This window comes from Mycolicibacterium peregrinum, assembly GCF_001665625.1.
Classification (GTDB): domain Bacteria; phylum Actinomycetota; class Actinomycetes; order Mycobacteriales; family Mycobacteriaceae; genus Mycobacterium; species Mycobacterium peregrinum_B.
Genome location: NZ_LZSY01000175.1, coordinates 1 through 54,964, shown reverse-complemented (window position 1 = coordinate 54,964; position 54,964 = coordinate 1). Strand labels below are relative to the sequence as shown.

The 54,964-nt window shown below is 66.8% G+C and carries 48 protein-coding genes and 2 tRNA genes; 33 read left to right on the top strand and 17 right to left on the bottom strand.

Features of this window, described 5'->3' with window-relative positions; genetic code table 11:
- A partial coding sequence (locus tag A5779_RS33220) for a zinc ribbon domain-containing protein (protein WP_236734911.1) occupies positions 1–128 on the bottom strand: 128 nt, incomplete at its 3' end.
- Between the two features lie 87 nt (positions 129–215).
- On the opposite strand from A5779_RS33220, the gene A5779_RS28275 reads away from it, so the two are divergent.
- Positions 216–743 carry a VOC family protein gene (locus A5779_RS28275; protein WP_064887042.1) on the top strand — a complete coding sequence of 176 codons (528 nt, stop codon included), beginning with the start codon at positions 216–218 and terminating at the stop codon, positions 741–743.
- 177 nt (positions 744–920) lie between these two features.
- Positions 921–1,322, top strand: coding sequence for a hypothetical protein (locus A5779_RS34150; protein WP_165609841.1), 402 nt, complete (start codon positions 921–923; stop codon positions 1,320–1,322).
- Positions 1,323–1,337: 15 nt separating this feature from the next.
- Here the strand turns inward: A5779_RS34150 and A5779_RS28265 are convergent, their stop codons facing one another.
- Positions 1,338–2,054: an enoyl-CoA hydratase/isomerase family protein gene (locus tag A5779_RS28265; protein WP_055115857.1), complete on the bottom strand. Its 717-nt coding sequence runs from the start codon at positions 2,052–2,054 to the stop codon at positions 1,338–1,340.
- Positions 2,055–2,112: 58 nt separating this feature from the next.
- On the opposite strand from A5779_RS28265, the gene A5779_RS28260 reads away from it, so the two are divergent.
- The 5 genes from A5779_RS28260 (at position 2,113) to A5779_RS28240 (ending at position 8,117) form a co-directional block, all read left to right on the top strand.
- Entirely contained in the window at positions 2,113–3,654 is a 1,542-nt protein-coding gene (locus tag A5779_RS28260) for an AMP-binding protein (RefSeq protein ID WP_064887040.1), read from the top strand.
- A 79-nt stretch (positions 3,655–3,733) separates the two neighbouring features.
- Complete coding sequence (locus A5779_RS28255) at positions 3,734–4,924, top strand: amidohydrolase family protein (RefSeq protein ID WP_064887039.1); 1,191 nt, start codon at positions 3,734–3,736, stop codon at positions 4,922–4,924.
- 3 nt (positions 4,925–4,927) lie between these two features.
- Positions 4,928–6,406 (top strand): FadD3 family acyl-CoA ligase, encoded by a 1,479-nt coding sequence (locus A5779_RS28250; protein WP_082941891.1) that lies wholly within the window; start codon positions 4,928–4,930, stop codon positions 6,404–6,406.
- Positions 6,407–6,549: 143 nt separating this feature from the next.
- A complete protein-coding gene (locus tag A5779_RS28245) occupies positions 6,550–7,419 on the top strand; it encodes an Rv1363c family protein (protein ID WP_064887038.1) in 870 nt (289 codons plus the stop codon).
- Positions 7,416–8,117 (top strand): twin-arginine translocation pathway signal, encoded by a 702-nt coding sequence (locus A5779_RS28240; RefSeq protein ID WP_110777836.1) that lies wholly within the window; start codon positions 7,416–7,418, stop codon positions 8,115–8,117. Before A5779_RS28245 ends, A5779_RS28240 begins: the two co-directional genes overlap by 4 nt.
- Before the next feature lie 135 nt (positions 8,118–8,252).
- On the opposite strand, the gene A5779_RS28235 is transcribed toward A5779_RS28240, so the two are convergent.
- A complete protein-coding gene (locus A5779_RS28235; RefSeq protein WP_064887037.1) occupies positions 8,253–8,840 on the bottom strand; it encodes an AfsR/SARP family transcriptional regulator in 588 nt (195 codons plus the stop codon).
- Between the two features lie 203 nt (positions 8,841–9,043).
- On the opposite strand from A5779_RS28235, the gene A5779_RS28230 reads away from it, so the two are divergent.
- Entirely contained in the window at positions 9,044–10,264 is a 1,221-nt protein-coding gene (locus tag A5779_RS28230; RefSeq protein WP_207549129.1) for a low temperature requirement protein A, read from the top strand.
- Here the strand turns inward: A5779_RS28230 and A5779_RS28225 are convergent.
- A complete protein-coding gene (locus tag A5779_RS28225; RefSeq protein WP_064887036.1) occupies positions 10,249–11,517 on the bottom strand; it encodes an MFS transporter in 1,269 nt (422 codons plus the stop codon). The genes A5779_RS28230 and A5779_RS28225 overlap by 16 nt on opposite strands.
- 318 nt (positions 11,518–11,835) lie before the next feature.
- On the opposite strand from A5779_RS28225, the gene A5779_RS28220 reads away from it, so the two are divergent.
- From A5779_RS28220 to A5779_RS28200, 5 genes are all read left to right on the top strand, one after another.
- Positions 11,836–12,450 (top strand): MerR family transcriptional regulator, encoded by a 615-nt coding sequence (locus A5779_RS28220; RefSeq protein ID WP_110777834.1) that lies wholly within the window; start codon positions 11,836–11,838, stop codon positions 12,448–12,450.
- A gap of 652 nt (positions 12,451–13,102) precedes the next feature.
- Positions 13,103–22,360 carry a type I polyketide synthase gene (locus tag A5779_RS28215; RefSeq protein WP_064887034.1) on the top strand — a complete coding sequence of 3,086 codons (9,258 nt, stop codon included), beginning with the start codon at positions 13,103–13,105 and terminating at the stop codon, positions 22,358–22,360.
- Positions 22,361–22,395: 35 nt separating this feature from the next.
- Positions 22,396–22,788, top strand: coding sequence for a holo-ACP synthase AcpS (gene acpS / locus A5779_RS28210; RefSeq protein ID WP_003880044.1), 393 nt, complete (start codon positions 22,396–22,398; stop codon positions 22,786–22,788).
- Positions 22,789–22,889: 101 nt separating this feature from the next.
- A complete protein-coding gene (locus A5779_RS28205) occupies positions 22,890–24,218 on the top strand; it encodes a dipeptidase (protein WP_064887033.1) in 1,329 nt (442 codons plus the stop codon).
- Between the two features lie 6 nt (positions 24,219–24,224).
- Complete coding sequence (locus tag A5779_RS28200; RefSeq protein ID WP_064887032.1) at positions 24,225–25,214, top strand: calcium/sodium antiporter; 990 nt, start codon at positions 24,225–24,227, stop codon at positions 25,212–25,214.
- Positions 25,215–25,220: 6 nt separating this feature from the next.
- On the opposite strand, the gene bcp is transcribed toward A5779_RS28200, so the two are convergent.
- Positions 25,221–25,694, bottom strand: coding sequence for a thioredoxin-dependent thiol peroxidase (gene bcp / locus A5779_RS28195; RefSeq protein WP_064887031.1), 474 nt, complete (start codon positions 25,692–25,694; stop codon positions 25,221–25,223).
- A 105-nt stretch (positions 25,695–25,799) separates the two neighbouring features.
- Here bcp and A5779_RS28190 point away from each other — a divergent pair, with 105 nt between their 5' ends.
- Both A5779_RS28190 and A5779_RS28185 read left to right on the top strand, forming a co-directional pair.
- Positions 25,800–26,027, top strand: coding sequence for a DUF3618 domain-containing protein (locus A5779_RS28190; protein WP_044524135.1), 228 nt, complete (start codon positions 25,800–25,802; stop codon positions 26,025–26,027).
- A gap of 1,064 nt (positions 26,028–27,091) precedes the next feature.
- A complete protein-coding gene (locus tag A5779_RS28185; protein ID WP_055115836.1) occupies positions 27,092–27,271 on the top strand; it encodes a hypothetical protein in 180 nt (59 codons plus the stop codon).
- 71 nt (positions 27,272–27,342) lie between these two features.
- Here the strand turns inward: A5779_RS28185 and A5779_RS28180 are convergent.
- Positions 27,343–27,418: transfer RNA gene (locus A5779_RS28180), tRNA-Lys, on the bottom strand.
- 147 nt (positions 27,419–27,565) lie between these two features.
- Between A5779_RS28180 and A5779_RS28175 the strand changes: the two genes are divergently transcribed.
- Together A5779_RS28175 and A5779_RS28170 are read left to right on the top strand one after the other, a co-directional pair.
- A complete protein-coding gene (locus A5779_RS28175) occupies positions 27,566–28,786 on the top strand; it encodes a L,D-transpeptidase (RefSeq protein WP_064887030.1) in 1,221 nt (406 codons plus the stop codon).
- Positions 28,787–28,871: 85 nt separating this feature from the next.
- Positions 28,872–29,234 carry a nuclear transport factor 2 family protein gene (locus A5779_RS28170; protein ID WP_064887029.1) on the top strand — a complete coding sequence of 121 codons (363 nt, stop codon included), beginning with the start codon at positions 28,872–28,874 and terminating at the stop codon, positions 29,232–29,234.
- On the opposite strand, the gene A5779_RS28165 is transcribed toward A5779_RS28170, so the two are convergent.
- Positions 29,235–29,729 (bottom strand): SRPBCC family protein, encoded by a 495-nt coding sequence (locus A5779_RS28165; protein ID WP_064887028.1) that lies wholly within the window; start codon positions 29,727–29,729, stop codon positions 29,235–29,237. It lies immediately after the preceding gene.
- On the bottom strand, positions 29,726–30,427 hold the full coding sequence (locus A5779_RS28160) for a DUF899 family protein (RefSeq protein WP_064887027.1): 702 nt from the start codon (positions 30,425–30,427) through the stop codon (positions 29,726–29,728). Before A5779_RS28160 ends, A5779_RS28165 begins: the two co-directional genes overlap by 4 nt.
- Before the next feature lie 141 nt (positions 30,428–30,568).
- On the opposite strand from A5779_RS28160, the gene A5779_RS28155 reads away from it, so the two are divergent.
- The 3 genes from A5779_RS28155 (at position 30,569) to A5779_RS28145 (ending at position 33,692) form a co-directional block, all read left to right on the top strand.
- Positions 30,569–31,348 (top strand): SDR family oxidoreductase, encoded by a 780-nt coding sequence (locus A5779_RS28155; RefSeq protein WP_064887026.1) that lies wholly within the window; start codon positions 30,569–30,571, stop codon positions 31,346–31,348.
- 382 nt (positions 31,349–31,730) lie between these two features.
- On the top strand, positions 31,731–33,248 hold the full coding sequence (locus tag A5779_RS28150; RefSeq protein ID WP_064887045.1) for a PPE family protein: 1,518 nt from the start codon (positions 31,731–31,733) through the stop codon (positions 33,246–33,248).
- Positions 33,249–33,302: 54 nt separating this feature from the next.
- Entirely contained in the window at positions 33,303–33,692 is a 390-nt protein-coding gene (locus A5779_RS28145) for a hypothetical protein (protein WP_131811705.1), read from the top strand.
- A 63-nt stretch (positions 33,693–33,755) separates the two neighbouring features.
- Here the strand turns inward: A5779_RS28145 and A5779_RS28140 are convergent.
- A tRNA-His gene (locus A5779_RS28140) sits at positions 33,756–33,828 on the bottom strand.
- A gap of 40 nt (positions 33,829–33,868) precedes the next feature.
- The gene (gene orn, locus A5779_RS28135) at positions 33,869–34,516 is read right to left on the bottom strand and encodes an oligoribonuclease (protein ID WP_064887024.1); all 648 of its coding nucleotides are present in this window, start codon (positions 34,514–34,516) and stop codon (positions 33,869–33,871) included.
- A gap of 117 nt (positions 34,517–34,633) precedes the next feature.
- On the opposite strand from orn, the gene A5779_RS28130 reads away from it, so the two are divergent.
- Positions 34,634–36,217, top strand: a complete 1,584-nt coding sequence (locus A5779_RS28130; protein ID WP_064887023.1) for a helicase HerA-like domain-containing protein — start codon at positions 34,634–34,636, stop codon at positions 36,215–36,217.
- An 88-nt stretch (positions 36,218–36,305) separates the two neighbouring features.
- Here A5779_RS28130 and cmrA read toward each other — a convergent pair whose 3' ends face one another.
- Positions 36,306–37,112: a mycolate reductase gene (gene cmrA / locus A5779_RS28125; protein ID WP_064887022.1), complete on the bottom strand. Its 807-nt coding sequence runs from the start codon at positions 37,110–37,112 to the stop codon at positions 36,306–36,308.
- Between the two features lie 43 nt (positions 37,113–37,155).
- Between cmrA and A5779_RS28120 the strand changes: the two genes are divergently transcribed.
- Positions 37,156–38,454 (top strand): MFS transporter, encoded by a 1,299-nt coding sequence (locus A5779_RS28120; protein WP_064887021.1) that lies wholly within the window; start codon positions 37,156–37,158, stop codon positions 38,452–38,454.
- Between the two features lie 7 nt (positions 38,455–38,461).
- Here the strand turns inward: A5779_RS28120 and A5779_RS28115 are convergent, their stop codons facing one another.
- Positions 38,462–39,232, bottom strand: a complete 771-nt coding sequence (locus tag A5779_RS28115) for an MmpS family transport accessory protein (protein WP_064887044.1) — start codon at positions 39,230–39,232, stop codon at positions 38,462–38,464.
- 104 nt (positions 39,233–39,336) lie between these two features.
- On the opposite strand from A5779_RS28115, the gene A5779_RS28110 reads away from it, so the two are divergent.
- Complete coding sequence (locus A5779_RS28110; RefSeq protein WP_236734909.1) at positions 39,337–41,214, top strand: alpha/beta hydrolase family protein; 1,878 nt, start codon at positions 39,337–39,339, stop codon at positions 41,212–41,214.
- Here the strand turns inward: A5779_RS28110 and A5779_RS28105 are convergent.
- Entirely contained in the window at positions 41,211–41,804 is a 594-nt protein-coding gene (locus A5779_RS28105) for an SACE_7040 family transcriptional regulator (protein ID WP_064887020.1), read from the bottom strand. The genes A5779_RS28110 and A5779_RS28105 overlap by 4 nt on opposite strands.
- 70 nt (positions 41,805–41,874) lie before the next feature.
- Here A5779_RS28105 and A5779_RS28100 point away from each other — a divergent pair, with 70 nt between their 5' ends.
- The 8 genes from A5779_RS28100 to A5779_RS28065 all read left to right on the top strand — a co-directional run bounded on the left by A5779_RS28100 (position 41,875) and on the right by A5779_RS28065 (position 51,554).
- Complete coding sequence (locus tag A5779_RS28100; protein WP_064887019.1) at positions 41,875–43,428, top strand: carboxyl transferase domain-containing protein; 1,554 nt, start codon at positions 41,875–41,877, stop codon at positions 43,426–43,428.
- A 2-nt stretch (positions 43,429–43,430) separates the two neighbouring features.
- A complete protein-coding gene (locus A5779_RS28095; protein ID WP_064887018.1) occupies positions 43,431–45,440 on the top strand; it encodes an acetyl-CoA carboxylase biotin carboxylase subunit in 2,010 nt (669 codons plus the stop codon).
- Positions 45,437–46,600, top strand: a complete 1,164-nt coding sequence (locus A5779_RS28090; RefSeq protein ID WP_064887017.1) for an acyl-CoA dehydrogenase family protein — start codon at positions 45,437–45,439, stop codon at positions 46,598–46,600. Before A5779_RS28095 ends, A5779_RS28090 begins: the two co-directional genes overlap by 4 nt.
- Positions 46,597–47,085: a MaoC family dehydratase gene (locus tag A5779_RS28085; RefSeq protein WP_064887016.1), complete on the top strand. Its 489-nt coding sequence runs from the start codon at positions 46,597–46,599 to the stop codon at positions 47,083–47,085. Before A5779_RS28090 ends, A5779_RS28085 begins: the two co-directional genes overlap by 4 nt.
- Positions 47,085–47,891 (top strand): HpcH/HpaI aldolase/citrate lyase family protein, encoded by an 807-nt coding sequence (locus tag A5779_RS28080; protein WP_064887015.1) that lies wholly within the window; start codon positions 47,085–47,087, stop codon positions 47,889–47,891. The genes A5779_RS28085 and A5779_RS28080 overlap by 1 nt, the downstream gene beginning before the upstream one ends.
- Positions 47,892–48,193: 302 nt before the next feature.
- Positions 48,194–49,282 carry a pyruvate dehydrogenase (acetyl-transferring) E1 component subunit alpha gene (gene pdhA, locus A5779_RS28075; protein ID WP_064887014.1) on the top strand — a complete coding sequence of 363 codons (1,089 nt, stop codon included), beginning with the start codon at positions 48,194–48,196 and terminating at the stop codon, positions 49,280–49,282.
- Positions 49,283–49,287: 5 nt separating this feature from the next.
- Positions 49,288–50,373 (top strand): alpha-ketoacid dehydrogenase subunit beta, encoded by a 1,086-nt coding sequence (locus A5779_RS28070; RefSeq protein WP_064887013.1) that lies wholly within the window; start codon positions 49,288–49,290, stop codon positions 50,371–50,373.
- Positions 50,370–51,554, top strand: coding sequence for a dihydrolipoamide acetyltransferase family protein (locus tag A5779_RS28065; protein ID WP_064887012.1), 1,185 nt, complete (start codon positions 50,370–50,372; stop codon positions 51,552–51,554). Before A5779_RS28070 ends, A5779_RS28065 begins: the two co-directional genes overlap by 4 nt.
- 17 nt (positions 51,555–51,571) lie before the next feature.
- On the opposite strand, the gene A5779_RS28060 is transcribed toward A5779_RS28065, so the two are convergent.
- Positions 51,572–52,324 (bottom strand): enoyl-CoA hydratase, encoded by a 753-nt coding sequence (locus A5779_RS28060; RefSeq protein WP_064887011.1) that lies wholly within the window; start codon positions 52,322–52,324, stop codon positions 51,572–51,574.
- A 210-nt stretch (positions 52,325–52,534) separates the two neighbouring features.
- Between A5779_RS28060 and A5779_RS28055 the strand changes: the two genes are divergently transcribed.
- Positions 52,535–53,080, top strand: a complete 546-nt coding sequence (locus tag A5779_RS28055) for a signal peptidase II (protein WP_064887010.1) — start codon at positions 52,535–52,537, stop codon at positions 53,078–53,080.
- A complete protein-coding gene (locus A5779_RS28050; protein WP_064887009.1) occupies positions 53,067–53,456 on the top strand; it encodes a hypothetical protein in 390 nt (129 codons plus the stop codon). Before A5779_RS28055 ends, A5779_RS28050 begins: the two co-directional genes overlap by 14 nt.
- Positions 53,457–53,487: 31 nt before the next feature.
- Here A5779_RS28050 and A5779_RS28045 read toward each other — a convergent pair whose 3' ends face one another.
- The 3 genes from A5779_RS28045 to A5779_RS28035 all read right to left on the bottom strand — a co-directional run bounded on the left by A5779_RS28045 (position 53,488) and on the right by A5779_RS28035 (position 54,851).
- The gene (locus A5779_RS28045; protein WP_064887008.1) at positions 53,488–53,826 is read right to left on the bottom strand and encodes a hypothetical protein; all 339 of its coding nucleotides are present in this window, start codon (positions 53,824–53,826) and stop codon (positions 53,488–53,490) included.
- A gap of 66 nt (positions 53,827–53,892) precedes the next feature.
- The gene (locus tag A5779_RS28040; protein ID WP_064887007.1) at positions 53,893–54,210 is read right to left on the bottom strand and encodes a hypothetical protein; all 318 of its coding nucleotides are present in this window, start codon (positions 54,208–54,210) and stop codon (positions 53,893–53,895) included.
- A gap of 215 nt (positions 54,211–54,425) precedes the next feature.
- Positions 54,426–54,851: a hypothetical protein gene (locus A5779_RS28035; protein ID WP_236734908.1), complete on the bottom strand. Its 426-nt coding sequence runs from the start codon at positions 54,849–54,851 to the stop codon at positions 54,426–54,428.
- Positions 54,852–54,964: the final 113 nt, after the last annotated feature.

Below are 54,964 nucleotides of genomic sequence, written 5' to 3'. Positions count from 1 at the left end.
GGGGCCTGGGCGGGGAAGGTGGTGGCCGCGCAGTCGGTGCAACGGCTGCCGATCAGCTGGGGTTCGGCGTCGGGCCACGTCGAGATCTCGGGCGCCAGAGCAATCTGAGTTGACACGTCGCTGACGATAACTGGAAATGCAATTCTCGTCTAGTGAGAACCGCTTCTCGGTAGGCTCTCGTGGGCAGTTCAGATGGGACGGCGGAGGGAGTCGGCTTGAGCGAGGTTCTACCAGGGGAGGTCCGCCAGATCGGGTACGTGGTCACCGACCTGGACGACGCGATATCGGGCTGGCTGAAGATGGGCGTCGGCCCGTGGTTCGTGATCCGCAACCTGCCGCAGCGAGTGAGCTACCGCGGTGAGCCCTGCGAGGTGAGGCTGTCTCTCGCGTTGTCCAACAGCGGTGACCTGCAGGTCGAGTTGATCCAACAACTCGATGACACGCCCAGCATCTTCACCGAGTTCCTCGCGGGCGCTCCGGCCGGTGGTGGCTTTCACCAACTCGCCTATTGGACAGCCGATTTCGATACGGCGATGGCGAAGCTCGCCGAGGCCGGTTGGCCCCTGGTGTGGTCGGGTGGCGAGGGCGAGGGCGTGCGCTTCGCTTACTTCGAACCGCCGACCGGGGCGGCGATCGTCGAGATCATGGAGCTGACCGAATCCTCCGGCGGCATGGGCGCCTATGTGCGGGAACAGGCTGTCGCTTGGGACGGCAGTGACCCGGTCCGGGAATTGGGCGGCTGATCCGGGTGCGGTGACGTATGCCCGCCGGCGATGATTCAAGCCGGCGGTCAGTGGGAACCCAGTCGTTCCGAGCGCAAAAAGTGCCCTGGCTGAAACTGGAGTCTCACCATGTCAATAACCCGGCCTACGAGGACGGCCCGCAACGGCGACCCTTGGGTCCGTGTCCGGAAGTGGTCGATGACCGTGGGGATGGGCATCGCGCTCACCGCGGCGCCACTCGCCGGTTGCGGGTCGAGTGAGGACACTGCCCCGTCGACGACCTCTGTCACCACGCCCACCACCCCCGTCACCACACCCGCCACTGTGGAGACCACTGCTCCGGCCCCCGGTGGCGAAGGCACCGTTCCGGGTGGTCCCACCGGTGGCGGCGGTCCCGAAGGCGGGGGTGGTTCGATTCCCGGTGGCCCGACCGGTGGCGGTGGCCCCGGCGGTGGCGGTGGTGAGATTCCCGGCGGCCCGACCGGCAGTGGCGGACCGGGCGGTGGCGGCGGCTCGATTCCGGGTGGCCCGACCGGTGGCGGCGGACCGGGTGGCGGTGGCGGTTGCGTTCCCGGCGTGGGCTGCGTGCACGTTCCCTGACGTTGCCCGCAAGGCCTACTTACCCTTGTTCATCACCTTGTCCGCGGCGGCCCAGTGCTCGTCGGAGCACCAGAGCCGGGCGAAGGCCGAAACGGCCTCGGTGGTGGACACACCGTTGATCACTCGTTTGACCTCACCGGCCTGACGCCGCGCCAGCAACTGCGCCGTCGACCGCCAGGTCTCGGCGAACTCGGCGCGGGGTACCACCTGGTCGATCAAGCCGAACTGCTCCGCCTCGCGCGCACCGAGGATCCGGCCGGTTCCGGCGAGCAGCAGGGCCCGGCTACGACCGACCAGGGTGGCCAGCCGTTCGGCTCCGCCCCAGGCAGGCATGATCGCCAGGGCAACCTGGTTGAAGCCGATCTTGATGTCATCGGCGGCGATGCGGATGTCTGCGGCCACGGCGACCTCGGCCCCGCCGCCCAAGGCATGGCCGTTGAGCGCCGCGATGACCGGTCCGTCGAACCCGGCGATGCGGTCGCAGATCGTGCGCATCCGCCAGGCCATCTCCGACGCCTCGAGTTCGGTGCGCAAGGCTGCCAGTTCCTTGAGGTCACCTCCGGAGACAAAGGCGCGGTCGCCGCCCCCGGTGATCACCAGGGCGGACGCGCCGGCGGCGCCGTCCAACGCTTTGTTCAGCGCATCCATGGTGTCCAGCGAGATGGCATTGCGTGCCTGCGGGCGGTCGATCGTGATGACCGCCAGTTCGCCGTCGATTTCGAGGTCGACCATCAAACGTTCTCCAGTTCCGGGATTGGCATTCTCGTTTGATGAGAATAACATCACCGTTGTGCGCGACATCCCCGTTGAGCTGACCAAACGGTACGTCGAAGAAGGCTGGTGGCGGCCCGAAACCTTGGGCCAGATGCTGGCCGACGGTCTGGCTGCCAGCCCCGATGCCGGCTTCCACGTGCATTCCGCGACACGTCCGTACCGCGGCACCTTCGGCGAGGTCGAGCGCACCGCCCGGCGCCTGGCGGCCGGGCTTCGTGATCGCGGAGTCGGGCCCGGCGACGTCGTGGCCATGCAGCTGCCGAACTGGATGGAGGCCGCGGTCGCGTTCTGGGCCTCGGCGTTCCTCGGTGCTGTGACGGTACCGATCGTGCACTTCTACGGACGCAAGGAACTCGGCCACATCATGGCCACGGCGAAGCCGAAGGTGTTCATCACCACCGAACAGTTCGGCCGGATGACGTTCCAGCCCGACCTGTGTGCCGAGGTGCCGATCGTCGGGTTGGTCGGACAGGCCAGTTTCGACGACCTACTCGCCGACGAGCCGATGAGCGGCACGCTGACCGCCGATCCGGCGGCGCCGGCCCTGATCGCGTTCACCTCCGGAACCACCCGCGAGCCCAAGGGCGTCATCCACAGTCACCAGACGCTGGGCTTCGAAACCCGCCAGCTGCTGGAGAACTACCCGCCGGACCGGGGCCGTCAGCTCACCGCCACGCCCGTCGGGCACTTCATCGGCATGCTCGGCGCGTTCCTGATCCCGGTGCTCGAGGGTGCGCCGATCGATCTGTGCGACGTGTGGGATCCGGGCAAGGTGCTGGAGCTGATCGAGCAGGACGAATTGTCGATCGGCGGCGGGCCACCGTATTTCGTCACCAGCCTGATGGACCATCCGCAGTTCAGCGAACGCCATCTGGCCCGGTTCACCACCGTCGGGCTGGGTGGCTCGACGGTACCGGCGGCCGTCACCCGGCGACTGGCCGATCTGGGCCTGTTCGTCTTCCGTTCCTATGGGAGCACCGAGCATCCGTCGATCACCGGGTCCGGCGCAGGGGCTCCTGAAGCCAAGCGGTTGTACACCGACGGCAATGTGCGGCCCGGCGTGGAGATCAGGCTCGGGCCCAATGGCGAGATCTTCAGCCGCGGACCAGACCTGTGCCTCGGCTACACCGACGATGCCCTCACCGCAAAGCATTTCGACGCCGACGGGTGGTACCGGACCGGGGACATCGGGGTGCTCGACGACGACGGGTATCTGACGATCACCGACCGCACCACCGATCTGATCATCCGGGGCGGCGAGAACATCAGCGCGCTGGAGGTGGAGGAGGTTCTGCTCGGCCTCCCGGATGTGATCGAGGCGATCGTGGTGGCCGCTCCCGATGCCCGGTTGGGGGAGCGGGTGGCCGCCGTGCTGCGGGTGCGCGACGGCGGCGCGATGCCCACCCTCGATCAGGTCCGGTCGCATTTCGAATCCAACGGGGTGGCCCGGCAGAAGTGGCCGGAAGAGCTACATCTGGCCGAAGACTTGCCCCGCACGGCCAGCGGCAAGGTGCAGAAGTTCGTCATCCGTCAGCAGATTGCTGCAATCGCCCGTTGAGCAGCCTCTGGGGCCAGCTGGGCATTGCGGCAGCTAGCAAGTGAGAATATGATTCTCGTGAATTGCAAAGGAGTTTTCCATGGGACAACTGTCGCATAGGGTCGACATTCCGTTTCCGCTGTTCGATGCGGACAACCACCTCTACGAGCCGCCGGAGGCGATGACCAAGTACCTCCCCAAGGAGTACAAGGACATCGTCCAGTACGTCGAGGTCAACGGCCGCACCAAGATCGCGATCGACGGCCACATCAGCAACTACATCCCGAACCCCACGTTCTCGCATGTCGCCAAGCCCGGCGCCTGGGAGGAGTACTTCAAGTTCGGCAATCCGGACGGCAAGAGCAAGCGTGAACTGTTCGGTGAGCCGATGCGGTCCATCCCGGCGTTCTTCGAGCCGGCTCCGCGCCTGGAGCTGATGAACGAACTCGGCGTCGACCGCAGCCTCATGTTCCCGACGCTGGCCAGCCTCATCGAGGAGCGGCTGCGCGACAACCCGGTAGCCATCCACGTCATCATCCACTCGCTCAACCAGTGGCTCGACGAGGTCTGGGGCTTCAACTACCAGAACCGCATCTTCGTAACCCCGGTCATCACCCTGCCGATCGTCGAGAAGGCGATCGAGGAACTGGAGTGGGCCGTCAAGCGCGGTGCCCGCGCCATCCTGGTCCGCCCGGCGCCGGTGCCCGGCTTCCGTGGCCCGCGCTCGTTCGCGTTGCCCGAGTTCGACCCCTTCTGGGAGCGCTGCGTCGAGTACGACGTGTTCGTCGGCATGCACTCATCCGACAGTGGTTACTCGCGCTACACCTCGGAATGGGACGGCACCGTGCAGGAGATGCTGCCGTTCCAGACCAATGCGATGGGCATCCTCAACGAGTGGCGCCCGATCCAGGACGCGGTGGCATCCTGGGTGATCCACGGAGCCCTGTTCCGGCATCCGAAGCTCAAGGTCGGCATCGTCGAGGCCGGCTCCAAGTGGATGTTCCCGCTGCTGGATTCGATGGCCGAGGTCTGGAAGAAGGCTCCGGAAGCTTTCCTGGGCAACCCGATCGAGGAGATCAAGAACCGCATCTACGTCAGCCCGTTCTACGAGGAAGGCATCGATGACCTGATCAACCTGATCGGTGTCGACCAGGTGCTGTACGGCTCCGACTGGCCGCACCCGGAGGGTCTCGCCGAGCCCACCCACTACGTGACTGCGCTTGAGCACCTCGCTGTCGAGGATCAGGCCAAGATCATGGGTGGCAACCTCGGTCGCCTCGTCACCACGTAACGGGTGTCGAACTGGCAGACCATCCCCGAGATGGTCTTGAGTGCAGCGGACCGGTTCGGCGAGGCCGAAGCTGTCGTCGACGGTCCGCTGCGTCTGTCGTTCACCGAACTCGTCGAGCGCATCCGGAGGGCTTCGGGTGCGTTCGCCGAGTTCGGCGTCGACAAGGGGGACCGGGTCGCGGTCTGGGCGCCCAACTCGGCCGAGTGGATCATCGCCGCGTTCGGGATCATGGCCGCCGGCGGCGTCCTGGTTCCGGTCAACACGAGGTTCAAGGCCGACGAGGCCGCCGATGTGGTCGCGCGGAGCGGCGCCAAGGCGGTGATGATCCAAAAGGGTTTCCTGGGACAGGATTTCGCGTTCACCGGGACCGATCTCGATGTTCCGACGATCGATCTGAAGTCGGACTTCTTGAGCAGTGGAACCCCGTTCACCCGGGACGTGAGCCCCACGGACGTCTCCGACGTCATCTTCACGTCGGGTACCACCGGCAGGCCCAAGGGCGCGATGATGAATCATCGTCAGTCGCTGCGGGCCTACGAGGAGTGGGCCACCCTGGCGGATCTGCGCGAGGGTGATCGCTATCTGATGATCAACCCGTACTTCCACACCTTCGGGTTGAAGGCCGGGTTGGTGGCTTCCTTCCTCCGCGGTGCGACCATGCTGCCGGTCGCGGTGTTCGACGTCGACAATGCCGTGGAACTCATTGAGCGCGAGCGCATCACGATGCTGCCCGGGCCGCCCACGCTGTACCACTCGCTGCTGGCCGTCGCCGACCGCGACCGGCTGGCGACGTTGCGCGCCGGGGTGACCGGCGCCGCCGACATTCCGGTGGAACTGGTGCGACGCATCCGTGAGGAGCTGCCGTTCCAGACGCTGATGACCGGCTACGGGCTCACCGAGGCCGGCAACGTCACGTTGTCACGACCCGGTGACTCGGCGGAGGAAGTGGCCACCACCGCCGGACTTCCGTGCGGGGACGTCGAGGTGCGCATCGCCGATGACGCCGAGGTGCTGGTGCGCGGATACAACGTGATGCAGGGCTACCTGGACGATCCGGCCGCCACCGCCGAGGCGATCGACCCCGACGGCTGGTTGCACACCGGAGATCTCGGCGAGTTCACCGAATCCGGTCGGCTGCGGATCGTCGGACGCAAGAAGGACATGTTCATCGTCGGCGGCTTCAACGCCTACCCCGCCGAGATCGAAGGATTCCTGCTGGAGCATCCGGCGATCGCCCAGGTCGCCGTCATCGGCGTCGCCGACGAGCGGATGGGCCAGGTCGGCAAGGCGTTCGTGGTGCTGCGGGACGAGCCTGCGGTCTCGCCTGTGGCTGCCGAGGACCTCATCGCGTGGAGCCGCGAGCGCATGGCTGGCTACAAAGTGCCTCGGTATGTCGAGTTCCTCGACGAACTACCGCTCAATGCCACCGGCAAGGTGATGAAGAACCAGCTCGAGTCCCGGATAACCGCCAGCCCGGGTTAAGTGAACGCACAGCACGTAAACATCATTCCCGCAGGTAAATGGCCATTTAAGTGCCTGCTGTCGATGATGTACTCTCGGGTCACTACCGCAAACTGATAACGTTATTCTCGTTAAGCAGGCTGCTGAACGGACAGGAGGTCGGCATGCCGTCCCGCAAGCCTTCGTCGCCGGTACTCGATACTAGCGAAGATGACGCGTCGCCAGGCGACGCACTCGAACAGGCCGAGTTGGCCGAGGCCGAGGCCGCAGAGGCCGAGGCCGTCGCGGCTGCCGCACGCGCCAGGGCCCGCGCCATTCGGCTGCGCAACCAGGCTGCCACGGACGCGGTGGTCACGACGGTGACCGAAGATGCCGACGATCCGGCGGACACCGAAAGCTCCGATACCCCTGAGATCACCGAAACCACCGGCGTAGATGCAGAGGCAGGAGCCGTCGAGGCCGAATCGATCGACGATGCCGAACCGGAGACAGCAGTAGCGGTCGCCGACGGCACGTCGTCGCGTCGCCTGCCGCGGCTGCAGGTCTCGCGCCTGTTCTGGAAAGTGCTGGCGAGCTGCCTGACGATCATCGTCATCGTGGGCCTGCTCGTCGCCAGCGGCTGGATGATCTGGCACCACCGCCAAGCTGAGCATCGCCAGCAACTCGCGGCCGAGTACACCGCCGCGGCCCGCCAGACCGTCGTGACGCTCATGTCGCTGGATTTCAACCACGCTCAGGACGCCGTCAAGAACATTCTCGACAACTCGACGGGCGAGTTCCGGGACGATTTCGAGTCGCAGTCGAAAGACTTCGTCAAGCTGGCACAGGACGCCAAGGTGGTGACCGAGGCGAAAGTGACCGCCGCCGCTGTGGACACCATGAGCGATGACAAAGCAGTGGTCCTGGTCGCGGTCAACACCCAGGTCACCAACACCACAGGTGCCAACAAGCAACCGCGGCCGTGGCGGGTGGCCGTTGACATGGTCCGCGAGGGCGACCAGATCAAGCTGTCGAAAGTCGAGTTCGTGCCGTGACCGTGGACATCAAGAAGACCGAGAAGGACACCGAGACGGCAGTCGAGATCGACGGCACCGAGACGGCAGTCGAGATCGACGGCACCGAGATTGCAGTCGAGACCGAGAACACCGACGAGGCCGACGAGCAGCAGGCGGCGACGGAGGCCGACGTGGCAGAGGACGTCACCGACACCGCTGCCGACGAGCCCGCGTCAGGGTGGTCTCAGAAGCTGGCGAAGCTGTGGGTCCCGCTGGCACTGGTGGTGGCGCTGGTCGCGTCAGCAGCTCTGGCCGGATGGCTGTACTTCGCGCAGTTCCGGACCGACCAGCAGACCGGTGCGGCAGCGTCCGCGACGGTACTCAAGGCCGCGAGCGACGGCACCGTGGCTCTGCTGAGCTACGCGCCGGACAGTCTCGACCGGGACTTCACAGCCGCCAAGACGCACCTGACTGGCGATTTCCTGTCGTACTACACCCAGTTCACTGAGGAGATCGTCGCCCCGGCGGCGAAACAGAAATCGGTCAAGACCACCGCAGCGGTGGTGCGCTCGGCGATCTCGGAGATCCATCCCGACTCCGCTGTGGCGCTGGTGTTCGTGAACCAGGCCACCACGAGCGCCGAGAACCCCAACGGGAGCTTCACCGCCAGCGCGGTCAAAGTGGGAATGAGCAAGATCGACGGCAACTGGTTGATCTCGTCGTTCGACCCGGTGTAGCGGGACCTTCCACCGACTGGCGTCAATCCTGAGCGTGACGCTCGTACTCCCACCGCTCCAGCCACGTCTGCAGCTCGTGCACCGCCAATGCGGTCGCGAATGCGCTGACCGCGATGAGGCCCAGCAGCAACGCACTCATGGCCGGCACCATGCGTTGTCGCTGTGGCGGAGGTCCCCGCGGGCGGCTGGACGGAGCGCAGAGCCACCGACTGCGTAGTGCGTTACCTGCCTCGGCACGGCGCTGTCGGGGATGTCCCGAACAGACTGCTGGATGGCGCGGTAGCGGTCACGCTCGGTCTTGCACCAGGGATCGGTCCAGCCTTCGAGCAGGTCACCGCTGCGCACCAGTCGATGCAGTGTCGGATGAGCGCCCGCAGGCACCGGCCGTCCTTCGATCATGGTCAGCGCCTCGTGCAGGGCGACCGCTTCGTGCCAGTCGACGGTCACCTCGGGCGCCAGGGTGACGTACTGGTGTCGCACGACGAGCAACGCATCGGCGCCCAGCGGTCGTAACCGCCACAGCGCAGAACGTAGCGAGGACACCGCCTTGTGCGGAGGGCTGCCCGGCCACAGCAAGTCGCAGACCCAGCTGCGGTGCAGCTCACGGCGCTTCACCGCGGCGAGCGCCACCAACCGGCGACACGAGGGCGGCAACACCAGCGGTTCCGTGTCTCGATACACGGCGAACTCGCCGAGGAGGTTCAGCCTGAATTGCTTGGACATATATACATCCTCGAGTGAGGCCGGAGCCCTGGCATCAGTAGTCGACTACTTGTATTTCGGTGAGTTTCTGCCCACCACGCCGTCGGCAATCCACTGTCCTGCGCCCGGATGCGATGGAATTGCGGGAAAGCGTGGGGAGAAAGGGACACATCAGGTTGAACGAAGAAACGCCTAACCCGGTTCAATCCCACCGCCTGAGCAGGATGTCCGGACGCGACCCGCACGAGCAGCACCGGGTGGCGAGTCCGTTGGAATTGCTGTTCGACCTGACGTTCGTCATCGCCTTCGGGGTGGCCGCCTCACAGTTCGCGCACCTGATGGCCGAGGGGCATGTGTCGGCTGGTCTGGTGGGCTTTGCCTTCGCTGCATTCGCGGTCTGGTGGGCGTGGATGAACTTCACCTGGTTCGCGTCCGCCTATGACACCGACGACTGGGTATACCGCGTGATGACGATGCTGCAGATGGTCGGCGTCATCATCCTCTCGCTCGGCATACCGGCGATGTTCGCGTCCGTCGAACACGGTGGGCACGTCGACAACTCGGTACTGGTGGCCGGTTATGTGGTGATGCGAATTGCTCTGGTGGGGCAGTGGTTACGGGCTGCTGCGCAGGATCGACAACATCGGTCCGCCTGCCTGACGTACGCCTGTGCGGTCGTCGTCGCCCAGATCGGCTGGATCGTCCAGATCTTCGTGGAGACCTCGGTTCCGGTCTTCTTCGTCACCGCGCTGGGGCTGGTGCTGGTGGAGATCAGCGGTCCGCTGCTGGCCGAGCGGCGCATGGGAGGCACGCCATGGCACGCCCACCACGTCGCGGAACGATACGGACTGCTCGCGATCATCGCGCTGGGCGAAGGTGTGGTCGGCACCGTGGCGTCGTTGACGGCAGCGGTGGGGGAGCACGGCTGGTCCACCGACGCCATCCTGCTGGTGGCTGCAGGCACCGGCCTGACCTTCGGTATGTGGTGGGTGTATTTCCTGATTCCGGCCGGCGAGTTGCTGCACGCCAGGCGCCAACTGTCGTTCTGGTACGGCTATCTGCACGTGGCAGTGTTCGGTGCCATCGTCGCGACTGGCGCCGGACTCCATGTGGCCGCCTACTACGTCGACGGCCAGTCGAAGCTGGATTCCGTCGGCACCGTGCTGGCGGTGGCCATCCCGGTGGGCATCTACCTGTTGTCGATGTTCGTCATCTACTCATGTCTGGTGGGCGAGACCGATCTGCTCCACGCGCTGTTGCTGGTGCTGGCCGGGGCTGCGCTGGTGGCTGCGGTGGCGCTGGCCGCATCCGGAACGTCGATGGCGGTGTGTCTGTTGATCGTCACCGCGGCTCCCGTGGTTGTCGTCGTCGGGTTCGAGGCCGTCGGGCACCGGCATGCCGCGGCGATCGTCAGTCGGCGTCTGGACATTCATCGACCGGGGTGAGTTTCGAAGCTTTCCAACAGCATTCGTTCCTGCTCGGCAGCCAGTAGGCGGCGCGTCTTGTGGCGGGTGATCAGGATTCCGATGGTGGCGAGGACCCACACCGCGTACTGGACGGACCATGCCACGCGGAACGAGGCGAACGAGTAGCTGTCGGTGCCGGACAGGATCAGTCCCATGGCCTGCATCACCAGCAGTGCCGCCAGGAAACCGCCCATGTTCACCATGCCCTGCGCGGTGCCGAGGTTGTGACTCGGATTGAACGTGCGGGCGAAGTCGAAGCCGACCATCGACCCGGGGCCGCCCACCGAGATGACCACGATGAGCACCACCAACAACCACACCGGCGCCGGGCCGGGCAGGGCCAGCACTACGGTCCACACCAAGGCGTTACTGGCGATGATCCAGAGCACGAGGCGCGACCTGCGGTGTGGATGGCGCCCGGTGAAGATACCGATCATGATCCCGGCGGAGATGGCGGCCACCACCGAGACGGTCAGCAGCGACCCCGCCGCTGTCTCCGAAAGCCCCTGCGCCACGGTGAGATAGGGCACCCCCCACATCAACGCGAAGACCGTCACCGAGAACTGGGTGCCCATGTGGGTGAAGAACCCGAGCCGGGTGCCGGGTCGGAGCCAGACGGTCTTGATGCGAGACATGGTGGTGTGCATCGAGATCGGCTCGGGCGTCATCGCCGAACCGTGCGGTGTGTTGCGGATCAGCGCCAGTGCCAACACGATCACCACCAGGCCGAATGCGGCGACCGACAGATACGCGGGCGTCCAACCCCTACCGGTGAGAATCGCCAGGAACGGGACCGCGGAGAGCACCTGGCCTAGCTGGCCGCAGATGCCGGTCAACTGGGCCACCAACGGGACCCGAGCCGGCTCGAACCAGTGGGGCACCAGGCGGAGAACCGAGATGAAGGTCAGTGCGTCGCCGAGGCCGACGATTGCCCGTGCACCGATGGCGGCCGGTAACGACTCGCTGAGCGCGAGCACGAGCTGCCCGGCGGTCATCAGCGCGGCCCCGCAGACGATGAGAACTCGGGAACCGAAGCGGTCCAACAGTAGTCCGGCGGGAACCTGTGCCGCGGCGTAGACGATCACCTGTAACACCACGAATGTGGACAGGACACTCGGACTCGCGGCAAACCTGTCGGCTGCCTGCAGGCCCGAGACGCCGAGCGTGGTGCGGTCGAGAACGGCGATGATGTACGCGAGTAGCCCGGTGGCCCAAACGATCCAGGGACGCACGCGGGCACCTTTCGTCAAATGTGTTTCGCAGGGCAGGGGTACATGGTCTCTCACCGTAGGCGTCGGAGCGACAGGGCCTGTTTGTCGCCGTTGTGAATTTCGCCTCCAACCCGGTTTTCCACCGATTCACCAAGTTGGCTGAAAATGCACTCTCATGTACGACTTGAGGGAGGGTGTAGGGCATATCCGCAGCTGATCGCGCTGACGATCCTGCCATCGGGTGATGGAATGCTGGAGCTGCGAATTCGCTCGCACCAATAACTGGGGAGTAGGGTGTCGGCATGAATCGCTGTTCAAACCGACGCGGAGGACGCCGGCTTGGCTGAGTACCGTCTTGAAGACCTGGCGCGCATTTCCGGCGTCAGCGCTCGCAATATCCGCGCTTATCGGGAACGCGGGTTGCTCGATTCGCCGCGGCGCGTCGGGCGCTCGGCGTATTACGGCGAGCGGCACCTGGATCAGCTGACAGCGATCAGCCAGCTACTGGCCAAGGGTTTCAACTCGGCACACATCGCCGAATTCTTCGTGGCGTTGCGCGGCGGCAAGGATCTGGCCGACGCCTTGGGGATTCGGGCCTCGGACTGGTGCCGGCCGTCGACGCTGGTTTTGAACGTGGACCCGGCGGGAGCTGACGTCCACACGCTTGTGGAGTTCGGGTTGGTACGCATCGTGGACGGTGCTGTCGAGGTGACCGATCCCGCCTTGGCCGCGCTCATCAACGGCACCGAGGACCATCGGCGCCTCGTCCGCAGCATGGCCCACCTCGCCCGGGTGACAGGACCGGCGATCCATCGTCTGGCCGAGTCTGCTGCCGCTGCTGTCGCTGAATGTCAGGAGGGTCCTTCGGATGCGGGCCTGCCCGAACTGGCCCGGGCGGTGGTCTCGGCCGGGGTGGGCCAGGCCCTGCGTGCGGGCGCGGCCACCGCTGAGTGATCGTCCACCCACAGCCAACGGTGATGGCGGGTCGCCCAATGTCCGAGGCGTCGGAGTGGACATCAACCACGTCCTGAAGCCGAGATTCGGTCGGCGGGACTGAGGTCAGCGAGACTGAATAGTTACCGGTGAGTAAGATATTCCAGCAAACTTTCGGCTCGGGTGCGTGTGATTCGCTAGACAGAATCGGCCCGATTGTCTGCTGGTTCGCGGCCGGTTCGCGAGCCTGGATGCGGCGGAAAATTTAGATAACGATTCGATAACAATACTGCCTTGATCTGCGCAGTTATCCCTACTCGACCGTAACCACCTGCCAACAGGACGTTTGTCCCGAATGTCTTTGGGCGCCACTCGACGCGGCGTTACGTTACCGGCGGTTACCCATGCGTAGAACTCGCCAGTAACCAATCTGGGCGGAAAAAGCCCGCCACCTCTTATGACACTCTTAGTACGGCGGGAATGTGCGTGACACCGTCCGGAGGGCTCCGGCGGCACCGCGTTCCTCGCCTGATTCGACGCTGAATCGCCGTGGGCCTGTCGCCGGGCAGCCACACCGCCCCAGACATGCAGACAGATACCCAAGACCGCACGCGACAGCCACACGCGACACCATTCACCGCAGAACCACAGCAGCACCGAGGAGATAGCGCCAGTGACGATCTATGAACACGACCGGGTGTCCGCCGGTCGCAACGACGACTCAGGATCCGACGGTCGGCAGGCTGACTCCACCCACGCTCTCGTGGACCGGCTGAGCGCCGGTGAGCCCTACGCTGTCGCCTTTGGCGGCCAGGGCAGCGCCTGGCTGGAGACTCTTGAGGAGTTGGTGTCCTCGGCCGGTATCGAGGCCGAACTGGCGACCTTGGCCGGCGAGGCCGAGCTGTTGCTCGAGCCCGTGGCCGCCGAGCTCGTCGTGGTCCGGCCCATCGGGTTCGAGCCCCTGCAGTGGGTCCGTGCGCTGGCCGCCGAGGAGCCGGTGCCCTCTGACAAGCAGCTGACGTCTGCCGCGGTGTCGGTGCCCGGCGTCCTACTCACCCAGATCGCCGCCGTGCGGGCACTGGCCCGTCAGGGCATGGACCTGGCCGCCACCCCGCCGGTGGCTGTCGCTGGTCACTCCCAGGGTGTGCTGGCCGTCGAGGCCCTGGCCGCCAAGGGCTCCAAGGACGTGCAGCTGCTGGCGCTGGCGCAGCTGATCGGTGCAGCTGGCACGCTGGTCGCCCGTCGTCGTGGGATCACCGTGCTGGGTGACCGCCCGCCGATGGTGTCGGTGACCAATGCCGAGCCCGAGCGCATCTACGAGCTGCTCGAAGAGTTCAGCCAGGACGTGCGCACCGTGCTGCCCCCGGTACTGTCCATCCGCAACGGCCGGCGTTCCGTTGTGATCACCGGCACACCCGAGCAGCTGTCGCGGTTCGAGCTGTACTGCAACCAGATCGCTGAGAAGGAAGAGGCCGAGCGCAAGAGCAAAGTCCGCGGCGGTGCCGTCTTCGCCCCGGTCTTCGACGCGGTGCAGGTCGAGGTCGGTTTCCACACTCCGCGTCTGGCCGACGGCATCGAGATCGTCGCCCGCTGGGCCGAGGCCGTCGGCATCGACGTCGAACTCGCCCGCGCGATGGCCGAGTCCATCCTGGTCAGCCAGGTGGACTGGGTCGACGAGATCACCGAGATCAGCGACGCCGGCGCTCGATGGATTCTCGACCTCGGCCCCGGCGACATCCTGACCCGCCTGACCGCCCCGGTGGTCCGCGGACTCGGCATCGGGATCGTGCCCGCCGCAACCCGCGGTGGCCAGCGCAACCTGTTCACCATCGGCGCGGTGCCCGAGGTGGCCCGCCCGTGGTCCAGCTACGCCCCGACCGTGGTCAGCCTGCCCGACGGTTCGGTCAAGCTCTCGACCAAGTTCACCCGTCTGACCGGGCGTTCGCCGATCCTGCTTGCCGGTATGACGCCCACCACAGTGGACGCCAAGATCGTCGCGGCCGCAGCAAACGCCGGCCACTGGGCCGAACTCGCCGGTGGCGGACAGGTCACCGAGCCGATCTTCAACGATCGCATCGCCGAACTGGGTGAGCTGTTGGAGCCCGGCCGGGCCATCCAGTTCAACACCTTGTTCCTTGATCCGTACCTGTGGAAGCTGCAGGTCGGCGGCAAGCGTCTGGTGCAGCGCGCCCGCCAGTCCGGCGCGCCGATCGACGGCGTCATCGTCAGTGCCGGCATCCCGGACCTCGAAGAGGCCGTCGAGCTGATCGGTGAACTCAACGACCTCGGCATCAGCCACGTGGTGTTCAAGCCGGGCACCGTCGAGCAGATCCGCTCGGTCATCCGGATCGCGGCCGAGGTGCCCACCAAGCCGGTGATCGTCCACATCGAGGGCGGCCGCGCGGGTGGCCACCACTCGTGGGAGGACCTCGACGACCTGCTGCTGGCCACCTACTCCGAGCTGCGCAGCCGGTCCAACATCACCATCTGCGTCGGCGGCGGCATCGGCACCCCCGAGCGGTCCGCCGAGTACCTGTCCGGCCGCTGGTCGGCCGCCCACGGCTACCCGCTGATGCCGATCGACGGCATCCTGGTCGGTACCGCCGCCATGGCCACCCTTGAGGCGACCACGAGCCCGCAGGTCAAGCAGCTGCTGGTGGACACCAAGGGCACCGACGCATGGGTTGGGGCCGGCAAGGCCTCGGGCGGCATGGCCTCCGGGCGCAGCCAGCTCGGCGCCGACATCCACGAGATCGACAACACCGCGTCGCGTTGCGGCCGGCTGCTCGACGAGGTGGCCGGTGACGCCGATGCGGTGGCCGCCCGCCGCGACGAGATCATCGCCGCGATGGCCGACACCGCCAAGCCGTACTTCGGTGACGTCGCCGACATGACCTACCTGCAGTGGTTGCGTCGCTACATCGAGCTGGCGATCGGCGAGGGCAACAGCACCGCCGACACCAAGCGCGACCACTCGCCGTGGCTGGACGTGACCTGGCGCGATCGCTTCGAGCAGATGCTCAAGCGCGCCGAAGCGCGTTTGAGTGCGCAGGATTTCGGCCCCATCGAGACGCTGTTCGATGCCGCCGGCGACGGCGAGGCGCTGCTGGAGGACCCGAAGGCCGCTCTGGCCGCGCTGGTTTCGGCCTACCCGGACGCCGCTTCGGTGCAGCTGCACCCGGCCGACGTGCCGTTCTTCGTCGAGCTGTGCAAGACGCTGGGCAAGCCGGTCAACTTCGTCCCGGTGATCGACAAGGACGTGCGCCGCTGGTGGCGCAGTGACTCACTGTGGCAGGCCCACGATGCGCGCTACGCGGCCGATCAGGTCTGCGTCATCCCCGGTACCGAAGCGGTGGCCGGTATCACCCGGGTCGACGAGCCCGTCGGTGAACTGCTGGACCGCTTCGAGCAGACCGCTGTCGACGAGGCGCTGGCCGCCGGTACGCAGCCGCAGGCCGTGCTGTCGCGCCGTCAGGGCCGCGACGACGTGACCGGCCCCTTGGCCGTGCTGCTCGACGCCCCCGACGTGTTGTGGGCTGGGCGCACCTCGGTCAACCCGGTGCACCGGATCGCGGCGCCGGCCGACTGGCAGGTGCGTGAAGGATCTGAGAACCGTTCGGCCGCACACCCTTCCACGGGTGCGCGGCTTGAGGTGGCCGACGATCAGCACGTGGTGCTGTCGGTGCCGCTGTCGGGTACCTGGATCGACATCCGGTTCACCCTGACCGACGCCGTCCGCAGCGGCGGCGCACCCGTCGTCGAGGTCGAGGACGCGGCGACCGCGATGCGCTCGGTGCTCGCCATCGCCGCCGGCGTCGACGGGCCGGACGCCCTGCCTCCCGTCGTCGACGGGGCCGCAACGGTCACCGTCGCCTGGAACCCCGAGCAGGTCGCCGACCACACCGGCGTCACCGCCACGTTCGGTGCCCCGTTGGCGCCGACGCTCACCGTCGTCCCCGACGCGCTGGTCGGCCGCTGCTGGCCCGCGGTCTTCGCCGCGATCGGTTCCGCCGCCACCGACTCCGGGTTCCCGGTCGTCGAGGGTCTGCTGAGCCTGGTGCACCTGGACCACGCCGCGCACCTGTTGTCGGCGCTGCCGACCGAGCCTGCCGAATTGACCGTCACCGCAACGGCTTCGGCCGCACATGACACCGAAGTCGGCCGCGTTGTGCCGGTTTCGGTGACCGTGACCAGTGCAGATGGCACCGAGCTGGCCAAGCTCGAGGAGCGGTTCGCGATCCGCGGCCGCACCGGCGAGGCCGAGCTGACCGACCCGGTTCGAGCCGGCGGCGCGATCTCGGACAACGCCACCGACACCCCGCGTCGTCGCCGTCGCGACGTCACGGTCGGCGCGCCCGTGGACATGCGGCCGTTCGCCGTGGTCTCCGGTGACCACAACCCGATCCACACCGACCGGGCCGCCGCACTGCTGGCCGGTCTGGAATCGCCCATCGTGCACGGCATGTGGCTGTCGGCTGCTGCACAGCACGTCGTCACCGCCACCGACGGCAAGCCGATTCCGCCGGCGAAGCTGGTCGGCTGGACCGCCCGCTTCCTGGGCATGGTCAAGCCGGGCGACGAGGTCGACTTCCGGGTCGACCGGGTCGGAATCGACGTCGGCGCAGAGGTTGTCGAGGTTCAGGCCCGCATCGGCTCCGAGCTGGTGATGGCTGCGACCGCACGCCTGGCCGCACCCAAGACCGTGTATGCGTTCCCCGGCCAGGGCATCCAGTCCAAGGGCATGGGCATGGAGGTCCGGGCCCGGTCCAAGGCCGCCCGCAAGGTGTGGGACAAGGCCGACAAGTTCACCCGCGAGACGCTCGGTTTCTCGGTGCTGCACGTGGTCCGCGACAACCCGACGTCGCTGATCGCCTCCGGTGTGCATTATGAGCACCCAGAGGGCGTGCTGTACCTGACACAGTTCACCCAGGTCGCCATGGCCACGACGGCCGCGGCCCAGGTTGCCGAGATGCGCGAGCAGGGTGCGTTCGTCGAAGGGGCGATCGCCTGCGGCCACTCCGTCGGTGAATACACCGCGCTGGCTTGCGTTTCCGGGGTGATCGAGCTCGAAGGTCTGCTGGAGGCGGTGTTCCACCGCGGCTCCAAGATGCACGACATCGTGCCGCGTGACGAGCGGGGCCGGTCCAACTACCGGCTGGCCGCGATCCGGCCGTCGCAGATCGACCTCGCCGATGATGACGTCGAGACCTTCGTCGCCGAGATCGCCGAGCGCACAGGTGAATTCCTGCAGATCGTGAACTTCAACCTGCGTGGTTCGCAGTACGCGATCGCCGGAACGGTGCGCGGTCTGGAGGCGTTGGAGGAAGAGGTCGAGCGTCGTCGCGAGATCAGCGGCGGCAAGCGGTCGTTCATCCTGGTGCCCGGCATCGATGTGCCGTTCCACTCCAGCGTGCTGCGGGTGGGCGTGGACGATTTCCGGCGCAGCCTGGAACGCGTCCTGCCGCGCGACCGCGACCCGGAGTTGGTCGTCGGCCGCTACATCCCGAACCTGGTGCCCCGGCCGTTCACGCTGGACCGCGACTTCATCCAGGAGATCCGGGATCTGGTGCCGGCCGAGCCGCTCGACGAGATCCTCGCCGACTACGACACCTGGCGTAACGAGCGTCCGATCGAGTTGTGCCGCAAGATTGTCATCGAGCTCCTGGCCTGGCAGTTCGCCAGCCCGGTGCGCTGGATCGAGACGCAGGACCTGCTGTTCATCGAAGAGGCCGCAGGCGGACTCGGGGTGGAGCGGTTCGTCGAGATCGGCGTGAAAAACGCGCCGACCGTCGCCGGTCTGGCCACCAACACGCTCAAGCTGCCCGAATACGCCCACAGCACCGTCGAGGTACTCAACGCCGAGCGCGATGCCGCGGTGCTGTTCGCCAGCGACACCGATCCGGAGCCGGAGCCGGAGGCTGAAGAGGTCTCGGCAAGCCCGTCCGCTGACGCCGCACCTGCGGCCGAGGCCGCCCCGGCACCGGCAGCCGCCCCGGCGGCTCCGTCCGGTGGCCCGCGGCCCGACGACATCACGTTCGACGCGGCCGACGCCACAGTGGGTCTCATCGCACTGAGCGCCAAGATGCGTATCGACCAGATCGAGGCGCTGGACTCCATCGAGTCCATCACCGACGGTGCGTCCTCGCGTCGCAACCAGCTGCTGGTCGATCTGGGTTCCGAGCTGAACCTGGGCGCCATCGACGGTGCGGCCGAAGCGGATCTGGGTGCGCTCAAGGGACAGGTCAGCAAGCTGGCCCGGACCTACAAGCCGTTCGGTCCGGTGCTCTCGGACGCCATCAACGATCAGCTGCGCACGGTCTTCGGCCCGTCGGGCAAGCGCCCGGGCTACATCGCCGAGCGGGTCACCAAGACCTGGGAGCTCGGTCCGGGCTGGGCCAAGCACGTCACCGTCGAGGTGGCCATGGGCACCCGCGAGGGCAGCAGTGTTCGCGGCGGAGATCTGGGTGGTCTGCATCCGGGCGCGCTCGCGAGTGCCGCTGACGTCGACAAGGTCATCGATGCCGCGGTCGCCGCGGTGGGTGCCCGTCGGGGTGTGCCCGTGAGCCTGCCCTCGGCCGGCGGTGGCGCCGGTGGCGGCGTGGTCGATTCGGCCGCGCTGAACGAGTTCGCCGAGAAGGTCACCGGTGCCGACGGTGTGCTGGCCTCGGCCGCGCGCACGATCCTGGGTCAGCTTGGTCTGGATGCTCCCGTGGGCGCCCCCGAGGCCGCCACCGATGCCGAGCTGATCGACCTGGTCACCACCGAACTCGGTTCGGACTGGCCGCGATTGGTGGCTCCCGCGTTCGATGCCAAGAAGGCTGTCGTGTTCGACGACCGCTGGGCCAGCGCACGTGAGGACCTGGTCAAGCTGTGGCTGGCCGACGAGGGCGAGATCGACGCCGACTGGCCGCACCTGTCGGAGCGGTTCGAGGGTGCCGGGCATGCCGTTGCCACGCAGGCGAATTGGTGGCAAGGCAAGGCGCTCGCCGCCGGTCGCACCATCCACGCGTCGTTGTTCGGTCGCATCGCGGCCGGTGCTGAAAACCCGGGCAAGGGTCGCTACACCAACGAGGTCGCCGTGGTGACCGGTGCGTCGAAGGGCTCCATCGCCTCATCGGTCGTCGGGCAGCTGCTCGACGGCGGTGCCACCGTCATCGCCACCACCTCGCGTCTGGACGACGACCGGCTGGCGTTCTACAAGAAGCTCTACCGCGAGAACGCCCGCTTCGGCGCCACCCTGTGGGTGGTCCCGGCCAACATGGCGTCCTACTCCGACATCGACAAGCTGGTCGAGTGGGTCGGTAGCGAGCAGATCGAAAGCCTTGGGCCGCAGTCGATCCACCTGAAGGATGCGCAGACCCCGACGCTGCTGTTCCCGTTCGCCGCGCCGCGCGTGGCCGGGGACCTCTCCGAAGCGGGTTCACGCGCCGAGATGGAGATGAAGGTCCTGCTGTGGGCCGTGCAGCGGCTCATCGGCGGGCTGTCGACGATCGGCGCCGAGCGTGACATCGCCTCGCGCCTGCATGTGGTGCTGCCGGGCTCGCCCAACCGCGGCATGTTCGGCGGCGACGGCGCGTACGGCGAATCCAAGTCGGCGCTCGACGCGCTGGTGAACCGCTGGAGCGCGGAAAGCTCGTGGGCCGAGCGGGTCAGCCTCGCGCACGCGCTGATCGGCTGGACCAAGGGCACCGGGCTGATGGGTCACAACGACGCCATTGTCAGCGCGGTCGAGGAGGCCGGCGTCACCACCTACAGCACCGCGGAGATGGCGGCCATGCTGCTGAACCTGTGCACGGTGGAGTCCAAGGTGGCCGCGGCCAACGCGCCGATCAAGGCCGACCTGACTGGCGGTCTCGGCGACATCAAGATCGACATGGCTGAGTTGGCTGCCAAGGCTCGCGAGGACATGTCCAGTGCCGCAGCCGAATCCGAGGAGGAGGGTGGTAGCAACACCGTTGCGGCGCTGCCGTCCCCGCCGCGCGGACACAACCCGGCGCCCGCGCCGGAGTGGGCCGACCTCGATGTCGACCCGGCCGACCTGGTGGTCATCGTCGGTGGTGCCGAGCTCGGGCCGTACGGCTCGTCGCGTACCCGCTTCGAGATGGAGGTCTCCGGCGAGTTGTCGGCGGCCGGTGTGCTGGAACTGGCCTGGACGACCGGTCTGGTCAAGTGGGAAGACGATCCCAAGGCCGGCTGGTATGACACCACCACCGGTGACCTGGTGCCCGAATCGGAGATCGTGGAGCGCTACCACGACGCTGTCGTAGAGCGTTGCGGCATCCGCGAATTCGTCGACGACGGTGCGATCGATCCCGATCACGCCTCGCCGCTGCTGGTCAGCGTGTTCCTGGACAAGGACTTCTCGTTCGTCGTCTCCAGTGAGGCCGACGCTCGGGCGTTCGTGTCCTTCGACCCCGAGCACACAGTGGCCCGGCCGGTTCCCGAATCCAGTGACTGGCAGGTGATCCGCAAGGCGGGCACCGAGATTCGAGTTCCGCGCAAGACCAAGCTGTCGCGCACGGTCGGTGCCCAGATCCCGACGGGCTTCGACCCGACGGTGTGGGGCATCACCCCGGACATGGCCAACTCGATCGACCGGGTTGCGCTGTGGAACATCGTCGCCACCGTCGACGCGTTCCTTTCCTCGGGCTTCACCCCGACCGAGCTGATGCGTTGGGTTCACCCGAGCCTGGTGGCCTCCACGCAGGGCACCGGCATGGGCGGCATGACCTCTATGCAGACCATGTACCACGGCAACCTGCTGGGCCGGGCGAAGCCGAACGACATCCTGCAGGAGGTGCTGCCCAACGTCGTTGCGGCACACGTCATGCAGAGCTATGTCGGCGGCTACGGCGCGATGGTCCATCCGGTCGGCGCCTGCGCCACCGCGGCCGTCTCGGTCGAGGAGGGTGTGGACAAGATCCGCCTCGGCAAGGCCGACCTGGTGATCGCCGGCGGCTTCGACGATCTGACCCTGGAAGCCATCATCGGCTTCGGTGACATGGCGGCCACCGCCGACACCGAGATGATGCGGGCCAAGGGCATCAGCGACTCGAAGTTCTCCCGCGCCAACGACCGTCGTCGCCTCGGCTTCCTGGAAGCCCAGGGCGGTGGCACCATCCTGCTGGCTCGCGGTGATCTGGCCGCCAAGATGGGTCTGCCGGTGCTGGCCGTCGTCGGCTACGCACAGAGCTTCGCCGACGGTGTGCACACCTCGATCCCGGCTCCGGGCCTGGGCGCCCTGGGCGCCGGACGTGGCGGCAAGGACTCGCAGCTGGCCCGCTCGCTGGCCAAGCTGGGTGTCGGCGCCGACGACATCGCGGTGATCTCCAAGCACGACACCTCGACGCTGGCCAACGATCCCAACGAGACCGAGCTGCACGAGCGGCTGGCCGACTCGATGGGTCGCTCGGCGGGCAACCCGCTGTTCATCGTCAGCCAGAAGACGCTGACCGGACACGCCAAGGGCGGTGCGGCGGTGTTCCAGATGATGGGTCTGTGCCAGATCCTGCGCGACGGCGTCATCCCGCCGAACCGCAGCCTGGACTGCGTCGACGACGAGCTGGCCACCTCCGGCCACTTCGTCTGGGTGCGCGAGACCCTCGACCTGCGCGGGAAGTTCCCGCTCAAGGCCGGTCTGATCACCAGCCTCGGGTTCGGTCACGTGTCAGGTCTGGTTGCCCTGGTGCATCCGGAGGCCTTCATCGCGTCGCTGGATCCGGTCGAGCGCGACGAGTACCGCAAGCGGGCCGAGCAGCGCACGCTGGCCGGTCAGCGCCGCCTGGCCGGAGCGATCGCCGGCGGGCGTCCCATGTACGAGAAGCCCGCCGACCGCCGCTTCGACCACGATGTGCCGGAGAAGCGTCAGGAAGCCGCGATGTTGCTGAACGCAGACGCCCGGCTCGGTGAGGACGATCTCTATGTGCGGTGAGTGCGGGCACGGACAGGTGAGCTAGGTTCGCTTCCATGGCGATTATGGGCATAGGCATCGATGTGGTTTCCATACCTGATTTCGCCGAGCAGGTGGACCGGCCGGGAACCGTATTCGCCGAGACGTTCACGCCGGGTGAGCGCCGGGACGCCGCGGACAAGAGTTCGTCGGCGGCCCGGCACCTGGCGGCCCGGTGGGCGGCCAAGGAAGCTGTGATCAAGGCCTGGTCCAGCTCACGGTTCTCCAAGCGGCCGGCCCTGCCGGAGGGGATCCACCGCGATATCGAGGTGGTCACCGACATGTGGGGTCGGCCCAAGGTGCGGCTGTCCGGCGAGATCGCCAAGCACCTCGAAACCGTGACCATTCACGTCTCGCTCACCCACGAGGCCGACACCGCCGCCGCGGTGGCGATCATCGAGGAGCTCTAGCGTTGCTCCGCGAGCGTGCGTGTCTGCTGCCAGACACGCCGTGATCGAGCGGCACTTCGTGCACGTTCGCAGCATTCGAGAGTGCGGCTAGTGTCGTCAGCATGAGTGACGTCGTGGCGCGGGTTCAGCAGGTGTTGCCGTCGGTGCGGTCGGATCTGGAGGATCTGGTACGTATCCAGTCGGTGTGGGCCGACCCGGCCCGCCGTGATGAGGTGCACCGCAGCGCCGAGGCCGTCGCAAAGCTGTTGGCCGAGACAGGCTTTCCTGAGGTCCGCATCGTCAGCGAAGGCGGTGCGCCCGCCGTCATCGCGCATTACCCGCCACCTGCGGGAGCCCCGACGGTGCTGCTGTACGCCCACCATGACGTGCAGCCTGAAGGGGATCCGGCCCAGTGGGATTCCGCACCGTTCGAGCCCACCGAACGTGACGGCCGGCTCTACGGCCGCGGCACCGCCGACGACAAGGCCGGTATCGCAACCCATCTGGCGGCCATCCGGGCGTTCGACGGCAAGCCTCCGGTCGGCGTCACGGTATTCGTCGAAGGCGAGGAGGAATCCGGTTCTCCGTCACTGGGTGCACTCCTGGCTGCCCACAAGGAAGCACTGGCCGCCGACGTCATCGTCATCGCCGACTCCGACAACTGGAGCACCGAGATCCCGGCGCTGACCGTGACCCTGCGTGGCCTGGCCGACTGTGTGGTCGAGGTGGCCACCCTGGACCATGGCCTGCATTCGGGCCTGTGGGGTGGGGTGGTGCCGGATGCGTTGAGCGTGCTGGTGCGGTTGCTGGCCAGCCTGCATGACGACGACGGAAACGTCGCGGTCGCCGGCCTGCACGAGGCCACCGCTGCCGACGTCGACCGTGGCGCCCACTGGGTCCGCGAGGAATCCGGACTGCTGGAGGGGGTGGCCGAAATCGGTTCCGGCTCAGTGGTGCAACGCATGTGGGCCAAACCCGCGATCACCGTCATCGGCATCGACACCACATCCATCGACAAGTCGTCGAACACGCTGATCCCGCGGGCCCGCGCCAAGATCAGCATGCGGGTCGCGCCCGGCGGTGACGCCCACGCGCATCTGGAGGCGTTGACCCGTCACCTCGAGACCCATGTGCCCTGGGGAGCCCAGGTCATCGTGACTCGCGGCGATGTCGGCCAGCCCTACGCGATCGATTCCTCCGGTGCGGTGTACGACGCGGCCCGCACGGCGTTCCGGACCGCCTGGGGCACCGACCCGGTGGACATGGGTATGGGCGGATCAATTCCCTTCATCGCCGAGTTCGCCGAAGCCTTCCCGGCCGCGACGATTCTGGTGACCGGCGTGGAGGACCCGGGAACCCAGGCGCACAGCGTGAACGAAAGCCTGCATCTCGGGGTGCTTGAGAAAGCGGCGACGGCCGAAGCGTTACTGCTCGAGGCACTGGGCAGTTAGCCCGAGATGGCCAGCAGCGTCGGCTGGTTCGTCGTCGGCCTGATCGCCTTGGCGATCGGCGCGGAGGTGATGGTCCGCGGCGGTGCGAAACTTGCTGCGCGCCTGGGAATCAGCCCGATCCTGATCGGTCTGACCGTGGTGTCGATCGGCACCAGTCTTCCCGAGCTGGCTGTCGGCATCACCGCCGCGACCACTGGCAGCGGCGAACTGGCCGTCGGCAACATCGCCGGCACCAACGTCGTCAACATCTTGTTCATCCTCGGGCTCAGTGCATTGATCCGTCCGCTGGCGATCCAACAGCGCACCTTGCGCTTCGACCTGCCAGTGATGGCGGGAGCCGCGGTCCTGCTCTGGGTGTTGGCCGTCAACGGCGTGCTGTCGCGCGTGGACGGGCTGATCCTGGTGTCTGGAGCCATCGTGTACACCGCTGTGCTGATCCGGATGTCGCGGCGGGAGAGCCGGGCAACTGTGGCCGGGTACGCCGAAGCCTTCCCGTCGGGACAGGCAAGCAGTGCCGCGGCGAAACCGCTTGGCGGCGGCGCACTTCAGGATACGGTCATGACGGTAAGCGGTATCGCCGTGGTGATTCTCGGGGCCGAATGGCTGGTAGGTGGGGCGGTGGGGATCGCCCGCGGATTCGGGGTGTCGGACGCGCTCATCGGCCTGACCGTCGTGGCGATCGGAACCTCGGCCCCGGAGTTGGTCACGACGATCGTCTCGACGGTGCGCGGCGAACGCGACATCGCAGTGGGCAACCTACTTGGCAGCAGTGTCTACAACATCCTGCTGATCCTGGGCATCACGTGCCTGGTACCCGCGCACGGGCTGGAGCTGACACACAACCTCGTGTGGATCGACATCCCACTGATGGTCGCGGCGAGCCTGGCCTGCATCCCGATCTTCGTCTCGGGCCGGCGGGTGCACCGAGCGGAGGGGGCCGCGATGATCGCGGCCTACCTCGGCTACCTGATGTTCCTGCTGACGACCCAGTTGTGACCAGTGTCAGACCGACAGGTCGCGGCGCAACTTGGCGACGTGGCCGGTGGCCCGCACGTTGTACTGCGCGACGGCGATCTTGCCCTTCTCGTCGACGAGGAACGTCGACCGGATCACACCCTGAACGGTCTTGCCGTACATGGTCTTTTCGCCGAAAGCGCCCCAGGCCGTCAACACCTCACGGTCCGGATCGGACAGCAACGGGAAGGTGAGTTCCTCCTTGTCGCGGAACTTGGCGAGCTTCTCCGGCTTGTCGGGGGAGATACCGATGACATCGAGGCCGGCGCCGTTGAGCTCGGCGAGGCTGTCCCGGAAATCGCACGCCTGCTTGGTGCAGCCGGGTGTCGATGCCGCGGGGTAGAAGTACACGATGACCTTGCGGCCCTTGTAGTCGGAGAGCTTGACGACGTTGCCGTCGGCATCGGGCAGGCTGAAAGCGGGGGCGGTGTCTCCCACCTCGAGGCGCGGGGTTTGCGGCATTCGTGGGTATCCCTTCTTGTCGACCGGTTCCGTCGTCACGGCGCCGGCTGATCTAGGGTAGTGCGGCAGGGCAGCACGACATGGAGCGGCTTGGAGGAGCAAACAGTGGCGAACCGGGACCCGGAGAGCATCAAGCGGGATATCGATCAGGCTCGCGATCAGCTGGCGGTGACTGTCGACTCCCTGGCAGAGCGGGCCAACCCGCAGCGCCTGGCCGACGATTTCAAGTCGGCTGTGATCGGCTTCATCAAGAAGCCCGCCGTGACGGCGTCATTGGCCGGTGCAGGAGTGCTGGTGGTGTTCGTCGTCGTGCGACGGATCAAGCGGCGCTGAGTGTAGATCCGCAGGGCGCGCGTTGTGCGCCCTGCGGAGATGCTGCGTTCAGCGGCTCAGGCCCATTCGCCGCTCAGCGGCTTCGGCCCATTCGCCGCTCAGCGGCGGCGGAACAGGAGCCAGTCCGCCAACGAGAAACTCGGGGGATTGGCGATCCGGCCCAGGCGGTTGCACGTATACACCATGACGGGCTGGTTCGCAGCAACAAATGCGGCAGTCGATGCAGCTGTGGGATCGGCGCCACCTACGGCAGGCATCAGCTAACACCCCTCATCTTGGCGCAATCGCCACGCGGTACCGGATCGCAATTAATCAGCTAACTTGAGATTAACACGGTTTCTGGCGTCTGACCAGCGGAAGCGCTGGAGTTGGATTCTAAGCAGTAACTTACGACTACGTCAACGGCAGAGTGTTGCCGCGACTCGCCGGGTTGCGTCACGGTTATCAGCACATTATCGAAGTATGTCGCCGACGGGCCTCTGGCTGTTACGGGTACCGTTCACCGCAAATTCGGCCGGGCCCTCTGGTGGCAGATGGAGAGTGGCTGCGTAGCGCGGGATGGAATCGGATCGGTTCACAGAAAAGTTTGCTGGCATGTTGGCGTCGCGTGACGCGTGGTCAGCCGTTCTGTCCTGATCCACGCTGATTTGGTGGGGAAAACGATTGGCAAACACGTATCGGTCTGATAATCGCCGGGGCTCTGTGCAACTCGGTGTCGAGCGGGCGCGATAGCTGAAATCTGCTGCATAGCAGGGCGGGAACGGCTCTTTCTTGTCGAACCGGTTGCTAGTGCATAGGTGTCCAGCTAAGGTCGACGTCGGGTCAGGATCGGGGAGGCGACCCTGGGTATTGATCCCGACCGCAACACGGGACAATCGTGTGACAAGGGGGTATTGCGTTGCAGCTAACTTATTTTCCGTTTGCCAGGATCGCTGCATGGGCTATCGCCGGTCGAGCCGATCCCGGCGGGCTCATCGTCGGGATTCGCTGACGACACCCAATGGCTCATGTCGAACTTCTGTAAGGCGATGTGGGCCGTGGTCACACCGACGGGAGGTAGCCATATGGCGCATGTGAGCGACGAGACCCTGGGCGATCTGCGCAGGGAGCTCGACCGCTTCAAGAGCGAGCAGTACCGGGATCACGGCTATGCGGCCGCACATCTGGCCGGGGCCGTGGAGATGTTGTTGGAAGAGGCTGAACCCAGCATCGGCGACCGACTGGCCGAGAGGTACCGAGCCTGACAGGCGATGAGCAATCCCGGTAACGCCGAAACCCTGAAACGCAAAAACCCTGCCGAGGCAGGGTTTTTGGTTGGTGCGCCGTCAGGGTTTCGAACCCCGGACCCGCTGATTAAGAGTCAGCTGCTCTACCAACTGAGCTAACGGCGCGCGAGAGAGACAATAACAGGAGTTTCTCTCAACAGTGAAATCCGCTGGTGGCGGGCCTGTGACGCGCTTCTGGTCGGCCCGATCCGGCCGGAACCCTTAGACTATTGCCAAGAATTTGCTATCGACCGTGCGAGGGGTAGGACGACCATGGGGCAGGCCCAGACGGTGACCCGTCCGTATCGGGGTGTGTTCCGGCGGGCAGTGGTTGCCATGGTGCCGGCAATGATGTTGGGGCTTACCGCGTGCGGGGGTGAAGACCCACAGGGGCCGACTCCGGTGATCACTGACAAGGGCACTCCCTACGGCGATTTGTTGGTGCCCAGAGTCAACGCTTCGGTGACCGATGGCGCCGTCGGCGTAACCGTCGACGCGCCGGTCACGGTGAGCGCGGAGAATGGTGTGCTCGGCGGCGTCACCATGACCAACGAAGAAGGCGCCAGCGTCGCAGGCAAGTTCAGTGCCGACGGGCTGACATGGTCCACCACCGACCCACTCGACTACAACGAGCAGTACACCCTCAACGCGCAGTCTCTGGGCCTCGGTGGCGTCGCCAACCGCAGACTGCGGTTCGAGACGCACTCCCCGGCCAACTTGACGATGCCGTACGTCCTGCCGAACAACGGGGAAGTGGTCGGGGTGGGGCAACCGGTGGCAATCCGGTTCGACGAGAACATCTCCGATCGACTGGCTGCCCAACGTGCCGTCACCGTCAAGACCGATCCGCCTGTCGAAGGTGCGTTCTACTGGCTCAACAACCGCGAAGTACGTTGGCGCCCCGCGAAATACTGGAAGCCCGGCACCTCGGTGGACGTCACGGTCAACACCTACGGTGTCGAGTTGGGCGATGGATTGTTCGGTCAGGGCAATGTCACGACCCACTTCACGATCGGCGATGAGGTGATCGCGCAGGCCGACGACACCACCAAGACACTGACCGTCCGGCGCAACGGCGAGGTCGTCAAGGCCATGCCGATCTCCATGGGTAAGAACAGTTCTCCGACCAACAACGGCGTCTACATCGTCGGCGACCGTTTCGACCACATGGTGATGGATTCCTCCACCTATGGGGTGCCGGTCAACTCGCCGAACGGCTATCGCACCGAGGTCGACTTCGCGACCCAGATGTCCTACAGCGGCATCTACGTGCACGGCGCCCCGTGGTCGGTCGGCAGCCAGGGTTACAGCAACGTCAGCCATGGCTGCCTCAATGTCAGCACCGCGAACGCCAGGTGGTTCTACGAGAACACCAAACGCGGCGACATCGTCGAGGTCGTCAACACCGTGGGCTCGGTGTTGCCGGGCACTGAGGGCCTGGGGGACTGGAACATCCCGTGGGACCAGTGGCGCACCGGCAACGCCAGTACCTGACCCGATTACCCCTGCGGTAATCGACATCTCGCTTCGAGTCGGTGAATCTGGCTGAGTCCCAGTCGATTACCGTGAAAGAGGCGAAATGGCCGAGCTCAACGACACCGTCACCGCGTACCTCAGTACCTGGAATGCCACCGATGCCGCCGACCGACGGGCCTTGTTGGAACGGCACTGGTCGGCCGGCGCCACCTACACCGATCCGCTGGCTGAGGTGAGCGGACACGACGGGGTGTCCGCCGCCATCGAAGCGGTCCACTCCCAGTTTCCGGGATTCGTGTTCACCCTCGTCAGCGGGCCCGACACCCACCACCGGCAGGCGCGTTTCCAGTGGGGGCTCGGTCCGCGCGACGCCGACCCGATCGTGGTCGGATTCGACGTACTCGCCACTGACGACGAGGGCCGGATCCAGACCGTGCTCGGGTTCCTGGATCAGGTGCCGGCCTGACTAATTCGATGAACGATCCAGTGCCGCAAGCGATTCGTCGAGGAATTCGGACCCGAACGGTGGCATCCCGCCGATCTGGTCGCGGAAGCTCTGCGGGGTGTCGGTCCAGTCGTAGGTGAGGGTGACGTCGGTCTGGTCCCCGTTGGGGGCCAGGTCGTACCGCCACCACCAGCCACCGGGCGCATGGTGGCCCTGCTCGTCGAGCTGGCCGGGCAACCAGGCGATGGTCCGGTCCTGCTCGAACTCGGTCACCAGGTTGTGCATGACGTAGTGGCCACCGGCCGCCGGCAGGAACATGTTGACCGCGAAGATCTGGCCGGTCCCGGTGATCTGTTCGGGGTCGATCGCGTCGCGCACCCAGTCGCCGGGCTCGGTGTCGCAATGCCGGGCCGGGTTGGCCAGGACGGCGAACACCTGCGCAGGGGAGGCGGAGATGGTGCGGGTGACGACGTAGCGCTGGCTGTCGGTTGCCGTCGTGTCGGTAGATGAAGTCACAGGGAGTCCTTTCCATACAGCTGGGCGATGTCGGGGCTGTCGAGCCAGCCCGAGTAGGTCGGCTGTTTGGGCCAGCCGTCGGGGGAGTCCTGCCATTGTTCCTGCCGGCCCCACGGCAGCAGATCGATCAGCGCGAACGAGTGGCTGAGTTGTTCGGTGCCACGGCCATTGGTGTGCCAGGTGCGGTAGACGGTTTTTTCACCCGATGGCGCGGTCGCACAAAAGAACACGTTGACCGCGAAGCCTTCGCCAGGCGCGGCGTCGACGTCGGACCCGAAGGAGCTCTCCGATGCGGAGAACCAGTCCATGCGGTTGCCGACTTTCTCGCGGTACGCCAGCGCCTCCTCTATGGGCCCGTTGGTGACGATGACGAAGCGGGCGTCGTAGTTGTCCAGAAAGTCGAGACGCGTGAACTGCGACGTGAAGCCGGTGCAGCCGCCGCACTGCCATTCGGCACCGTCGGTCCACATGTGGTGGTAGGTGATCAACTGAGCGCGTCCGTCGAATACATCGGCCAGGCGCACCGGGCCGTCGGCACCGATCAGTGTGTACTCGGGCAGCTCCACCATCGGCAGCCGGCGGCGTGCGGCGGCGATCGCGTCCAGTTCCCGGGTGGCGGCCTTCTCTCGGCGCCGCAGGTCGTCGAGCGCGGTGCGCCACGCCTGCTGGTCGACTATCGGCGGTTTTCCTGTCGTCATGAAGGGCTCCTGACTGCTGCTCGGAGAATCTCGTTCTCTTAAGTGGACCCACCGAGCGTCCGGAATTCATCGCACCCGGTAATGTCCGACGAGCGAAGGGTGACCTAACACCTTGAGATGAACCATGGAGGTTGATCCAGAATGAGCGGTCAGCGAGCCGACGCAGCAGGGCTGCGTCTCCTCGTCGTCGGTGCTTCCTCGGGCATCGGCCACGCTGTTGCGGTCAGTGCCACCGAACGCGGCGCCAAGGTCACCGTCGCCGCGCGACGCGTCGATCTGCTGAATTCCCTGGCAGACGCCATCGGCGGATTTGCCTTCGAGCTCGACGTCGAAGACTCCTCGGCCATCAGTCGCGTGGTCAACGAGGCAGCGGACGCGCTCGGCGGCCTGGACGCCGTGGTGTTCACCAGCACCGTGATCCCCTTCGCCTACATCGAGGACACCGACGTCGCCACCTGGTTGCACGCGTTCAGCGTCAACACGGTGGGTGCCAACAACGTATTGCGGGCGGCGACACCGCGGCTGTCCGAGAACGGTGTGGTGCTGGTCGCGTCGAGCTATGACGTGGGCCGTCCGCGGGCCGGTGTGGCGGCATACAGCGCGAGCAAGGCCGCGCTCGACGAGATCCTGAACTCCTGGCGCATCGAGCATCCCGAGCTGTCGCTGATTCGGGTGGGCGTCGGCCCCACCGACGACACCGAGATCCTGCGCGGTGCGGACCGCGACCTGCTGGACCAATTGGTCAAGACGTGGGTGGCCCAGGGCGCCCTGCCGGCCCGGATGTCGGCCCTGGGCGACGTCGCCAACACCCTGGTGTCGCTGGTGACCACCGCCTACGAGAATCCGACCGTGGTGCCCGAGATCGTGCAACTGGCGCCGCGGATCAGGAAGAAGACGGACGCGGTCGACGCGACGAAGTAGTCCGCGGTAGCCCGCAACGCGATCTCGCGGCCGGTGACTCCGGTCGCTGCGATACCTCGAAGGGTGTGAGGGCCGTTCGGCCACAAGGCCTTTGGGGTCCTTTGTGTGCCTGCGCTGTGCACTCCGCGACGCATGATGTCCGCGATGCCATGTCTTCGTAGCCTTCGTCGGCGGGTTCATCGCTGTGCCCGAGCGACACGCCGGGTAGTAGATCTCGCCGTTCTCGGCACGGTGCCGTGGCGATCCTGCAGACCTTGAAGCTGCTTCCGGACGGCTTTCTATGAGTTTCAAATGGATTGATTGATAACGACAATCGTATTCAATAACTTGGACCCTTCGGGTAGATGGTCTACAGGGAGGGTTTCTCGTGGTCGCGGTATGGATGGCCTCACCGCCAGAGGTGCATTCAGCGTTGCTGACCAGCGGCCCGGGTCCTGGTGCGATGTTGGCCGCGGCCGGCGCATGGTCGTCCTTGAGTGTCGAATATGCCTCGGTGGCAACAGAACTCGCTGCAGTGTTGGGTGCGGTGCAAGCAGGAGCATGGCAGGGTCCGAGTGCCGAACAGTACGTGGCTGCTCACCTTCCGTACCTGGCGTGGTTGCAGCAGGTCAGCGCCGACAGCTCGGCGATCGCTGTCCAGCATGAAACCGCGGCCGCGGCTTACACCAGTGCATTGGCAGCGATGCCCACCCTGGCCGAGCTGGCCGCCAACCATGCTCGGCAGGCGGTTCTGGTGTCCACGAACTTCTTTGGGATCAACACCATCCCGATCGCGGTGAACGAGGCCGACTACGTGCGGATGTGGATTCAGGCTGCGACGACGATGACCGTCTATCAAGGGGTCTCCGAGACGTCTGTGGCATCCGCGCCATCCACCCCGGCGGCGCCGCGGATCCTGCACGACGACCACGACCACGAGGACGACCACGAACACGACGACGATCATGACCATGACCATGACGGCGACTACGATCACGATCATGACGGCGACCACGATCATGACCACGATGACCATGGCCACGGTGACCTGAGCCCGCTCGACCCGCGGTGGTGGCTGGAAGTCGGCCACGAGCAGATCGAGAACATCGGCTTGCTGATCGACAACCTGCTGAACGACCCTGCCGCGTTGTTGACCAATTTACCTATGGTGTTGGCCGACATGGCTTTCCATGCGGCCCAGCTGCTGCAGGTCGTCGTTCAGTTGTCCCCGGCCCTGATCCAGCCCGCCCTGAGTGTCGTGATTGCCAACCTGGGGTGGGCGATCACCGGCCTGGCGGCAATCCAGCCGCCCGCCTTGGTCGGCGCGGAAATTCCGGCCGGCGCCGATCCTGAATCATGGCCGGCGGCCGGGGGCGCATCGACGGTAACGAGCGGGACGCCGGCTTCGGCTGCGCCGTCGGCTCCCGCGGCCCCCTCGACCGGCGCGTCGGCGTCGGCACCCGTCGCCTCCGCATCGGTGCCCTCGGCTGCTCCGGGTGGTGGACCGGGATTCTTCCCGCCCTATCTGATCGGCGCGCCGGGCGCCGCCGTCCCGGCTGCGGCGCGGGCCGACGCCGCGGCCGGCGCTAAGAGGAAGGCCACCGAACCCGATGCCGCTGCGGCCGCTGCCGGCGAAACAGCCCGCGAGGCCCGGGCCCGCCGCAGGCGCCGCGCAGCGATGCGCGAGAAGGGCCACGGCTACGAATACATGGACCTGCAAGCTGATCCGGACGGGAACACCGCACCGGAGACGTCACCGACGGCCTCGGGCCGCGGTGCGGGGCCGCTGGGCTTTTCCGGAGTGCTCGACAAGCCGGAAGCGACGACAACCGGCTTGGCGACGCTGGGCGGCGCCGAGTTCGGCGACGGTTCGACGGTGCCACTGTTGCCATCCACCTGGGATCCGGACTCGAAGGAGTGAGGCGGCGGGGCTGTGTCGGCCGAACACCGCTGACGCAGCTGCCAGACTCTGTGCGTGCGTTGGGATTGGTTGCTGCTAGGTGCGTTGGTGTGCACTCTGGCCGGTTGGCTGTTGCGCCGCTACGGCCCTGATGCGCCTGATCTCCAGGTGGCGGCCAGGGTTCTGATGATCGGCGGACTGTCGGTCGTTGCCGCCGTGACGGCACTGTACGTGGGGTTTTTCGCCCTGCTGCTCTACTGGCCGGTGGTGCGGGTCTTCGACGACGGTTGGCCTATGACGTTCGCGGTCTACGCTCAGGCGGCTGTGATGTTCGGCCTCGTCGTCATCGCAGTGCGGCGAAATGTGCTGAGCCGGCTCCCCGTGCTGGTGTTCGCCGCGACGACGCTGGCGTTCAGCGCGTGGCTCTGCCTGCATCCACTGGAATGGCTTCCACAACCGAGTTGAGCCTCATCGAGGCCTGAAACCAGAAACGCCGCCTGCTTGCGCAGACGGCGTCCCCGATATCGGGGTGGCTGACGGGACTCGAACCCGCGACAGCCAGGATCACAACCTGGTGCTCTACCAACTGAACTACAGCCACCATCGCCGCGCTGCCTTTCGGCGTATGCGGCTCGTAGATACTAACTGCTCGGGTGTCCTACCGCCGAATCGGTTTCGGTCGCGTCGTTCTTCGGCGGGCCGAGCTCGGCGGCGATCGCAGCGATATCGCTGGTAGAAGGCCCGGGCTGGGCGACGAACGCGGTCGAGCGGTAGTACTTGAGTTCGCGGATCGACTCGTGGATGTCGGCCAGGGCGCGGTGTGCGAGACCTTTCTCCGGCTGGCCGAAGTAGATCCGGGGGTACCAGCGGCGGCACAGTTCCTTGATCGAGCTGACGTCGATCATCCGGTAGTGCAGGTAATCGTCGAGTTTGGGCATGTCGCGAGCGATGAAGCCACGGTCTGTCGCAATCGAGTTGCCGGCCAGGGGAGCGGCCTTGGCCGTCTTGACGTGCTCGCGGATGTAGTCGAGCACCATCTGCTCGGCGGTGGCCACGTCGACGGTCGACACCCGGACTTCCTCGATCAACCCGGACCGGGTGTGCATCTGTTTGACCACGTCGACCATCGAGGACAGCGCCTCGTCGTCGGTGTGAATGACCACGTCAAGGCCGTCACCGAGGATGTTCAGGTCAGCGTCGGTTACCAGAACCGCGATCTCGATCAGCCGATCGGACTTGAGGTCCAGGCCGGTCATCTCGCAGTCGATCCATACCAGTTCGTCTCGCACGAAGATCCACAGTATTCCTACACGTGACAACGAGCCGTCACACCCACCGCGCGCGCCGCCTGACAAGTAGTGTCAGACCCCGATTGGCTCGTTCGCGAAAACTGGGAGGACCGCGGCATGACCACCGAATCGACAGCCACGCCCGCGCAGCAGATTGCTGCCGGTTACGCAGTCGAAGGCCAGGCGTTGGAGCTGGGAACTGTGTTCGTCCCCGACGACACAGGCGGCACTGTCGACCCGAGCGCGCAGGTCCGCATTCCGCTGGCCACGGTCAACCGGCACGGGTTGATCGCCGGTGCCACGGGTACCGGCAAGACGAAGACGCTGCAGGTGATCGCCGAGCAGTTGTCCGCGGCGGGTGTCCCGGTGGTGATGGCCGACGTGAAGGGCGATCTGTCGGGGCTGTCGAAGGCCGGCGAGGCCAACGACAAGACCGCGCAGCGGGCCAAGGACACCGGCGACAGCTGGACGCCGACCGCCTTCCCGGTGGAATTCCTGTCGCTGGGCACCGAAGGGATCGGGGTCCCGGTGCGGGCCACGATCACCAGCTTCGGGCCCATCCTGCTGTCAAAGGTTCTGGGGCTCAACACAACTCAGGAGTCCACGCTCGGCCTGATCTTCCACTGGGCCGATCAGAAGGGCTTGCCGCTGCTGGACATCAAGGACCTGCGTTCGGTGATCCAGTTCCTCACCAGCGACGAGGGCAAGCCCGAACTCAAGGCCCTGGGCGCGGTGTCGACCACGACGGCGGGTGTCATCCTGCGGGCCCTGGTCAACCTGGAGGCCGAGGGCGCCGATTCGTTCTTCGGCGAACCGGAGCTGGAGCCCAAGGATCTGCTGCGCACCGACGCGCAGGGCCGCGGCATCATCAGCCTGCTGGAGTTGGGTTCGCAGGCCGCGCGCCCGGTGATGTTCTCGACGTTCCTGATGTGGGTGCTGGCGGATCTGTTCACGTCGCTGCCCGAGGTCGGTGACATCGACAAGCCGAAGCTGGTCTTCATCTTCGATGAGGCCCATCTGCTTTTCACCGACGCGTCCAAGGCGTTCCTGGAGCAGGTCGAGCAGACCGTCAAGCTGATCCGCTCCAAGGGGGTCGGCGTGTTCTTCTGCACGCAGCTGCCCACGGACGTCCCCAACAATGTGCTCTCACAGCTGGGTGCCCGGGTGCAGCATGCGTTGCGCGCCTTCACCCCGGACGATCAGAAGGCCTTGTCGAAGACCGTGCGCACCTACCCGAAGACCGATGTCTACGACCTGGAGAAGGCGCTGACGTCGTTGGGTATCGGCGAGGCTGTGGTCACGGTGCTCTCGGAGAAGGGTGCGCCGACACCGGTGGCGTGGACGAGGATGCGGGCGCCGCGGTCGTTGATGGACACGATCGGCACTGACGCGATCACGGCTGCCGCCAAGGCCAGCCCGCTGCAGGCGACGTACGGCCAGACAGTGGACCGGGATTCGGCCTACGAGCAGCTGGCCGCCAAGCTGGCCCCACCGCCGTCGCCGGAGGATTCGGGCGGCTTCGGCGGTATCGAGGCGTCAGGTGAGATCGAGGCCATGCCGGCCCCGGCGCAGCCGGCCGAGCCGGGGGTGCTCGAGCAGGTGCTCAAGAGCTCGGCATTCAAGAGCGCCATGCGGTCGGCGGGCACCGTGATCGGTCGCGAGATCACCCGCAGCATCTTCGGGACGGGCCGCCGCCGGTAGTCCCCACATCCGCCGAAATGGCATTCCGGCAGGGCGTTACTCGATGTTTCGCTGCTGGAATGCCATTTCGGCGAAAAAGCGGGAGAAACTAGCCGCCGCCGAGCTTCTTGTACACAGCGCCCACGATCGGGGTGACGATGGCCCGCGGTGCGTATCCGCTGGCCATCGACATGGCCTTGGAGGTCGCACCGGGCACCACCCGCATCTTGTTCTTCTCCAGACCGTCCAGCGACAGCTTGGCGGTGTATTCGGTTGAGATCCACAGGAAGTCGGGGATCAGCCGCTCGACCAGAGACTGCTCGGACTCGTCGGGCAGGTCGGTACGCACCGGGCCCGGCGCCAGCACCGTGACGTGCACGCCGGCGCCCTTGAGCTCGCCGCGCAGCGACTCGCTGAAGGTATTGGCGAACGCCTTGGTCGCCGCGTAGGTGGCGTTGTTGGGGATCGGCGAATTACCGGCCGCCGAGCCCGAGGTCAGGATGCCGCCGGAGCCGCGCTTGACCATTCCGGGTAGCACCGCCAACACCAGATCGTGAACACCGAGCACATTCAGCTGCACCTGTGCCTTCTCTCCGGCCGGGTCGAGGTCGTTGACCGGGCCGAAGGTCGCGGTGCCCGCGTTGGCGCACAGGATCGAGATCTCGCGCTGGGCGAGTTCGTCGCACAGGACGCCTCGGGCCGCGGGGTCGGCGAGGTCGACGGCGCGCACCTCGACGGTCACCCCGTAACGCTCGGTGAGGCGCTGCGCGAGTGACGTCAGTACGTCCTCCCGTCGGGCGGTGATGATCAGGTGGTGGCCGCGGGCAGCGAGTTCGGTGGCCAACGCTTCGCCGATGTTCTGCGAGGCGCCGGTGACGACGGCACGGGCATCCGGACTGGGTGCGGGTACTGGCATGCGGCCAATCCTAGAAGGCGTCCGAACCCATAAGGTGTCGGTCATGACTAACCCCCGGCGGGCGAGGGTGCTCGCGTGGGCACTGTGGGACTGCGGCGCGACTGGGCTGAACGCCATCGTCATCACGTTTGTGTTCTCGGTGTATCTGACGAAAGGCGTCGGATCGGACCTGCCCGGCGACACCTCGCCGGCCAGTTGGCTGGGCTGGGCCATGTTCGCCGTCGGTCTCGCGGTGGCGCTGCTGGCGCCCGCCGTCGGGATCTGGGTCGACGCGCCGCAGCGGCGGCGTCGGGTACTGGCGGTGATGACGGGTGCCGCCGTGGCGTTCACCGCGGCGATGAGCCTGATCCGCGACGACCACCGTTACCTGCTGCCGGGGTTGATCCTGTTGGCCTGCACCGCGGCCTGCAACGAGCTGGCCACCGTGCCCTACAACGCCATGCTGCGACAGCTGTCCACCCCGGAGACGTCAGGGCGGATCTCCGGGCTCGGCCTGGCGATGGGCTACGGGGGCAGCGTCGTGCTGTTGCTGCTGGCCTACGTCGGATTCATGGCCGGTGACGGGGGCGCGCTGGGTATCCAGACCGAAGACGGGCAGAACGTGCGAGCGGTGATGCTGCTCACCGCGGTCTGGTTCGCGTTGTTCGCGCTGCCGATGTTCGTGATGGTGCCGCCGGTGACCGATGCGCCCCCTGTTGAGCGGGTCGGCTTCTTCGGCGCCTACCGCAAGTTGTGGTCCGAGATCCGCGGCGAGTGGCAACGCGACCACAACGTGGTCTACTACCTGCTGGCCAGCGCGGTGTTCCGCGATGGGCTGGCCGGGGTGTTCACCTTCGGCGCGGTGCTGGGGGTCAGCGTCTACGGCATCTCCGAGGCAGACGTGCTGTTGTTCGGGATCAGTGCCTGCGTGATCGCCGCGCTCGGGGCCGTCATCGGGGGGCAGCTCGATGACCGGATCGGTTCCAAGTCCGTCATCGTCGGATCGCTGGTCTCCCTGATCGCGGTGGGGCTGGCCTTGCTGGTGCTGTCAGGACCGGTGGCCTTCTGGGTGTGCGGCCTGCTGCTGTGTCTGTTCATCGGGCCGACGCTGGCCTCGGCCCGCACTTTGATGCTGCGGATCACCGCGGACGGAAAGGAGGGCGTCGCGTTCGGGCTCTACACCACCGTCGGACGCGCAGCGTCCCCCCTGGCGCCGTTGCTGTTCTCCATCTTCATCAATGTGTTCGGCGCCGACCGGGCCGGGATGGGCGGACTGGTGCTGGTGCTGGCGCTGGGACTGGCGGGCATGTTGGCCGTGCGGGTGCCAGCCCGGCAGCCCAGCCCCGCCGTGCCCGCGCACTGAGCCGGGCTCAGGCCGTACCGACGCAGATGGTGATTCCCGAGCCGGTCCGATGTTGGGTCTGCACGCCGTTGACGGTCACGGTGCACGCCACCTCGGGGCCGAAATTCACGACGCTCACGCTGGCGGTTTCGGTCGCCGGCTGAGCCAATTCGACCTGCTTGCTCCAGGGCAGTATGACGTTGAACTCGGTTTGCAGCACGTTTCCGGTGTCCAGGTAGGTGATGTTGATGGCCCGGCCTTCACCGGCGACCTCATAGGTGACGGTCTCGGTGGGCCCGGGCGTGGTCTCCGTGGGCGGGGCCGTGGTGGGTGCCGGGACCGGGCGTGGCGTCCGCGAGGTCGTGGTGGGTGTCTTCGGTGACGTGCTGAAGTTGGGCTGCGGGGTGATCGGTTGCGGTGCGACCACGGTCTCCTGGCTGGAGCCGTTGGCGATCACCAGCGCGACGACCAGGCCGAGCGCGACCAGGACTGCCACGGCGGCAAGGATCCACAACCAGAGCCGGGGCTCGTGGCCGTCGGGTTCCGGCGGGGTACCCGGCGGCGGAGTGGGGGCGCCCGGCGGCTGGCCGGTTGCGCCTGCGTCGTACCCGTAGGGAGAGTATGGCGGTAGCTGTTGGGTGGGATTCGGGCCCGGCTGCGGCGCCGAACCGGGCACAGCCGGGTACGCACCCTGATACGGCGGCTGGTTCGAGTACGCCGGATCTGGATAGTCCACGGGGTAGCCGCTACCGAACGATTGGGTCGGCTCGGACGTGTCGCGGCGTGGTGAATCTGTCATGCCCACCTCATGGCTGCGAGGGTACCTGTGCGGGCGCTCAGTCCGCTGCGACCGAGGTCCCAGGGATCGAGTGGTGATGAGAGATGCTGGAGTGGACTGCGCAAGTGACGGGAGGACGCGAGGTGGCCGCAGATCGGCATGTGCGGGTGAACTACGGCGCGTCGTTGTCACCGGATGCGACGGCATTTGCCCACTTGGTCGACGATGGCGGCTATCCGCGGGCGGTGCAGCGCTTCCTGCGCGGATGGCGGGCCAGTTCCTCGCGCGACGTCGAACTGCCCGTGGTCGGGCCCGTGACGAAGGTCATCCATTCCGCCGACGGCCACTGGCTGGCGTGCCAGGTGGCCCCCGAAGGTGGGACCCGCAGCCAGATCTGGGTGGTGACGACCGATCCCGACGACCGTGACGCGCGCCGGATCGACTACTGGCCGCCCAACGCCGAGGGCACGGCCGAACTGATCAGTTGGGACGGCAGCCAGGTCGCGGCGATCCTCACCGGAGAGGACGGTGTCGGCAGCTCGTGCCTGATCGACCCGGCGACCGGGGGCACCCTCATTCTCGACCGACGGTCGGGCGGGCGGCTGGTCGATGCGTGGGCGGGCGCCTCGCTGGTGCGGGTCGGACCGCGTGGGTACCAGGAGCTCATCATGCTGTGGGGGTTGACCGAGATCGCGCTGCTGCCATCGGATCCCGGGTCGGTCACCGATTTCGGTGTGATCCTCGACGATCACACCCCGCGACGGCTCCGCAGCGGTGTCGAAGGTGAGACCACCCTGTACTACCCGGCCAGCACCTATGAGCCGGGCAGCACCGAAGGCTTCGTGCGGGCCCTGATCCGCAGTGACAACGGCGCCGCGCACGCCCGTCTGCTGGAGGTGACGGTGACCGCCGAGGGCGTGACGTACCACGTCGTCGCCGAACGGGCCGGCTATGAGCTCGACGAGTTCGTGGTCAGTGACGATCTGTCCACCGTCGCGTTGTTGTGGAACATCGACGGCCGCAGCGAGTTGCAGGTCCTGGAATATGCCGACGAATCGCTGTCGGCACCGATTCCCATGCCCGGTCCGGTCGCCGGTGAGCTCAGCATCAGCGCGGGCGGGTCCATGGTGGCGGTGACCGTGCAGGGGCCGTCGTTGCCGCGCACCGTCGAACTCGTCGATCCGCGCTCACTGGAATGGGAGCGGATCGACCGGGAACCCAGCAGCGGGCCCCTGACTGCGGCGCCGACGCTGGAGCGGATCACCGCACGCGACGGGTTGGAGCTCACCGGGTGGTTGTACCGGCCGCAGGGGGAGACGGTGGGTGCGGTGATGTTCCTGCACGGTGGCCCTGAGGGACAGGCGCGGCCCGAATACAACGAGATCTTCCCGGCGCTGCTGGAGGCCGGTTTTGCGGTGCTGGCGCCGAACGTGCGCGGCTCGGGCGGGTTCGGTCGGGCTTTCGTGCACGCCGATGACAAGGAGTTGCGGTTCGCCGCGATCGACGATGTCGCCGATTGTGCGAAGTATCTGGTGGACCAGGGTGTTGCGCCGGCCGATCGGCTGGCCTGTACCGGGTGGTCGTACGGCGGCTATCTGACCCAGGCGGCGCTGGCCTTCCACCCGGAACTGTTCGTCGCCGGCATCAGCATCTGCGGGATGAGCGACCTGAACAGCTTCTACCACACCACCGAGCAGTGGATCGCCGCGGCGTCCTACCCCGAGTACGGCCATCCGGTCGCGGATCGTGATCTGCTGGAACGGCTTTCGCCGCTGCCGAGGGCGGATGCCGTGATCGCCCCGCTGCTGCTGGTGCACGGCGGCAACGACACGAACGTGCTGCCCGACGAATCCCGTCAGATGTACGAGGCGCTGGTGGCACTCGGGCGCACCGCCGAACTGTTGATCTTCGACGACGACGGCCACGAGATCGTCAAACGGGAGAACCGCGCCGTGCTGGTCGATGCGGCGACCCGTTGGCTGTCCAAGGCGTTCGGTGTCTAGTCGGCGGTGAGCGCGGCCAGCGTCATCCGGCGCAGTACCGCGCGGGAATGTGTCTTGGGGACAGCGGGTCTCACGCTGTAGGGGGTGGAGTTCAGCAGGCCGAACGCGGCGTGAGCCATCACGCGGGCGTCGTCCTCGGCCAGATCCGGGTTCACCTGGGTCAGGACCGCCACCCAGATCTCGACATACTGCCGCTGGGACCGCCGCACCTGACGCTTGGCGGTGTCGGGCAGATGTGCCAGGTCGCGGTCCTGGATACGGATCAGGTCGGGCTCGCCGAAGACGAAGTCGAGATGGAAGTCCACGAGGCCGTTCAGGGTGTCGGCGGGCGGGGCGCTGCGGGCGGTGACCTCCTGCGCTCCGGCGAGCAGGCGGGTACTGATCCCGACCAGCAGTTCGACCAGCAGGGCCTCTTTGTTGGGGAAGTGCCGATAGATGGCCGGCCCGGAGATGCCGACCGCAGAGCAGATGTCCTCCAGGCGTACCGCGAGGTAACCGCGTTCGGCCACAAGCCGTTCGGCGGCAGCGATCAGTTGACTGCGGCGGTCGGACTTCGCCTTGCTGCGACGGGTGACGGCGCTGTCGGACATGGCGCCTCCGGGGGTAGACAACTCAGTTAATGAAAACTAACCTAGCACGAGTTAGTCGTCATTAACCGAAATGGGAGCTGCCTTGTCATCGCACCGCGACGAGCATCTGGCGCTGGTTGGGCAGTTGCGCGCCAAGCTCGCCACCGCCGCACTCGGCGGCCCCGAGCGGGCCCGTCAACGCCACGTCGACCGGGGCAAGTTGCTGCCCCGCGATCGGGTCGACGGGCTGCTGGACCCGGGCAGCCCGTTCCTGGAGATCGCCGCACTGGCTGCCGACGGGATTTACGACGACGAGTGTCCCGGTGCCGGGATGATCGCGGGCATCGGCCGGGTGTCGGGCCGGGAATGCCTGATCGTCGCGAACGACGCGACCGTCAAAGGCGGCACGTATTACCCGGTCACGGTCAAGAAGCACCTGCGTGCGCAGGAGATCGCGCTCCAGAACAAGCTGCCGTGCATCTATCTCGTCGACTCCGGCGGTGCCTTCCTGCCGCGTCAGGACGAGGTGTTCCCCGACCGCGAGCACTTCGGCCGGATCTTCTACAACCAGGCCACGATGAGCGCGCAGGGCATCGCCCAGATCGCCGCGGTGCTCGGCTCGTGCACCGCGGGTGGCGCCTATGTGCCCGCGATGAGCGATGAGGCCGTCATCGTGCGCAACCAGGGCACGATCTTTCTGGGAGGTCCGCCGCTGGTGAAGGCCGCGACCGGTGAGGTCGTGACCGCCGAGGACCTCGGCGGCGGTGACCTGCATTCCAAGACCTCCGGTGTCACCGACCATCTGGCCCACGACGACCGTGACGCGCTGCGGATCGTGCGCAACATCGTCGCCACCCTCGGGCCGGCCGAGGCCCCGCCGTGGGCCGTGACACCCACCGTGGACGCCGTCGCCGACCAGAGCGAGCTCTACGACGTGGTCCCGGTCGACTCCCGCGTGCCGTATGACGTGCACGAGGTGATCACCCGGATCGTCGACGGCGGCGAGTTCAGCGAGTTCAAGGCCGAGTACGGCACCACCCTGGTCACCGGGTTCGCCCGCATCCACGGCCACCCGGTCGGCATCGTCGCCAACAACGGTGTGCTGTTCGGCGAATCCGCGCTCAAGGGAGCGCATTTCATCGAGCTGTGCGACAAGCGCAAGACCCCGTTGTTGTTCCTGCAGAACATCGCCGGGTTCATGGTCGGCCGCGACTACGAGGCCTCGGGTATCGCCAAGCACGGCGCCAAGATGGTCACCGCGGTGGCCTGCGCCCGGGTGCCGAAGCTGACCGTGGTGATCGGCGGCTCCTACGGGGCCGGTAACTACTCGATGTGCGGGCGTGCCTATTCGCCGCGGTTCCTGTGGATGTGGCCCAATGCCCGTATCTCGGTGATGGGCGGCGAGCAGGCCGCTTCGGTGCTGGCCACGGTGCGCGGCGACATGAGCGCCGAGGAAGAAGAGCAGTTCAAGGAGCCGATCCGGGCCCAGTACGAGCATCAGGGCAACCCGTACTATTCGACGGCCCGGCTCTGGGACGACGGGGTGATCGACCCGGCCGACACCAGAACAGTGCTCGGCCTTGCTCTTTCGGTTGTCGGCCAGGCTCCGCTGGAGCCGGTCTCCTACGGCGTATTCCGGATGTGATGATGAGCCTCTCCCTATTCGACACAGTCCTCGTCGCCAACCGTGGCGAGATCGCGGTGCGGGTCATCCGCACCCTGCGAGCCATGGGCATCCGGTCGGTGGCGGTGTTCAGCGACGCCGACGCCGGCGCCCGACACGTCGCAGAGGCAGACGTGGCCGTCCGTATCGGACCGGCCGCGGCCCGGCAGAGCTACCTCGACATCGACGCGGTGGTTTCGGCTGCGCAGCGCACCGGTGCGCAGGCAGTGCACCCCGGCTACGGATTCCTTTCCGAGAACGCCGAGTTCGCCGCCGCACTGCAGGCCGCGGGCATCGTGTTCATCGGCCCGCCCGCTTCGGCGATCGCCACCATGGGCGACAAGATCGCGGCCAAGGCCGCGGTGTCTGCGTTCGGCGTCCCCGTCGTACCCGGCATCTCGCGTCCAGGCCTGACCGATGACGAGCTGATCGCGGGCGCACCCGAGGTCGGGTTCCCCGTTCTGGTGAAGCCGTCGGCAGGTGGTGGTGGCAAGGGCATGCGTGTGGTCGAACAGGCTGCCGATCTGCCTGCCGCGCTGACCAGCGCCCGTCGCGAGGCCGCGGCCGCGTTCGGTGACGACACCCTGTTTCTGGAACGATTCGTGTTGCGGCCCCGCCATATCGAGGTGCAGGTGCTCGCCGACGGCCACGGCAGCGTGATCCACCTGGGGGAGCGCGAATGCAGTCTGCAGCGCCGCCACCAGAAGGTCATCGAGGAAGCGCCGTCACCCCTGTTGGATCCGGCCACCCGGGCTCGCATCGGGGCCGCCGCCTGCGACACCGCGCGTAGCGTCGACTACACGGGCGCCGGCACGGTGGAGTTCATCGTGTCCGCGGATGCACCCGATGAGTTCTTCTTCATGGAGATGAACACCCGGCTTCAGGTGGAACACCCGGTCACCGAAATGGTGACCGGTGTGGACCTGGTGGAGCAGCAGGTGCGCATTGCCGCGGGGGAGAAGCTCGTGCTCGGCCAGGACGACATCGTCATGACCGGACATGCCATCGAGGCCAGGGTGTACGCCGAGGACCCGGCCAACGGCTTCCTTCCCACCGGGGGGCCGGTACTGGGATTGCGCGAGCCGACCGGACCCGGCGTGCGGGTGGATTCCGGCCTGGCCGCGGGCACGGTCGTCGGCAGCGACTACGACCCGATGCTCTCGAAGGTCATCGCCTACGGCGCCGACCGGGCCGCGGCGCTGCACAAGCTGGACCGGGCGCTGGCCGATACCGCGGTACTGGGCCTGACCACCAACACCGAGTTCCTGCGCTTCCTGCTGGCCGATCCCGATGTGGCGGCCGGCCGACTGGACACCGGCCTGTTGGACCGTCGGGCGCCGGATTTCGCGCCCAAGGCCCTCGGCGACGTCGAGTTGATCGCCGCGGCGGCCTACCAGTGGATCAGCAACTGGACCGAGGCCGGCGACGATCTGTGGGCACGGCCGACCGGTTGGCGGGTGGGGGAGCGTGCCCCCGCGGCGTTCCGGCTGCGGGCCGGCGAGCGCACCGACCACGTGTACCTCACCGGTACTCCCGATCAGGCCACGGCTTCCGTCGAGCACGGTGAAACCCACACCGTCAGCGCGGCATTCGTCGGAGATCGGTTCACCCTCACCCTCGACGGGATGCGGGCTGAGTACCTGGTCGCCACGCAACTGAGCGGGGGTGTCGGTCAGCTGTGGCTCTCCGGCGCCGGACGCAGTTACCTCGTCGAGGAGGTCCGCGAGGCGCCGGTGCGACCCGACGACGAGCACAGCGGCAACGCCGAACTCGTCAGCCCCATGCCGGGATCGGTTGTCGCCGTGGGCGTTGCGAGCGGCACGGAGGTGACCGCCGGAACCATGGTCGTCACCGTGGAGGCGATGAAGATGGAGCATGCCCTGACGGCGCCCACCGATGGTGTGGCCGAGCTACTTGTCGCCGTCGGCGACCAGGTCAAGGTGGGCCAGCCGCTGGCCCGGATTACCGCTGCAACACAGGAGAACGAGCAATGACGGACTTTCTGTCCACCGGCACCTTGCCGGACCATTACGCGGAACTGGCCAAGACCGTCCGCGACTTCGCCCAGAGCGTCGTCGCCCCGGTGGCCGCGAAACACGATGAGGAACATTCGTTCCCGTATGAGGTCGTGGCCGGCATGGCCGACATGGGTCTGTTCGGACTGCCGTTCCCCGAGGAGTACGGCGGCATGGGCGGCGACTACTTCGCGCTCTGCCTGGCCCTGGAGGAACTCGGCAAGGTGGACCAGAGCGTGGCCATCACGCTGGAGGCGGGGGTTTCCCTGGGCGCCATGCCGGTCTACCGCTTCGGTAACGACGCCCAGAAGGAAGAGTGGCTGCCGCTGCTGGCCAGTGGCAAGGCGCTGGGCGCCTTCGGCCTGACCGAGGCCGGCGGCGGCAGCGACGCCGGCGCCACCAAGACGACCGCGAAGATGGACGACGGCCACTGGATTATCAATGGCTCCAAGCAGTTCATCACCAACTCCGGTACCGACATCACCAAGCTGGTCACGGTCACCGCGGTCACCGGCGAACGTGACGGCGGCAAGAAGGAGATCTCGTCGATCCTGGTGCCCGTGCCCATCGAGGGATTCACCGCCGAACCGGCCTACAACAAGGTCGGCTGGAACGCCTCGGACACCCACCCCCTGAGCTTCGACGACGTCCGGGTACCCGCCGAGAACCTGCTGGGTGAGCGCGGCCGCGGTTATGCCAACTTCCTGCGCATCCTCGACGAGGGCCGCATCGCCATCGCGGCGCTGTCCGTCGGTGTGGCGCAGGGTTGCGTGGACGAATGTGTGAAGTACGCCAAGGAACGTCAGGCCTTCGGCGCGGCCATCGGCACGTACCAGGCCATCGCCTTCAAGATCGCCCGGATGGAGGCCCGCGCCCACACTGCCCGCGCCGCGTACTACGACGCCGCGGCGTTGATGCTGTCCGGCAAGCCGTTCAAGAAGGCGGCGTCGGTGGCCAAGCTGGTCTCCAGCGAGGCGGCGATGGACAACGCCCGCGACGCCACCCAGATCTTCGGCGGCTACGGTTTCATGAACGAATACCCGGTGGCGCGTCACTACCGGGACAGCAAGATCCTCGAAATCGGTGAGGGGACAACCGAAGTGCAGCTGATGCTGATCGCGCGGGAGGCGGGTCTGTGACCGAGGAGCGAGTGATCGAACAGCGTGGGCTCTGGTTCGAGGAGTTCGAGACCGGAGTGCGCTACCTGCACCGTCCCGGGCGCACCATCACCGAGGCCGACAACACACTGTTCACCGCGGTGACCATGAACACCCAGGCGCTACACCTCGATGCGGCCTGGTCCGAGCAGCAGCCGCCGTTCAACCAGCGGCTGGTGAACTCGATGTTCACGCTGGCGACCCTGGTCGGGCTCTCTGTCTCCCAGCTCACCCAGGGCACCACCGTCGGAAACCTGGGGTTCTCCGAAATCGCTTTCCCCAAGCCGATGTTTCATGGCGATACGCTCTACGCCGAGACCGTCGTCACCGAGAAGCGGGCATCCAAGAGCCGTCCCGGCGAGGGCATCGTCACGTTCGTGCACACCGGCCGCAACCAGCACGGTGACATCGTGGCCACGGCTACCCGCAAGGCCCTGATGCGGATGCGCCCGGAGGGGGATTCCTGATGGCACTCCAGGCACCCGGTCCAGGCTGGCTGTTCTGCCCGGCCGACCGTCCGGAGCGATTCGCAAAGGCGGCGGCGGCAGCCGATGTGGTGATCCTCGATCTCGAGGACGGATGTGCGGCCAAGGACCGCCCCGCCGCTCGCCAGGCCTTGATCGACACGCGGCTGGATCCGGCCCGCACCGTGGTGCGGGTCAACCCGACCGACACCGCCGATCACGAACTGGACCTGAAGGCAGTCGCCGCAACCGATTACACCACCGTGATGCTGGCCAAGACCGAGCATGCCGATCAGGTGCGCGCCCTGGCCCCGCTGGATGTCGTGGTGTTGATCGAGACCCCGCTGGCCGCGTTGAACGTCGTCGAGTTGGTGCAGCCCGACAACGCCTTCGCGGTGATGTGGGGAGCCGAGGACCTCTTCGCGGTCACCGGTGGCACCGCCAACCGGTGGCCTGACGGCACCTACCGTGACGTCGCCCAGCACGTGCGGTCGCAGACCCTGCTGGCGGCCAAGGCCTACGGGAAGCTGGCGCTGGATTCGGTGTACCTCGACATCAAGGATCTCGACGGCCTGCGGGCCGAGTCCGACGACGCGGTCGCGGTCGGTTTCGACGCCAAGGTGGCGATTCACCCCACACAGGTCGCCGTCATCCGCTCGGCCTATGCGCCGACCGATGAGCAGATCAGCTGGGCGCGGGCAGTACTCGCCCGGGTGGCTACCGAACGCGGCGTCTTCCAGCACGACGGTCTGATGGTCGACGCCCCGGTGCTGCGCCGGGCCGAGCGGATTGTCGCCCTGGCCCCCTAGTCGCTACCGCGAGCAGACGCGTCGGTACCCGAAACCAGTGTTTCTGGGGTACCGCAGCGTCTGCTCGCCGGCGTCTCCGACACGCACCCAATCGTTACCGGCGATGGACCCGGCCGAACTCGGTTCGGGCGCATAATGGCGATATGCCCCAGTGCTGCGACGGGCCGAGCGGATCGTCTGACTAGCGCCACACCCAGGCATTAGCCGGAGGCCTCTCACCAGGGGTTTTGCACGTACCGCCGCTGCTCTGAGCACCTCACGGACTGGCGGCGCGACATGCCGTCACCTGAGAAGGAGGCGGGATGGCTGGGATGTATGCGGCACCGAGTGTCGAACTGGACCCGGTAGGCCTGGTGGACGCAGACGGGTCACCCACCGCCGAGACCCGTTTCAGCCGCGATCTGCCCCACGAAACCCTGGCCTGGCTCTACGAGTCCATGGTGGTGACCCGCGATCTGGACACGGAATTCATCAACCTGCAACGCCAGGGTGAGCTGGCGCTGTACGCGTCGTGTCGGGGTCAGGAGGCCGCGCAGATCGGGGCCACGGCCTGCCTACGCAAGACCGACTGGTTGTTCCCCCAGTACCGGGAGATCGGCGCGTTCTTGCTGCGCGGCATCACGCCGGGCCAGATGGGTGCGGTGTGGCGAGGCAAGTGGCACGGGGGCACGGGGTTCACCAGCCGCTGCGTCGCCCCGATCGCCATTCCGATCGGCACTCACGGACTTCATGCCGTCGGCGCGGCGATGGCTGCCCAACGTCTCGGCGAGGATTCGGTGACCGTCGCATTTCTCGGCGACGGCGCGACCAGTGAGGGTGACGCGCACGAAGCGCTCAACCTGGCTTCGGTGTTCAAGGCGCCGTGCGTGTTCTTCGTGCAGAACAACCAGTGGGCGATCTCCGTGCCGGTCAGCAGGCAACAGGCCGGGCCGTCGATCGCGCACCGCGCCACCGGCTACGGCATGCCGGGTGTCCGCGTCGACGGCAATGACGTGCTGGCCTGTTATGCGGTGATGGCAGAGGCGGCCGAACGTGCCCGGCAGGGCGGCGGTCCCACGCTCATCGAGGCCGTCACCTACCGGATGGGTCCGCACACCACCTCCGACGATCCCACCCGCTACCGGTCGGCCGATGAGCTCGATGACTGGCTGGCCCGTGATCCGATTGCGCGCTACCGCACCTACCTCCAGACCACCGGAGTGCTCGACGACCGTCTCGAGCAACGAGTCGCGGCGCGGTCACTGCGGCTGCGCACAGAGTTGCGCAACACGATCGTCGGAGCCGCCGACGCCGATCCGGCCGAGCTGTTCGACAACGTGTATGCCGAGACCACCCCGGATCTGGCACGCCAACGCGATCAGTTGTTGGCCGAACTGGCGAAGGAGGCGTGAGACCCATGACCCAGATCATCGATCGTCCTGCCGCTCAGGGGGATTCGCCGGACCCGTGGGAGCCGGAGCTGACTCCGCTCAGGAGGCCCGCGCCTCCGCGGTCCGAGCCTGCGGTCGCCGAACTGACCATGGTCGCGGCCATCAACCGGGCGCTACGTGACGCCATGGCTGCCGATGAACATGTCCTGGTGTTCGGCGAGGACGTCGCCACCCTCGGTGGCGTCTTCCGGGTCACCGAGGGGCTAGCCGAAACCTTCGGTGCCGACCGGTGCTTCGACACTCCACTGGCCGAATCGGCGATCATCGGTATCTCCATCGGCCTCGCGATCCGCGGTTTCGTCCCGGTCCCGGAGATGCAGTTCGACGGATTCAGCTATCCCGCCTTCGACCAGATCGCCAGCCACCTGGCTAAATATCACATGCGCACTCACGGTGACGTGAAGATGCCGGTGACGGTGCGGATTCCGTCGTTCGGCGGTATCGGCGCGGTCGAGCATCACTCGGAGTCCACTGAGTCGTACTGGCTGCACACCGCCGGCCTCAAGGTCGTCGTACCGTCGACCCCGTCGGATGCGTACTGGCTGCTGCGGTATGCGATCAGCAGCCCCGATCCGGTGATCTTCCTGGAGCCCAAGCGGCGCTACTGGGCCCGCGAACTCGTCGACACGAGCGCACCTGCGCCGCCGATCGGCCGGGCCGCGGTGCGGCGCAACGGAACCGACGTCACGGTCATCACCTACGGCGGGCTGGTGGGCACCGCGCTCAACGCTGCCGAGCTGGCCGCCGACCGCGGCTGGAGCCTTGAGGTGGTGGACCTGCGATCACTCAACCCGCTCGACTTCGACACCGTCGCGGCCGCGGTGCAGCGCACCGGTCGTGCGGTGGTGATGCACGAAGGCCCTCGGACTCTGGGCTTCGGTGCCGAACTTGCCGCCCGGATCTCCGAGGAATGTTTCTACGACCTTGAGGCACCGGTGTTGCGCGCCACGGGTTTTGACACACCGTATCCGCCTGCCCGGCTGGAGAAGGCGTGGCTGCCCGGCGTCGACCGGTTGCTCGACTGTGTCGAGCGTGCGCTGGAACAGCCGTGAACCGCGAGTTTCTGGTCCCTGATCTCGGCGAGGGCCTGCAGGACGCCACCATCACCAGCTGGAGTGTCGCGGTCGGCGACACGGTCGAACTCAACCAGACACTGTGCACCGTCGAGACCAACAAGGCCGAGGTGGAGATCCCCAGCCCGTTCGCTGGGCAGGTGCTCGAACTCGGCGGCGCAGCAGGGGACACCTTGACCGTCGGGTCGTTGCTGGTCCGGATCGATGCCGGTGAGCCGGCCGCTGCCCCCACCCTTCCTGCGAAAAACGGTGGGACGCCGCGTAAATCGGTGCTGGTCGGATACGGCGCCGACGACAGCATGGATGCCAGTAGGCGAACGCCACCAATGGGTGACCGGGCCCGTGCCAAACCACCGGTGCGGAAACTGGCAGCTGATCTGCAGGTGGACCTCGACGCACTTGCCCCGGGATCCGGGCCCGAGGGGATCGTCACCCGCGACGATGTGCTGGCCGCCGCGGGTAATTCGGAGAATCTCGATGTCACTGGCGTGCAGGCCGCCATGGCGCGAAGGATGTCTCTGTCGCACAAGGAAATTCCTGATGCCCACGCCCGCGTCGAGGTCGATTGCAGTGCGTTGTTGCAGCTGCGCGACCGGATTCGGGCCGCCGATGCGGAGCTGCCCGTCACACCGTTCGTGCTGACGCTGCGGCTGCTGGTGATGGCGCTGGGGCGGCATCAACTGCTGAACTCCACGTGGCTGGAAACCACGGAAGGTGCTCAGATCCACCGGCATCCGGCCGTGCACCTGGGCTTCGGGGTGGCCGCACCGCGTGGCCTGCTGGTTCCCGTGGTCCGTGACGCGCAGACCATGACGACCCGGCAGTTGGCCGCTGCGGTTGCCAGGCTCGTGGAGCGGGCCAGAGCCGGCACACTCAGCCCGGCGGAGCTCCGTGGGTCGACGTTCACGGTGTCGAACTTCGGTGCCCTCGGCCTGGACGACGGCGTACCGGTGATCAACTATCCGGAGGCGGCGATTCTGGGCATGGGTTCGATCAAACCGCGTCCAGTCGTCGTGGACGGTGCGGCGGCGGCCCGCCCGACCATGTCGTTGACGTGTGTATTCGACCACCGCGTCGTCGACGGCGCGCAGGCCGCGGCATTCCTGGTTGACCTGCGCGCCCTGGTCGAGGCGCCCGAGCTCGCCGTGCTGGACCTCTAGGGGAGAGTTGTAGCCCGCTACTTCCGCTTGGCGGCAGCCAAACGCGCTGCGAACTCGGGAGATTCGATCGAGCGTGCCTGCGGACCGAGTTCGATGTCAACGGCTGTCCCGTGCTGGTCGGTGTCGACCGTTCCCGGATTGGCGGTGGCCCGCATCGAGGCCTTCGTGGCGATCACCACGTCACGCGGAGCACTGGCGGGGCCTGCGGCGAGCATGCGCGCGGCGCCCACCGGATCCTCGGCGATCGACAGCGCCAACCCGTGGCGCACCGCGGATTCGGCGTCGAAGCGCATGCCGAACAACAGTGCCGCCCGGGCCACCTGTGGGCCGACGCCTCGCTGCAGCATCCAGGTGGCGCCGCCGCCGGGGTGGATGCCCAGCTTCTGGAACCGTGGATCGAACAGCGCGCCCGGGCCGGCGATGCGGACATCAGCGGCCAGCGCAAGGTTCAGGCCCGCGCCGACTGCGGCGCCGTTGACCGCGGCGATCGTCGGCAGCGTGCAGTTGGCGACCGCCAGGAACCCGTCGTAGATCTTGCGCAGCCCGTCCTCGGTGGCCTCGCCGAGCGCGGTGAGGTCGGCCCCGGCGCAGAACGCCTTGCCCGCACCCGTGACGATCACGGCGTGCACGTCGGGGTTGGCCTCGGCGTCCTCGACCGCGGCGCGCAGGGCCGCCGACATCTCGAAGGTCACCGCATTGCGGCGATCGGGATCGTTGACGGTGATGACTGCGATGTGATCGTCGACGCTGACCAACACTGAATCCGGCACCAAGCCACCCTAGCCTCCGTGGGTATTGCCCGTGAGCGTCACGCCAGAGTGGCGCCCGCGCTCGCGCGCCACTCTGGCGTGACATTCGGCGCGGGGTATTCGGCACGTGATGTTCGGCGCGGGGCGTTCGGCGCGGGTGACCACAAATGTTCATCGGAACGTCGGCCCCATTGCCCAGCGGTCCCGCCGGCATGAGCGGACAATGATTCGGTGACGGCTGACATTGCCGGTATTTCTGGCGCGCAGTCGGCAACGCCGACGCGGCGTCGGCTCCTCTTCATGGCAGCCGGGGCGATCTTCCTGCTCGATCTGGGGACCAAGGCGCTGGCGGTGGGCACGCTCGAACCGGGCCATCCCGTCCCGTTGTTGGGCACCTGGCTGTCCTGCGAGCTCACCCGCAATTCCGGTGCCGCCATGTCGATGGCCGCGGACCGGACCGTGCTGCTGACCATCGTCGTCCTGTCCGTGGCTGCGGCCATCGCCTGGATCGGTGTGAACGTCCGCTCTCGGTGGTGGGCCGTGGGTCTGGGGACCATCCTCGGCGGCGCCGGGGGGAACCTCATCGATCGATTCTTCCGTGCCCCCGGTCCGATGCGGGGGCACGTGGTCGACTTCCTGGCCATCGGCCCGATGCCGGTGTTCAACGTCGCCGATCTCGCCGTGCTGTCGGGTGTGGTCTGGTTGATTGCGTTGTCGCTGTCAGGTTTTCCGTTCAACGGCGCCGCCCGGAGCCCGGAGCCGCATGCTGGAAACTAATCCCGACCACCGGGTCGGTTCAGCGGACGACCGGCCGAGCGCCGCATGGCACGAGACCCGCACTGCGATGGTCCTTGCCGGAATCGGGGCCGTGGTGGCCATCGGTGCGCTGGTGTTCGCGATTCTGATGACGTCACACCAGTCGGTGCTGCCTCCTCAACCTGATCGGCTGACGCCGGTGAAGCCGTCGTCGCGCGCGGTGACAACCAGCACGAGCACGACGCCGCAGACGCCGGTGAGCACCAGCGAGGACATCGGACCTTCGACTGCGCCACCGCCACCCCCGGAAGCCCCGTCCGACACAACCGCGCCGCCGACCACGACGATGTCGAATCCCTATGCCACGACTTCGGCGCCCAACGGGGCGGCGTTCTGATGCGTACTGACCGACACGCGCGAGGACCGGGTCAGCCGAACCCGATTCCGATGCCACCCCAGATATCGTCATCGGGGTCGTTGGGGCACGAAACGTCTACGTAGACAGTCGTGTTCGACGGATCGACGCCGGGTGACCGATCGGGGTTGTGAACCGCCGTTGCCCGGCAGCGTGTGAGTGGCTCGCTGCTGACTCCGCTGACCCAGTTGATCTGGACGTTGTAGCCCTTCGCGGTGAGATCGTTGATCGTGTCGGCGGCCGATCGGGTGCCTGCCGTCGGGTCCGCTACGGCAGATGGAGCCAGGACCATGCCGACACACAGCGCTGCGAAGGGTGTGAACACCTTCGCGCAACGCACTACTCGTCGCATGATGACCCTTCCGGCGGTCGGATCGGCTCGTGCCAGTCTATTCCGCCGGCAAAGGTACGACGTGGTTCAGGAATTCGAGCCCTCGTCGGGGCATTGCACATCGACGTAGACCGTTACGTCTGACTTGGGTAGGGGCGGCGACCCGCGGTTGGGATTGTGGATCGAATTGACGCGGCACAGCGACAGCGACAATGTGCTCTTGCCGCCGACCCAGTTGATCGCCACGTTGTAGCCCTCGGCGCTGAGGGCCGAGATCGTTTCGTCGGCCCGTTGGCCGCTGCCCGCAGTCGGCTCCGCCGTGGCAACCGGGGTGGCCCCGATTGCGATGGCCGGTATGAGCACAACCAGTCCGACGATCTTCGTATATCGAGCATGGAACAGCATCCCGACCCTCCTGACGGTCGGATCTCATGCTGTCGCTCTCACCGGTAGCCCCGGCCGTCATCAGTCAGTGTATTCCTGGTGTACGGAAAGTTAACAGAAAGTGACGGAATATTTGCGCGGCCGACAGCTCCGGGCCGGTCTGGCTCGGCTCACGCAGCGGTAGGGGCCAAGAAAATCGGGCAGCATCCGGGATTACCGGACGCTGCCCGAATGTGTCAGGGAGCGGGTGGCGCGGGAGGTGTTCCCGGCGCCGGCGGAGCTCCTGGTGCCGGAGGCGGTGCAGCCGGATCCGGCAGGTACTCACCGAGACCCGAAGGCACGTTCGTCCCGGGTGGCGGTGCGGTGCCCGGAAGCGGTTCACCGAGTTGCTCTTTGGGCAGCTGGCCGAGCATCGCGCCACGCAGGTTCCCGTTGCGGTACATGTCGCGCATGTTCCGCATCCAGTCGAGCCCGGAGATGTCCGCGTTCTCCTGACCCGGCGGGACCCCGACCACGGTGCCCTGACCGGGCGCCGACGGTTTCTCGTTCTGCGGGAAGAAGTTTCCGTTGTTGAATGCCCTGAGGTTGGGTGCCTCGGTCGGGGGCGGTCCACCCGGTGCCGACGGCACCGTGTACTGCCCGAGCAGCGCACCGGGACTCATGTCGACCCCGTTGGGGACGCCGAGGCGTCCAGGTGCCGTCTCGGTGAACAAGAAGTCGTTCAAGGCCGCACCGGTGCGCGTCACCCTCAAGGACGTTCACATCAAGGTGGACG

Coding starts and splice junctions, on each gene's coding strand:
- A5779_RS28040 (WP_064887007.1), bottom strand. CDS start 54,210: ATGCTGTTCCATGCTCGATATACGAAGATCGTCGGACTGGTTGTGCTC.
- A5779_RS28255 (WP_064887039.1), top strand. CDS start 3,734: ATGGGACAACTGTCGCATAGGGTCGACATTCCGTTTCCGCTGTTCGAT.
- A5779_RS28130 (WP_064887023.1), top strand. CDS start 34,634: ATGACCACCGAATCGACAGCCACGCCCGCGCAGCAGATTGCTGCCGGT.
- A5779_RS28105 (WP_064887020.1), bottom strand. CDS start 41,804: ATGTCCGACAGCGCCGTCACCCGTCGCAGCAAGGCGAAGTCCGACCGC.
- A5779_RS28160 (WP_064887027.1), bottom strand. CDS start 30,427: ATGACGACAGGAAAACCGCCGATAGTCGACCAGCAGGCGTGGCGCACC.
- A5779_RS28175 (WP_064887030.1), top strand. CDS start 27,566: ATGGGGCAGGCCCAGACGGTGACCCGTCCGTATCGGGGTGTGTTCCGG.
- A5779_RS28095 (WP_064887018.1), top strand. CDS start 43,431: ATGAGCCTCTCCCTATTCGACACAGTCCTCGTCGCCAACCGTGGCGAG.
- A5779_RS28090 (WP_064887017.1), top strand. CDS start 45,437: ATGACGGACTTTCTGTCCACCGGCACCTTGCCGGACCATTACGCGGAA.
- bcp (WP_064887031.1), bottom strand. CDS start 25,694: ATGCCGCAAACCCCGCGCCTCGAGGTGGGAGACACCGCCCCCGCTTTC.
- acpS (WP_003880044.1), top strand. CDS start 22,396: ATGGCGATTATGGGCATAGGCATCGATGTGGTTTCCATACCTGATTTC.
- pdhA (WP_064887014.1), top strand. CDS start 48,194: ATGGCTGGGATGTATGCGGCACCGAGTGTCGAACTGGACCCGGTAGGC.
- A5779_RS28100 (WP_064887019.1), top strand. CDS start 41,875: ATGGGAGCTGCCTTGTCATCGCACCGCGACGAGCATCTGGCGCTGGTT.
- A5779_RS28265 (WP_055115857.1), bottom strand. CDS start 2,054: ATGGTCGACCTCGAAATCGACGGCGAACTGGCGGTCATCACGATCGAC.
- A5779_RS34150 (WP_165609841.1), top strand. CDS start 921: ATGACCGTGGGGATGGGCATCGCGCTCACCGCGGCGCCACTCGCCGGT.
- A5779_RS28245 (WP_064887038.1), top strand. CDS start 6,550: ATGCCGTCCCGCAAGCCTTCGTCGCCGGTACTCGATACTAGCGAAGAT.
- A5779_RS28235 (WP_064887037.1), bottom strand. CDS start 8,840: ATGTCCAAGCAATTCAGGCTGAACCTCCTCGGCGAGTTCGCCGTGTAT.
- A5779_RS28150 (WP_064887045.1), top strand. CDS start 31,731: ATGGCCTCACCGCCAGAGGTGCATTCAGCGTTGCTGACCAGCGGCCCG.
- A5779_RS28185 (WP_055115836.1), top strand. CDS start 27,092: ATGGCGCATGTGAGCGACGAGACCCTGGGCGATCTGCGCAGGGAGCTC.
- A5779_RS28050 (WP_064887009.1), top strand. CDS start 53,067: ATGCTGGAAACTAATCCCGACCACCGGGTCGGTTCAGCGGACGACCGG.
- A5779_RS28205 (WP_064887033.1), top strand. CDS start 22,890: ATGAGTGACGTCGTGGCGCGGGTTCAGCAGGTGTTGCCGTCGGTGCGG.
- A5779_RS28155 (WP_064887026.1), top strand. CDS start 30,569: ATGAGCGGTCAGCGAGCCGACGCAGCAGGGCTGCGTCTCCTCGTCGTC.
- A5779_RS28200 (WP_064887032.1), top strand. CDS start 24,225: ATGGCCAGCAGCGTCGGCTGGTTCGTCGTCGGCCTGATCGCCTTGGCG.
- A5779_RS28035 (WP_236734908.1), bottom strand. CDS start 54,851: ATGAGTCCCGGTGCGCTGCTCGGGCAGTACACGGTGCCGTCGGCACCG.
- cmrA (WP_064887022.1), bottom strand. CDS start 37,112: ATGCCAGTACCCGCACCCAGTCCGGATGCCCGTGCCGTCGTCACCGGC.
- A5779_RS28115 (WP_064887044.1), bottom strand. CDS start 39,232: ATGACAGATTCACCACGCCGCGACACGTCCGAGCCGACCCAATCGTTC.
- A5779_RS28120 (WP_064887021.1), top strand. CDS start 37,156: ATGACTAACCCCCGGCGGGCGAGGGTGCTCGCGTGGGCACTGTGGGAC.
- A5779_RS28230 (WP_207549129.1), top strand. CDS start 9,044: ATGTCCGGACGCGACCCGCACGAGCAGCACCGGGTGGCGAGTCCGTTG.
- A5779_RS28045 (WP_064887008.1), bottom strand. CDS start 53,826: ATGCGACGAGTAGTGCGTTGCGCGAAGGTGTTCACACCCTTCGCAGCG.
- A5779_RS28070 (WP_064887013.1), top strand. CDS start 49,288: ATGACCCAGATCATCGATCGTCCTGCCGCTCAGGGGGATTCGCCGGAC.
- A5779_RS28170 (WP_064887029.1), top strand. CDS start 28,872: ATGGCCGAGCTCAACGACACCGTCACCGCGTACCTCAGTACCTGGAAT.
- A5779_RS28080 (WP_064887015.1), top strand. CDS start 47,085: ATGGCACTCCAGGCACCCGGTCCAGGCTGGCTGTTCTGCCCGGCCGAC.